Here is a 57,671-nt window from a genome sequence, read left to right on the forward strand (position 1 = left end):
TCCTCCACTACGCATTGCAACTATGAAAACAACGTCAGCCGAAGAGTTAGAAAAAATGATGAATCAGTGTACTCCCCTTCACTTATCCAAAATGGTAAAAGGTCCAGATCCCTGGTGCATCAAGACTATTCTCAACGTAGACTCCTTCGTAAACCAGATCTGCCTACTCAGACTCCAGACAGTAGCGTCCTAGAATCACAATTGAAGGTGATAATTGAGCAGGCAATGAAAGACAAGCTTAATGAAATAGCTGAGCAACTGACAAAGTCACTTCTGGAAAATCTGTCCCAGACTCTTCAATCCTCTATCAGGCAGGTCAGCCAAGATATGGAAGCAAAACTATTAGAGACCCCAGTGCAGACTTTTTACTCTTCCACCGAACAAATTAGTCAAAAGGAAGAAATCCAATCACCAGGAATTTTAGAGCAGCAGACACAAGACGATTCTTCTTCAGCTTCCGGTAGAAGCACTCTCAGGAATTCCAGCGCCGATCAGCCAAACAGCAGACAAGATTCCGATCATAGGGCGGTGATCTCGGATATGCCACAGTCTCAATCAAGTTTACCGGTCAATTCGCCCGTCTTGCCACAGACAATAACTGGAAAACAGGAATCACTTTCTTCATTCCCTGAAGTCTCTCAGACGATATCAACATCCAAAGATTCTTTCAAAAAAGAAGTGCCTATAAAAGAAGTTATTCGAGAAGTCAGGCTTGGTCACGGTCTGCGCTTGCAAAACGGTGACCGTGTTCGCCATGAATCTTTGGGGAAAGGAACAATCACTAAAGTCAAATTCAATAAAATTCTGGTCCAGTTTGATTTGCCTCCATATTCGACATTACCTTTTTCAAAAAACGATCAGCAGATCTATCTGCTAGTAAAGACACAAAAGTAAAAACAGGGTGAAAAGCGTATTGGATCTTACGCAAATGTAGTTTTTAACACTAGTGATCAGTAGAAGCCTCTCATTCTGACTGTTTCTCATTCATGATCATTGTTTAAATGACCGTTTTGTCTTCCCAACGTGATTTTTCAATCCAGTCTGCTAACAAAGTTCTGGCATTTAATCCACCACACGTTATACTAGATTGGGCATAAAACTTATGGAACAGGTGTTCAATGTTGGCTCTGCCAAACATGGTGCGTTTGACAAGCTTATAGCGGCAGTTGCCGCCTTCAACGAACCCGCTGCTATGCTCATAGGATATTGCGTTCTTGACCGGCGCAATATCTTTTTTTATGCCGTTTATAAAGCCTTGGATTCTACTCTCCTCATATTTGGTACAGAACCAGTCAAGTTTATCTGGATTGTCTCCCATCAATGTCTCATGGAAATCCTTCCAGAGCTGATCGCAGAATCTCACTGCAGGATACTTATCCAGAATCTTTTCGTACACTTTCGCAACTTCAGTCTCCTTCATCTTGTCCCGATCGCTGGTTACCATGTATTTCACGATGTCGTAGCGTTTGATCTGAACCGCTTCAGTGCCCCTGTCATAGTCAAAAGGCTTTATGAGTTCGTCTTTGAGATGAGTATTCTTCATCTGATGAATATAATGCAAGACCGTACCATAACAGGCCTTGCATCTTTTAGATTGCAGGTATGAATAGATGACAGCGGGTTTATGGCCATCAATAACCATTTTATAAATTATATTGATATAGTTATCCATGTCTGTCTTATACTTTGGTCGCTTTCTAACCTCTTTTATTCCTTCAACTTCCTCTTCCGTCATCTTCAGGTATTTTTTTAAAGTAGGATAGGAGATGTCATATTTCTCCTGAAAATCCTTGAACTTAGGCTTCACGGTCTCAGCCCATTCTTTTCGCAAAGAACAGATCATTGCGTACTTATCAGAACAGACTTTTGCCTGTCTTTCATACTGTTCTGCGTAAAAATCGTCACTTTTGGCTTTGTCTTTGATGATCTGGCAGTTTGTTTCGGCAACGGGTGTATTGTCATATTCCACTTTTTCTGGAACAGCAGGCGCGGCTTTCTCTGTCTCAGGTTTTACTGAAGTAATCTCTCCATCCTTTACATAGAGTGTAGATGGAATTTCACACTTCAAAATATCCTTAATACGGCCTACAAGATTCTGGAATAAGTGGAAACGGTCTGCTATCTGAGTACAGTCTGGCAAGATCTCAGAAATCGCTGAAGCAAAAGCGGAAGCACGATCACGGGTTACAATCTTAACCTTCTGGTGTTTTTTCAGCCACTCCTTAAGTGCCTGGCCATCTCTTCCATCAAGCAGCGCAATAACCCGGTGCGTTTTCAGATCGTAAATAGCTGTGTGGTAGGTTCGCCCTTTTCTGGAACTGACGTCATCGACACCAATGGCCTTGATATCAGGGTTATCTACGATTGTAATGTTTTTGTAGATTCTGGTGATGGTATCATGGCAGACATCAATGCCCATGGACTGGCACACGTGTGCTGCCACATTTGCCGAGCAGAAGAGTGAAATAGACAGCAGAAAAACAGTAAGTTCGTCACTTTTCCGCTGATTAAAGCGGTATCCCTTGACAGGAAGCACAAAAGTAACTTTCTTACCATGCTTATTGAAGTAGACAAGGCGTTCCTGGCGAATATGAACATAAGCAGTCTGGCCTCCAACAGGCATGATCTGACAGATGCGTTCCTGATATCCATTTGTGGAAATACATTTTTCACCGTTTGGTCCACTGATTTTCCCGGTTTCTGGAGCATGAATACGAAAAAAGTGGAGGCAGCCATACTTGTCCCGATAATCCTGTCGGTCAGCGTCTTTAATCAAATCTTCACCAAAGAGAGAGGACTCAATATCGTGAACAGGCTTATTCTCTTCGTGAATACGGATAAAACTCAGTTTGTTCATTGTCATCACAGTCCTTTCAGAAACCCCTTAAACGATAACGCCCTGAAATGCAGTACTAATAAAAATGGGATAGTGAGTTTCGGGACTATAGATAAAACATAAAATATGCTTTAACTAAAGAATATATTTTTAACTAATCTACAAATAAGTTATTTAATTGTTAGCTATTTTACCTTAGTCATATTATGACTAAGGTAAAATCCCGCATATTAATTAATTTAGCTTACTCACAACGACTTCAATATACTGCACTTAAAGTTATCTATATTCTGCTAGTATGTATCTTCTCGGGGTATATATTCGCTTTTTTAGTTCTGAAAATGTGGGAGTTATCGCTTAAAGAGCATGAAGTTCTATGATAATGAAATAAACAATAATGAGCAATAAAGTTATTGATTATAGATGCTTAGCAAAACTAATAAAGATAATTAATTTATTTAAATGATCAAAAAAGGGACTGTCATTGCGGACAATCCCTACTGATCACCAGTGTTAAAAACTACATTTGCGTAAGAACCAGCGTATTTGGATGCTTTTCACCCTGTTTAATGTTTAAAGCTCATCATTCTAAACATTAACTTCTGCAAAGAGAGGACTAATGGTGCTCAAAATTCGTGATTCTAGACTATCTAAACCAATAGAAAAACGCTTAATCTCTAGCTGAAATATCATTTTCGTTTCTAGTGTAAGTTATTTAATTGCCAAAAAGTTAGCTTAGTCCCGTTATGACTGATCTAACCACGGTAGATTAGATATCTATTGATGCGTTACTTATTGTTACGAGGCATCTTGTATTACATAGATTTCGGGATTTCAAGCACAATCCATTTCATACCTGCCTAGGCAGGTATGAAATGGATTGTGCTTTTTTGCATCATATTAAATTTACATTTTAGAACGTTAACAGTTGGATTAAAATTATTCTAAGGTGATTATCATGTGTATTGTCGGAAAACTCCCAAGCATTGATCCAAGTTCATACTCATCCAACTTTCAAAACCGTTATGACCGGGATCTAAAAAATGCTCTAAGGATACGTTCTAAGTGTCCCTGTTGCGGAACTGTTGGCAAAATGAAGGTTCATTCCCATTACCAACGCTATCTATATACCAGTAAAAATTCAAAACCATTTCATCTGACTGTGACCGTCTTTCGTTGCGAATGTAAAACATGTGAACATCCATATCATGCATTTTTACCGCTCTGGATATGTCCTTTCTGTGTCTTTACATATAGTTTTCTGGTATGTGTTCTTGGCTATTTTTATGGCCCGGGGAAAGAGCAGTTTCAGACGACTGCCACGCACTTCCATTTACCCCGATCCACCATTCGCAGCCTGATTAATCGTTACTCGGCCGAGGACTGGAGAATTATGCAGACCAGACTTGCCCATCAAAATCAGTTGTCCAGAGGCCGGACAGCCTGCAAGCTTGCCCAGTCTTCTAAGAGGCTCATAGACTTTCTTGTTGATTTTCTTCACATCCACAGTGAATCTTTTTTTACGCGTCACTTTCCAATATCAAGCCACTGGTCGTTCATCTGTTATGGGGTATGGAATTTATGCATATGACCACACTCAAATCATTTGGACATAGTAGAAGCGGCCGATTTGATGGTATGTTGGGATTGATCTTATTGGAGGTGAAATCTTGAATCAGGAAAACAAAGAAAAGATCGCAATCTGGAAAGTTGGCGTCATTTCCCCTATCCTTCATCGGAAAAAAGAGGATGAATCCAGACATGCCTTAGCCAAAAAAATCGCTTCATCGCCATTGATGAACCCTGTCACTGGGGTATCAAAGTTTTACAGTCCACGCACCCTTCTCTGGTGGTGCCACTGCTTTGAATCTTCGGGACTGGATGGTCTTATTTCGCGCAGCAGAAAAGACCAGGGGGTGTTTCGCGCCCTTACTCCCCAGGTTCAAAGCCGAATCTGTCAGATCCTTGATCAGTTTCCAAGAATTTCCAACGTGAAGCTGAGAGAAAGGCTGAAAGACGAGGGTATTATTGATGATTCGCTTTCTCAGTCAACAATTGATCGCTTTGTCAGAACGGCCAGACCAGAAAAAAAGCTCCCTGCCATTCATCAGAATAAGGACAGGAAGGCTTTTGAGTTCCGGCATGCCAACGAGTGCTGGCAGGCAGACACCACTTTCTTGCAGAATTTAAATGGTGAAAAAGTCTGTCTGATGCTCATTGTGGACGATGCCAGCCGGATGGTTGTTGGGTACGGTATCTATACCCACGATAATGCCGCGAATTTTCTTGAAGTGCTTAAGGACGCAATCGCTCGGAATGGAAGACCGGAAAAGCTGCTTCTTGATCACGGCGGAACCTATGAAAACCACCATCTGGCCTTAGCCTGCGCACAAGCAGGAATCGTTTTGCGTTATTGTGCTGTGCGGGATGGGGCCCAGAAGGGGAAGGTAGAAAGATTGAACCGAACCCTGAAGGAAGGATGGCTCAATCAGATTGACTGGACAAGTTTCAACGACCTGGCAGAAGTAAAAAGCTCGTTCAGTCACTATCTCTACCCTGAGTATATCAATAAACCTCACTCTTCTCTAGCCAAAGAGGATGGTACCTGTCTGACACCAAGAGAAAGATTCCTTATGGATCAGGAATACATCCATAAAATTCCTCTGGAAAAACTGGATTCTATCTTTGTCTGCAGGTATGAGCGAAAAGTCAAAACAAACTCGACTGTTTCGGTTCAGAATGTCCTTTACGAAGTTCCTTCAGAATTCATGAAGCAGAAAATCGAAATTTTTATCGACCCTCTTAATGATGATCGGGCATGGATCCTGGATCCGATCTCAAACAAGCAGATTTCTGTAAAAAAGGTAGATAAGCATGAAAATGCTTATACCCATCGCAAACGCCATATTGTTTACCCGCATAAGGAGACACAGTAATGGAACCGACATTATTCTTTGGCCTGCGGCAGCTGCCCTTTCAGAAATCTTCACGCTACCGGCATCTTTACAAAACAGAAGATATTCAGCAGCTTGAAGGTCGACTGGAACATTTAAAAAAGGTTCGCGGAATTGGTCTGATTACTGGCAAACCCGGAACTGGCAAGACTGCTGCGATCCGTGAATTTACCAACAACCTTAATCCAGCTTCGTTTAAAGTGATTTACCTGCAGATGACAACTGTCACTGTTGCGGAGTTCTTTCGGATGCTTTCAAGTGAGCTTGGTCTTGAGCCGCAATATAAAAAGGTTGACCTGTTTCGGCAAATCCAAGATGAAATCCGCTATCAGTGCGAGGAAAAGAAATGTACGCCGGTGATTATCATTGATGAAGCACAATATTTATCCAATGCCATTCTGCGGGATCTGGTTATGCTTCTGAACTTTGAAATGGATTCTCGTGACTGCTGCATTCTGATTCTCTCGGGTCTTCCCGGACTGAATCGAATTTTAAAACAGAGCATCAACGAATCTCTCAGACAGCGAATCATCGTGAATTATCACGCAAATGGCCTGAGTCGAAAAGAAGCAGGACAGTATGTTGAGTGGTGTCTGAAGGAATCGGGCTGCGAAGAACCGGTATTTTCTGAAGATGCCATTGAAGCAGCCTGGCGCTTTTCGCAGGGTTCAGTAAGGGTTATGGATTCGCTTCTTTCCAAAAGCATGATTGAAGCAGCTGCACAGAAAAAGCGGCAGATCACAGCTGATATTGTAACCATTGCCCGTGAAGACTGTGAACTTGACATTTAAAATGAACTGGAGATGAAGATGATGTATTCAACATTTAATCCTTATGATCTCTTTCACTACCTGAAGAAAGAAGGATCAAGCTATGAAGAAGCTGCGCAGGCAGTACAGACACGCAACGAAGAAATTCCGGCCTATGAATATCTCATCCGAAAGTACCTTTCATCGGAGCATTGCCACGCAGTCGTTGTAAGGTCAGATGGCATTGAAGAGCCGCGCTATACAATTACAGGCTATGATCCTGATCACCGTACAGTTTTTGTACAGGCCCGAACTGGTGCGTACGGAAGCAGTAAAAATCAGGAGATGAAAAGTCTTGAAATTGAAGAGTTTATCTTTGGGCCTTATCGGATCTGGGACACGGTAGACCCTGTAGCCCAGTACGAATACTATAGTTTCGAAAAAGCGAAAGAATGGGCAAATACAGAATTGCCTTTCTGAATAGTTAAACGAGATCTGATGCAAGAAATGCATCGGATCTCATTTTTAATTATCAATAACTAATTTTATCAAAAAGCCAAGGGTCATATTTTTGAAAAAGAAAGTGACGCGATAATTCATATCGATTTATTGAAATCAAGATGTTTAGAAAGATTTCTGGAGCAAATAACTGCAATAAAAATTAACGTATTATGTCAAATCAATTCGACGCGTAACACTTATGGGTGATTCCGTTTTTACTTACAACCTTATTAGTCCTGGAAATCTGAAAACCAGCCTCTAAAATGATATGAAATTATGATCTCAAGACAAAATAATGATCACTATTTTCGCTTTGCTTTTCTTTTTTCCTTACGCCGCTGGATATTCTTTTTGACGACTTCAAAGAATGTCCAGGAACGGTACATGCGGTCCGCTGGAATGTATTGGTTGATATGATGGAGCAGTTTCTTCGGTTCGCGGGCAGCGAACATGAATGTTCCATCTTTTTTCGTGCGGATTCCGATCCTTGGAATCCATTTTCCTTTAAACAGAACAGAAGCCAGAACGACATCGACTTCACTCCAGGGAATGCGGACATACTTATTCACATTACGATCGGAGTAAAATTCCAATCCCTGATCTCCAACCATGATCTGGCCATATTCATCAAATCCCTGAAAGGATGTGGCTTTCGTAACAAAGTCCGCTTTGTGGTTTATAGACTGGACCATAAATTTTCCTCCTTCTTGTATCCTTGCTTATATATCTTGCTTATATACGATAACGCCCTGAAATGCAGTACTAATAAAAATGGGATAGTGAGTTTCGGGACTATAGATAAAACATAAAATATGCTTTAACTAAAGAATATATTTTCAACTAATCTACAAATAAGTTATTTAATTGTTAGCTATTTTACCTTAGTCATATTATGACTAAGGTAAAATCCCGCATATTAATTAATTTAGCTTACTCACAACGACTTCAATATACTGCACTTAAAGTTATCTATATTCTGCTAGTATGTATCTTCTCGGGGTATATATTCGCTTTTTTAGTTCTGAAAATGTGGGAGTTATCCTATATATATGGAAAGGTTTTGTACAGCATTGATCCAGGAACACGCTTGGCACTGTTTTGGATTTTTTGCATTTCAACCTTTATTATCGATTACTTCCATCCAGATTCAAAATCAGGATAGATTCATTCCGATAAAAAAACGCGATTCGCTTCGATTTTGAAGTGAATCGCGCTTGTTTCGAATACTCAATTGATTAGAGCAAATGAATCAGGTGTCCAATGATACCAACAGCGAACAGAGCGATGATGATAACGATTGGCGAAACTTTCTTCTTTAACAGCCAGCAGCAGAACAGTGTCAGCAACAGTGGAACCAGTCCTGGAATCAGGGAGTTCAGGTTTTCCTGAAGAGTCGTGACTTTCGTTGGAGTTAAAGACATGCCCGCAGCCTGATCTAACAGAGCCTGCTTGATTCCTTCGGCTCCGGCTGGAAGTTTATCCCAGTCAATGTAAGCACCTTCCGACAGACTAACCGTCGAAACAACTGGAGTGAACGTAACGTTAACCCAGCGTTCGATCAGGGCGCCAAGGACGAACATACCTAAGATGGATGCGCCTTTTGTAACCTTCTGGATCATACCGCCCGACAGGTCGGAGGCAATACGAGTACCGGCTTCATAACCGAATTCCTGTGTGTACCACAAGAAGGCAATACGGATTACGTTCCAGAGAACGAAGAACAGGATTGGGCCAAGGATGTTTCCAGACATTGCCAGCGAAGCACCCATGGCAGCCAGAATTGGACGAACAGTAAACCAGAAGACAGGGTCACCAACACCGGCCAGAGGACCCATCATTCCGACTTTGACACCCTGAATGGCGGTGTCATCAACCGGAGCACCATTTGCTCTTTCTTCTTCAAGAGCCAGGGTAACACCAATGATTGGAGAAGCAATATATGGATGGGTATTGAAGAATTCGAGGTGACGTTTTAAAGCCGCTGCACGATCTTCATTTGTTGAATACAGTTTCTTGATTGCTGGAATCATTGCATAGCACCAGCCACCATTCTGCATTCGTTCATAGTTCCAGGAGCCCTGCAGGAATGCAGATCTCCACATTACGCTTTGACGCGTTTTCTTATCCAGAGAGACTTTGTTGGCAGTTCCATTCTGGACATTTGTTTTTTCATCAGCCATGATAACAGCCTCCTACTCTCTAGTAATCGTTAAGGATATCCCCTAAAGGATCCCCAGAAACAGCTGCGCCATTCGCACCAGCTGCAACACTCTTTTCAGAAAGAGTCAGATAAATCAGTGCCATTGCAACGCCGATAACACCTAAAGCGATCAGTGTTAACTGGCTGATTGCAGCCAGCGCAAAACCAAGAGCGAAGAATGGCCATACTTCTTTATTAGCCATCATATTGATAACCATTGCATAACCAACGGCTACAACCATGCCACCGCCGATTGTCATACCATCCGTTAACCAGGCTGGCATCATCTTTAATGCGTCAATAACAGCCTGAGAAGGAATGAACATCAAGAAAAGAGCCGGAAGGGCAATACGCAGCCCCTGTAAGCAGATTGCAATCCATTGCCATCTTTCAATCGCTTTATAGTCACCTTTTTCTGCTGCTGCATCTTCACGGTGAACGATAGGAACGCACATTGTACGAACCAGCATGGTCAAGAATAAACCAGCAACAGCCAGAGGAACTGCCAGACCGATTGCAGTACCAATTTCATGCTCCGTACCACCACCAAGAATCAGGATAATGGCAGAAGCAACGGCGGCTAATGCAGCATCCGGAGCAACGGCTGCGCCAACGTTGGCCCAGCCAAGAGCGATCATCTGAAGCTGACCACCCAACATAATACATGTAGCAACGTTGTGACCTCCTGCGGCCAGACCAATCAGAGTACAGGCAATAAGTGGCTGATGAAACTGCCACTCATCCAGAATTCCTTCACATCCAGCCAGGAAGGCAATGATAAAGATTAAAATAATCTGAATAAAATTGAATGACATAAATCCTCCTGGTTACTTCAGCTCTGCTTTAGCCTTGGCTAACAGAGCATCCATGTCACCCTTCGAGTCAGCAGGAACTTTGCGGACATCGAACTTGATACCCATGGATTTCAGCTTTTCAATTGCAGCAACATCTTCTTTTCCAAGAGAAATCGCATTGTTCACAACAACTTTTCCCTTGGAGTGAGCTAACGAGCCCATGTTGATTTCTTTAATGTCAGCACCGCCCTCAATCGTACGGAGCGCATCTTCTGGGTTTTCAAAGAGCAAGAGAGCTTTCGTTGCTCCAAAACGCGGGTCTTTAGCAACCTCAATCATTTTGTTAATCGGAACAACATTGGCTTTAATTCCGGGGGGAGCCGCCTGCTCAATCAGTGATTTTCTCAGATTGTCCTTAGCGACCGCATCCGATACAACAATGATTCGATCCGGGTTTGTCGTCTTTGACCAGGCTGTTGCGACCTGACCATGCAGCAGACGGGAATCGACCCTGGCAAGTGCATATTTAATGTGTCCATCTCCAAGCACCGTTCCTGGTGGAATGGCACCCTGTGGAGCAGCTGGCTCAGCAGCTTTCGCCGGAGCAGCTCCCTCCATAACAGGCTGAAGACTTTCTGGAACAGTTTTGCAGCCTTCTTCAGCCGTCTTGCAGACGTGAGTAGCTATTTCATGGGCATTCTCAGTGCCGAAGCGCTGTCCATACGCTTCAATGATCATAGGTAAGTTCATACCTGTCACAATTGCCCAGGTATCTTCATGTCCCTTCATCAATGCACTGGACTGGTTAAACGGTGTTCCACCCCACAAATCACACAGGATCATCACCTGCTCCTGATCTGACAGTGTAGCAATCGCATCCTCCAGCTTCTTACGGAAATCATCCGGTCCTTCATTTGGATATAGGCAGACAGCCTGAACATCCTGCTGCGGCCCAAAAATCATTTCAGAAGACTGTTTGATTCCATTCGCGAACTCTCCATGACTAGCAAGAATAATTCCTACCATGTATTCGCTCATCCTCCTTATGAGACTTGGCTTTTGCCAAGTAAAGACAAATCAACTGATACGCAACATATATACAATTGATTTTACCGTTTCAGTATACCCTGTTCTTCCAATTTTTTACATAATTTTCATCTACAATTTCGAAAAAATTTTGTCGAATCTTTCGGATCGTGTGATCAATATCGTATAATTGTCTAGCAATATGCTCTTTTCTTATCACTTTATCTTCGCTATCTCGAATTGAATCAAAATCATTTTGACAACTATCATCTTCAAAGCGAATCAAATCATCAGAATCAGAATAGAAACGTATTAGACAATTCTCTCTTTTTCCCATCACCCAAATTCAGGAAATTTTTCCGGAATTTCAAAGGAAATCATTTCAAACATTATTGAATCAGATCAACAAAACGGTTTTTATACCCATAATTTAACCATATTTTATTCGTTTATGCCATACGTTTTTTCTAATTTTCTCTGTTCATTCAATCGCTTTTTCTTTTTAAAATTCGATTTGGTTTTGTATCAAAAAGGCATTAGAAGAGAGAAAACTGATCTTCCAGTGAATATAGTCTGTCGCAAAGACGAATCAATTTCTTTGAATTCCAGAAAGGCAATCTATCGCCTTTCCACCACCCAATCTGCCTTTCCACTTCCCCACTCTGAACTTCTGCATGGAACGACAAGTCTTATTCAGACCGGATACTGATCGATATCTTTTTTCGCTCTTTGTTATCCGTTAAAGACGGACGAATAAAGTGCAGCAAAGATCATTTTCGAAAGGCCGATCTGCATCCCTTCTTCTTTATCTGCTGTCCGTCCATACATCTGGACCTATTCGTTTCCATTGCCCACTGGCCTTGCCTGCCTGTTTCCGTCCAGATCCACTTCTTCCATATCGTCTATCGCTTATATCTTTGGATTTTCTTTGCATGAGAACTCTGGATCTAACTTCAGAGAGCCTGGCGTATCCAGAGATCTTGGTCATGACGATGTGTTGACCAGTCAAAAAAGCAATGGAATCTCTACCACACAAAAAAGTTTTAAAAATTTCTGTGAAATGGAAACAGTCTTGCGAGTCCCGCGTATATGCAATTAGAAAGGATGGTGAGAGGGTCTCACTGACCCCATGGCAAGCCATGGGGGTTGAAATACACCCCCATTGTTTGACAGGACAGCTTCGGCTGTTGTCTGTGAGTAGCCTTGGTGAATATTGTCTTCGGACGATACGAACTCCGTTGTTTATGTCATCACACCTTTAAGATATCGTTCTAGTCTTAAGCTCTGTGGCTCTGCTTTAAAAGCCTGTTCGGGGTAACAGGCGGTGAGTTTGAGCGTAAAAAGCATTTACAACATTGGCGAAGGACACCTTACAGCCTTCGGGCTGGTTTATTTACCGAAAGGAGGCATCTGTAATGCCGGAAGCTTTGACCTACGTACTGGACATCGATGGCAATCCATTGATGCCGACCAAAAGATGCGGAAAAGTCCGCAGGCTCTTAAAAACAAAGAAAGCTAAAGTCGTAAAGAGAACTCCTTTTACCATCCAGCTTTTATATGAACCTGGTACTCATGTGGTTCAGCAGATCACGTTAGGCGTCGATGCAGGATCTAAACATATTGGATTGTCTGCGTGTACTGACGCAAAAGAACTCTATGCAGAAGATGCACAGTTGAGAACCGATGTATCTAACAAACTGACCGCAAGAAGAGAGGCGAGAAGAACAAGAAGAAACCGCAAGACAAGATATCGAAAGCCAAGATATAACAACCGGGTGCATTCAAAACACAAAGGATGGCTGGCGCCTTCTGTGGAACAAAAGATTACATGCCATTTAAATGTCATCCGGAAAGTTACAAAGATCCTGCCGGTTTCAAAGATCGTAATCGAGACAGCCTCTTTTGATACACAGAAACTGAAAGCACAGCTTGCAGGGCAAAAACTTCCTGAAGGCAAAGATTACCAGAACGGTGAAATGAAAGACTGGCTCAACGTCAGAGACTATGTACTGTTCAGGGATGGATATACTTGCCAGTGCTGCAAAGGAGAATCCAAAGATAAGGAACTGCAGGTCCATCACATTCACCAAAGAAAAGATGGCGGCAGCAACCGTCCGGAAAATCTGGTTACACTCTGCAAACACTGCCACCAGGGATACCATAAAGGGAATATCAAACTTCCAGATAAGATTCTTAAGCCGGCTTCATTTGCAGATGCGGCTTTTATGGGGGTCATGCGAAAGACTCTGCTGGAAAGAGCGCAGACAGAATTTGCTCCCATTCCTGTAGAAGAAACATTCGGATATCTGACCAAAGCAGAACGTCTTCGGCATGGTCTTCCCAAAGAGCACTACGTTGATGCGAGATGCATTGCAGGCTATCCAGAAGCAAGACCTGCTCAAACCGTCTTTTTTAGCAGGAAAGTGAGATGTCATAACCGGCAGATTCATAAATTCAATCCTTCTAAAGGCGGCATCAGAAAACTGAACCAGTCGGCAAAGGTCATTATGGGCTTTCAGCTGTTCGATAAGATCAGATACCAGAAAACGGAATGCTTTATCCAATGTCATTTAGCTAGAAAAATATGACCTCAAACTTTGTATAAAAATCAAAGACAAAGTGGATGATAGGAATAGAATTTGCTGCTGATTATATCCATATGCACCAACCAAGCACAAAATATACTGATTGATTTGGCTGTATTCATCAAAATAGGTGCACTAAAAACAACCCTTCGATAAGAGCCGTTTTTAAGAATTGTATGGGTGGTTTGTATCAATAAGATGCGCATATAATGCACTTATCGATAGGTGAACCATATCAAACGATTGGGATGGAGATTTCGCTTGAAGCTTCTTTCCGGCCGAACGGGCAGTTTTTCTCTTAGCAGCTCCTCGGTCAGAGCCTGAAACTCCGCTTTTGTAATTTGACGAATCGTTCGATTCTTCGTCCACTTCGGGGTGAACGTGTTCCTGATAGCCCGTATCGCCTTAGTTGTATTGATTTGGTATTCATAAGTTGTCTGATTCTCTTCTTTATTATCTGATTGAGATGATTCAAGAACACACTTTTTGATCTCGGAAACCAGATTGTAGAAGATAAGGGATGAATAAATCTCCTGAATGATGTATTCTGCTTTTATCGAGTGGATACGTTTCATTCCTATTCCATATTTAAGCCAGGAGAAACTCTGCTCGATTCGCCACCTTAGGTGGTAAATAAATCCAAGAGCCTCCGGAGGAAATTCTGCTTCATCCAGATTGGTAATCAGTCCTTCCCAGACGTTGTCGCCAATCTCGATAGCTACCACCCTGCAGTCAAAATCAATAAATTCAGATTCTGGATCAATCTGTCTCATTGATTTTTTGACCAGGTATTTCATCTGGGGGTTTTCTTTTTCCCCTTTTCTTTGGTGGTGGGTAAGAATGCGGCTGATCTGCTGGTCTTCTGTATGGTCAAGCTCTGTATAAGTCAGGCAGCTATACTCTCGTTCTTTCATACGTATGAGGTATTTGTGCCCTAAGGATTCAATAAGCTTACATAATGGGTAAGAGAAATACCCTCTGTCCATGACAAAGAGAAATGTCTCGCCAGGATAAGCTTCGTGAATCTCCTTGACCATTTTCATAGCAGCGGCCCGTTCGTCTTTGGACCTCTGGTCTTGAGTGACGATGGCTAAAAATTTGTCATTAAGTACGTCATAGGCTGCGTTAACGTGAATACCGGCCCGGATAATGTTTTCCTTGTTCTTGGTATAAATGATGTAGTCAGGTTCATCTTCATTTGGCGCAACAGGTTTATTGGTTCCGTCAAAAGCGATTACCCTGTGTTCTTTATATTTTTTATCCATGGAATAAAGTGCCAAGGTGGCTTTGTGCAGTGCTGAAAATACGCTGACTGGAATCTTGGCTTTTGTCTGAACAAGTGCCGAAGCAGATGGTCTTACACTGCCCATGCCGAAATAGTTCATGGATAAATCGGAGAGTGTTGATCCATTCCCGATAATGGATGTATTCAGGAAATGGAACAAGTTTATTTTTGATGATCGATAATGACTTCGTGAGAAAGCTCCTGTTTGAGAAGCAAGAATCTTCTCCTGTTTGTGGGCAAATTCCTCAAGGAATTTCATGAATCTTTGATAAATCTTATGTGGTGAAGTAACTCTAATTGCCATTTTATTCCTCCTTAAACGGTTGCATTTTTGATTGAGTAAGGATTAAATTAGACAATTATAGAGTTGTTGTCAAAGCTAATTTTCGTTAAACCAGAAAATATAAAATCCACCATCTGTGCACGGATGGTGGACAATACTAACTATCAAAAACTAAGCTAAATGACATTGATGCTTTATCTTTGGAAAAAGAATGTCAGGAAGATTCGATATCAGGATGCTTGACGGAACTACGGTATCTGCTTCTGTTTCCTGGAAGAAATTAAAAAGACTTGAGTCATCGAATGGATGGCTTATTGATAAGCGACAAAACAATATTGTAAACATTGAATAGGAGGTGTAGGCGGCAATTCCTCCCCACAGTAAGCTATGGGGTTTCCTTGCCGCATTAGATGACGTAATCACTAAAGAACAACAGTTTGAGCGAAAATAAGCATTCGTTCAAGCATCTGGAATCAGTTAAGCCGTTGCAGATCATATCTGTGGATCGCAGTTTATCCATACGGCTTTAGCTGAATCTCCATTCAATCTAAAAGAGATTGAACAGGTAATCCTTTGGCAGACAGACAACCAATACCTTCAGAGGCAAACCAGACTGTCGCCTTATAGGATTCAAAACTTAATTTTAGGATTCGTCTTTACTATTGGAGAATCCAAAGGAGATTGTATGTACAATAATCATAATGCTCCGCCAAAAATCAATAACACAAGCAGTAAACAAACAGAAAGCCCTGCTCCACAGGCAGAAAAAACGAATTCTCGAAATCACAATAAAGACATTTCATCCAAGCATTTACTCTCGCATCCTGATGTGTTTGCGGATGTCATCAACCTGGTCGATGATTTTGCCCCTCTCAATATTTCTGAGAATAAACTCCAGCATCTTGTTACCCGCCTGCCGGTATTAAATGTGGATAATGATTTGCATGAGATTGAACGCGACGTCTCGATGGAACAGATCGTCCACGAACTGGAAAATGGCGAAAAGTATTATCTGCGCCTTGGTATTGAAAACAGATCCTCTATTGATCCATACATTTCTCTTCATACCAAGAGTTCGAACGAAATGGAATTGAGCCAGATGCTGCTGGAAAAGAAAAAAGGCGCTGTATTAACGATTGTTTTATACTTTGGAATCGACAAACCCTGGCCGCAGGCTAAAAGCGTAGGTGAGTCACTGCAGAACCTGAGTCCAGTTGAGGTCCAAAACATTCCGGAAATCAAAACTGATTCGGATTTTCGCGTAAGAGTAATCGATCTCGGAGGTCTGAGTAACGAACAGATCGACTGCCTTCAGTCGGATCTCCACGACATTGCCGTTGTGATCAAAGCTCTTCGAAATAAAGAAGAAGTGCCTCAACTCAACCATCCATTAAAACACGTCGAAGAGACTATTCGAACGATGACCGCATTGTTAAACTCCAGAAGCCTGGCAGAAGAAATGTTGATCAGCATCAAAAAGAAAGGTAAAAATAACATGACTACTCTCGAAACATTTAGACCAATTATCTCAAAAAGAGATCAGGACTACTTTTTCTCCCTTGGAGAAGGCAAAGGTAAAACCAACACTTTAAACATGGTTAACGCAGTGACCACCTATCTGAAAAAGCACGGAAGAGAGCACGAATTGTCAGAGCACTCTGATCTGGCTGGCTTTATTGAAAAAGTCTACGATCAGGAAATTAAAGAATCATAAGCAGACAACAAGCAAAGTATAAATTCCTCGAGTCTGATTACAACTATTTATAGGTTGCCAAGCGCCCTCTAGGGTTGCAGGTTAGAGAGCCCGATCTCTCATCAAGTTGGATACTTAACTGGATAACCTTTGCAGAAAACGCGAAAACGAAAATACGTGGTCTACCATCAGAGTGGCAAAGTATTTTGTTCCGCGTTTCATCTGACATGATGCCCGAAACTAAACAAGGACGGAAATAGCTTTATTGACCATATTTCTGCCCTTCTTTACCTCCTAAACACCATTATTATTGCGACCTGAACCTTTATTCAGTAAACTAGAAATAGGAAAAGAGCAATCGATTCTCAACTTCGCTAAAAGATGACGAGTGACGGTTCTGACTCGTCGGTAAAATAAAAATTGACCGAGCGAAGATGACGAGTGACGGTTCTGACTCGTCGGTAAAATAAAAATTGACCGAGCGAAGATGACGAGTGACGGTTCTGACTCGTCGGTAAAATAAAAATTGACCGAGCGAAGAATCCAACGGGGACACTGAAAGGTGTTCCCCGTTTTTTTTATGCGAGAGGAAGTCGAAAATGGATTTTACTGCAGACATTTACCAATTGACTCAAGATTTTATAAACGATTATCCCAAAGCAGATTACCCAGAACTCATGTACAAATTAGGTCGTCCATACAGCTGTCTCTTAGTTGCAACTCATTACAACTATTACATCTGTATTCCTTTCCGCTCACACATCAACCACAAAAACGCTTTTTTATTCCATGGAACTCTGGTCCTATGTCAAGATTTAGTACAACTAAAATAGAGGTTTCTTATCAGTAGAAGCCCTTACTACTTTTTTCTGCGGCTTTCCTTTAGCCTTATTTGTTCGTTTTCCGTTTCGCCTATCGGCGACCAGCCTCTGCGGCTGGACCGCACCAGCGTGGCACGCTGGACCGCAGCTCGCTCCGGTGAGGTGTGTGGGACTTTCACTCGTCGCTTGCTCGATGACCATCGTCGCACATTCGGTCTACGGCTGAAAAGGGCCGCTGTCGCTTAAACCCTTGTCAGCCTACGACCGCCTGTGCACTCAGGTCTTCCATCGAGCGAAGCGACGGTGAAAGTCTTTCAAGCTACCTATGATGCCGTATGACAGCTCACGTTCTCGAGCGGCTGCGCCTTTCGAGAACTGGATCCTGGCAACGCGGCTATCATCCTCCACTATCCGTTTTTTCTGCGGATGCAGTTTTCTGTTTTTCATTTGTAAATGGTTGTGCATTAGAACTTGCCTTCATCTGCTCAAAGGTGTTTGGAGACAGGTAATTGCAGTGGCTATGAATTCGTACCGGGTTATAGAAACTCTCGATATACTGATCGCATAAGCGATAGACCTGCCAGTAATTTTCCAGCTCAAATCGGTTAAGCCACTCTCTTTTGATTAGAGAATGGAAGGATTCAATGCAGGCATTATCGTAAGGGTACCCTTTTTTGGAGTAGCTGCGAATCATATCGGAAGTCAGATTCTGATAGTGGCTGCAGGTAAAATGGATACCCTGGTCTGTATGCAATACAATTGGCCGATCGGATTTTCGCCTGATTTTAGCCGTTTCCAGCGCTTCCAGAACATCTTCAGCCTCCATGGTTCTGGATAATTTCCAGGCAATAATCTTTCTTGAAAAGAGGTCCATGATACAGGTTAAATAGACAAACCCTTCCTGTCGGGTGTGAATATAGGTAATATCAGTACACCAGACCGCATTTGGTTGATCAGGATTGAACTTTTGCTTCAGAATGTTTCTGAGCTTTTGATCCGTTCCTGGGATAATTGAAGGCCGCTGTGGCTTTTTTATCCATTGTGCCCGGATACCCATCTCTTTCATATAGGTACCGACGGTTCGATCTGTAATCGTGTAGCCTTGCCTGCGTAGAAGAACTCCAATCTTCGGGGCACCGTAATTTTGGTGACTCTGATCATATATTTTTTGTATTTGTTTTTTCACATCTTCTTTACGTATCGCCTGATTACTGGGTTTTCGATTGAGGCAGGCATAATAACCAGATCTGGAGAGGCCGAGTAGTTTAAGCACTCTGGCCACGGAGAAGTCTTCTCCTTTTTCGCTTTCTTCGTGTACCAGGCTATAGAGCGTGGAGTTTAATTTCCCAGAATGCTTATAGCTTTTTTTAAGATCTTTAGCGCCTCAAGAGCATCTTTGAGTTCCCTTTGGAGACGGGCATTTTCCTTTTCAACTGGATTGGTATAATGACCAGATCCAATAAATTCCGGTTCACCATCCTCTGAGCGTTTGGCCTGTGTCTTGAATCGACTCAAAGTGCTCAGCCCAATTCCAAGGTTGTCTGCGCATTCTTTCATCGTCAGATCGGGATGGTCTTTAACATATTGAAGAGCGTCTCTTCGCTGCTCTTCAGTAATTTGTTTCCGTTTGTTTGCCATAGAAATACTCTCCTGTTCGTTTCGAATTGTAACTCTATGACATAGAACCGGTTAGGAATAAACTCTATTCGGTTTGTCCACTAATTATTCTAACTTCACTCAACGATCCATTCATTCAAAATCTGGCCTTGACTACTCAAAAATAGTTCTGATCAACAAGGATAATTACCTGGACAATAAGAAAGTTGCCATTGATCAGGATGAATTCAATGCAGTCCAAAAGAATCTTGAGCGAATTGCTGCTGAAGCCGTAGCTTATGTTGAAGGATACATTGGGCATCTTGTTGGAAGCGCCCCGCTTCACCCCAAAGAGTTTGTCCGTAAATACCAATATTCAACACTTTCTTACTTCCATGATCTCATGGAAATCTAGCTCGTAACCTAATTTCACATAAATCAAAAAGCCTGCCGCTCAAGTCGAGAGACAGGCAATAAGTGCGAGTAATCGCAAATGTGATCGGAACAGAACAGCAACAGTTAGATTAAGGAATATTCTCAAGCCGTTAGGTGAATAAGGCTATTACATATTTAACAAATCAGCATAGGTTCCTGTATCTACCAAGGTCAGTGTTAAAACATCATCTTCCTTCAAGTAAATTAACAGCCAATCAGGTTGAATATGGCATTCTCTGAATCCTCGATATTTACCTTTTAAGCTGTGGTCTTCGTACTTTTTTTCTAAGGGAATATTGTTCTGAAGCATATTCACTACATTCTCCAGAAGAGCAATATCAAGACCTCTTTTTCTGGCTAATTTCAAGCTTTTCTTGAAGTTGCGAGTAAGAATTAACTCATACGCCATTAATCAAGATCCGCCATAGCTTCAGAAAAGCTCTTATATCTCTTAGTGTCAGGATCCTTGCTAATTCTTTTAGCTTCTTCCATGGCTTCAATAACCTCTGGTTTATACTGCGGAACGACTACATCAAACGGTAGACCGCCCCGCATAACACACTGCCTGAGAAACATATTCACTGCACTGGACATATCGATTCCCAATAACTTAAAAATCTGCATCGACTGTTTTTTTAAATCTTCATCTATTCTAATCTGAGTAGGTACTGTGCTCATATATGAATCCCCCTATTAAGCATTGTTTTAAAGCATGCGCTCATTTCATAATTCTATTATAGGAGTTTACTTTATTTTCGTCGATTATTTGGTTTACATCGTAAAGTATATGTATCTATTTCTTCCTGATTTTCATTTTCGTTCCCTGATATTTGCAATATTGAAAGGATAAGCTGGTGTCAAAAAAGAGATTCTGATTACGATCTACAACACGTTCGGTGTTGTATCTAACGCCATTTGGACGATGATCAAGAATCTTGAGCGATCTCAAAGGAGCGAATTACCATTAGGACTGTATATAAAGTGCAAACATCTAATGATGAAAGGCTTCATTAATATAAAAGTCAATGAAACGCAATACTCGCATGAAATCCCTTATTGAATAGTGATTGTAAGACGTTTTCCTAATGCTGTTGCAATTTTGCTAATGGTATCAATTCTTGTATTATCTCCACGTTCTATTCGGGCAATTGTAGACTGGGGAACTTTAGATAATTGGGCAAGTTCCCTTTGAGATAACCCGGCATTTTGTCTTGCAAGATATACGGCAAGCGAACTTTCTAAAATCGCTTTCTCTTTTAAAAACCCTTCTTTAAAATCGTCATCCTGCATTTTACTATTCAAATATTCATTAAATTTAACTGTTGCCATTTTGATCACTCTCCTCAAATTCCTTTTTTAACATTTTTGCATGCTCGATCTCTCTCACAGGGGTCTTTTGTGTCTTTTTTGTAAAACCATGAGTAATTACATCTCTATTTCCAAATACATGAAAATATAAAGCCCGCTGGATATTTGACGCCACCTGCGACCGAATTTCATAGATATCACTGTCAATCTTCTTGACCCATTTCATTCGCTGAGAGATAGCTAATCCATTTTCTTGAACTAAGTAAATTACGGTCATTAGTTTTTCTTGATCTTTCAGGGGCAATGTTTCCAAAAATTCTGCAAATTCATTGTGACCGTTCAATTAAGCCTGACTGTTTATGCACATCCACTTTCCATATGGACGATTTATTTGACGCTTATGGTAATCATCAAACGCAAAGTATTCTACTGCTTGACTACCCAGTAATAAACCGATTGCATATAAGGAACAATATGAACAAAAAGATTTTTGCCGCTCTTGCTTCCGCAACAATGGCTCTGAGCGCAACAGGATCTCTGGCTGTGTTCGCTGAAGACTTCGATGTTGTTACTGAAGCAGATGGCACACAGAATACTCCAACAGGTACTGTAGTTCCAGCTAGCGGATTAGTTATCGACTCGACAAATTTTCCTGATGACGGTTTCAGAACAAGCTTGATTGATTATCTTAATGCATTAAGTATTAAAGATATTGAAGAAACAACTCCTATTAAATACGGATCTAGATTATCAAAGGCTGCTCTTGATGCTGTAACCACAATTGCAATTGGCGACGTTGCTGGTTATACATCTCCAACTGCGACCGATCCTACAGATTTTTATGCCCTTCCTACTAATACGTTTACCGTAACTGGAAAGGGTAAAGATCAAACCGTAAAGCCTACTGACCCTACTGCTGCTCCTAGTTTTTCTACTATCACTAAGTCTGATGCTGTTGATTTAACTGGAATTGAATATTTTTCAAATCTCGAAACCTTGATTGTAAATGGTGCTGCTTCTCTTCAGAATATTGATTTAAGCGCTAATACTAAAGTAGAAAATGTATGCATCATCGATGCAGCTAAGTTAAATACTGTTAATTTAGCTGATAATGCTGAATTAGCTGAATTATACGTAGAAGATGCACCAGTGCTTAACACAATTGATCTTCCAGGTGGAGTTAACCTCAATAATGTTACAGTTATTACTGCACCAAGTCTTGATGCATTAGATCTTTCTCAGAATAAAAGATTACAGACTGTAACTGTTCAGGACACTAATGTTGCCAATCTTGATCTTTCAGGAAATTTAATCTTGACTGATGTTCTTGTTGACAATAACTCTCTGAATACTCTGAACTTAAATGCTAGTAACAATATTGCTAAGTTAGATTGCTCAGATAACGTACTGTATAGTCTTGATTTACCAGCTGTAACTGCCGCGCTTACATATATTGATGTTAGCAATAACGTCCTTCAGAAACTGGATTTCCCAAAATTAACTGATGTGACTGACCTGAATGTTTCTCATAATGAGCTGAATAAGTTAGATCTTTCTAAAGTGTCTTTTAAGAATGCTAAACTTAATGTATCCTACAACCACATGGCTGCTCTTAATTTGACCACTAAGCAGACTGCTGGCTTAGATGTCGCTAACTCGGACTTCTCTAGTCAGAGAATTTACATTGCGCCAGAATATAATGCAGTTAATTTAAAAGAAAACTATGAAGATTTCGATATTGACTCTGTAATGTATAACGTATTTGAGCCTTCGACAGTTGAAATGGATTATGATGAAGGAATTTTATCAAACATTCAGTCTAATGGGGCTCAGTACAATTACTACGTTGATGGTTCAAATACCGGACCTATTTTATACGTACAGGTTCTTAAAGCGGACGTTTTAAATCGTCTGTATAATCCAAATTCTGGTGAGCATTTCTACACCAAAGATATTGAGGAAAAAGACGTTTTAGTTGGTCTTGGATGGCAGGATGAAGGAATTGGCTGGACATCTCCAGTAGAAAGTTCTAAACCTGTTTATCGACTTTACAATCCAAATGCAGGTGATCATCACTACACTATGAATAGTGCTGAACGCGATACATTAGTCACATATGGCTGGAAATATGAAGGAATTGGATGGTATTCATATACTGGTTCGTCTAATGAAATTGCTTTCCCAGCTGCTGCCAACGTAGTTGATAACACAATGCCACAGTCTGTAGTAGTCTACCGCGAATACAATCCAAATGCGAAAGCTGCAGGTGCTCATAACTATACTGTGAATGCTGCAGAAAACGACTTCTTAGTGTCTGTTGGTTGGCTTGAAGAAGGAACTGCTTGGAACGCTATTAAGTAATTTGATGATTTTATAAAGATACTCTAAAATTTCATGAGGTTTTGATACCTGTGAGCTTTAAAATAGCTTGAGGTTTCAAAACCTCATTTTTTTGTGTCCTCTACATTTGCTCGTGCTTTACGATTGTGTGGTGAATGTGGTCGGACCACATTTTAATCGTAGAGCGACGATATAATGTGAGAAAACATCATTGATTTGAAATAAGGCGAATGATGTATATTGATATTCATTGTTTTTGAAAATCAAGATGTATTTTCAGCCAGATCCGCTCATAAATTTTTCCTCCGCTTAAACCCTTGACAGTGGGACCCCTGCCCCCTGGACCCCTAAAAAGCGTCCCGGTCGGTTGAAAAATATCTCCCGATAGGGACGCTGGCAGTCTACCAGGGGGCAGCCCACTGTAAAGGGCCGCTTCGAAAAAAATTAATCGCTCCGTAAGTCAATGGGATACCGATTCTCCATAATGGTTGAAACCTCAATGGAAATTGGTCCCCTTTAGGCGACCACAAATAGTTTGTGGAGGGTACCTCCAAGAAAGTGTGGGAAACCACAATTTAGTTTGGAGGAGTAGACCAACCACTCACAATCTTGGGCATTCGTTATTTAGACTTAATCCCCTTAATTGTGTAATTCTAATGTGCTTTACTCCCGAAATATGTGATATAGATTTTGGACATTTCATCATTCAATACCTTTTTGCCGATTGAATACTTGTGATCATCTACAACGCATTTAACCTTCAGTCCTGTTTTTGTCGTTGTAGGGCCAATCAGCTCAACTACTGTCTCGATATCATAAAGTGGCTTGCTCTGCCAGTTTCGACTGATATAACAAAACAGACAATGTTCGACCTTGTTTCATTTGCTTGTTCCTGGTGGAAAATGGCAGACCCAGATCTCCAGTCCAGTCTCCTGAGCAAGCTTGGCAAGATCTTTTTTCCATAAACGGCAGCGGCTTCCGTTACTGCCTCCACCATCACAGGTGATATATAGGCGCGTGGCATTCGGAAAAGTGGCATGACCAACTGTCCACCACCAGCGGCGAATGCTTTCTACCGCAAAGTCGCTGGTGTCATGGTCGATTCCTAAATTGACAAAGGCTGTATTGTTATTTTCAACATAAACACCATAAGGAGCGACCTGACCCAGTTTTTTGTCCAGAAAATCGTGGTCATTCACCAGTCTTGGATCGCCTTTGGGGCGATACTCTCTTCCGTTGTTTTTGAAGTTGCCCAGATTTTCTTTTTTCTTCGCGTCAACAGAAATGACGGGCTGGCCATTCTCGATGAATTCCTTTGCTTTATTGTTGATAAACTGAAACTGCTGGTCCCGTTCGGGAGATTCTTTACCCACTTGAAGCATTTTTCGATTCTCATGCAGGCTGTATCCCATCTTTTTCAGATAGACAGCGACTTCAACATAGCTGATATTGATTCCGTAGTCTTCTTTCAGGCGCTCGGCGATTTTCCTTTCAGATAGATTTGTCCAGGTCAAAATCTTCATTGGATTGCCATTTGCTACTGTCACCATTATAGGTGGTAGGACTTGCGCCTAAGGGCAATAACCCAAAATACGATAGACAAACTCATCTCGTGTTAGACATTGTTATTTAATCAACAGTACGAATGTTGCAAGCTTATTCATTCGTCAGGACTATTAGTGTTAAAAGCTACGTCTGTATAAGATCCCTGATCCTTAGTTAAGTTGTTTCCGGATATTTGAATTTGAATTCTACCGTTGGGTACCATATGCGGTCATTTCGGTACCTAACGGCCATTGAATATTAATATGTGATTATAATGGTGCTGTAAATGGTATTCATTTTGAATGGTGGATCTCTTTCGGTGCTGACTGGTGGAACAGGTCTTTTTAGTTACTGTTCACCAATGTCATTTAGCTAGAAAAATATGACTTTAAACTTTGTCTCAAAATTGAAGACAAAGTGAATGATCGAGACTGAATCCGGTCCTCATCCATTCATATGCACCAAATAAGCACAAAATATATTGATTAATCTGGATGTATTCGTCCAAATAGGTGCACTAAAAACAACTCTTTGATAAGAGCTGCTTTTAAGAAATTAACAAGCACATAACATTCGTTAAATGCGCGTATAACGCACTTATCGGTAAGTGAACCATATCAAACGATTGGGATGGAGATTTCGTTTGAAGCTCCTCTCTGGTCGAACAGGTAGTTTTTCTCTGAGCAGCTCCTCAGTCAGAGCCTGAAACTCCGCTTTTGTAATTTGACGAATCGTTCGATTCTTCGTCCACTTCGGGGTGAACGTGTTCCTGATAGCCCGTATCGCCTTAGTTGTATTGATTTGGTATTCATAAGTTGTCTGATTCTCTTCTTTGTTATCTGATTGAGATGATTCAAGAACACACTTTTTGATCTCGGAAACCAGATTGTAGAAGATAAGGGATGAATAAATCTCCTGAATGATGTATTCTGCTTTTATCGAGTGGATACGTTTCATTCCTATTCCATATTTAAGCCAGGAGAAACTCTGCTCGATTCGCCACCTTAGGTGGTAAATAAATCCAAGAGCCTCCGGAGGAAATTCTGCTTCATCCAGATTGGTAATCAGTCCTTCCCAGACGTTGTCGCCAATCTCGATAGCTACCACCCTGCAGTCAAAATCAATAAATTCAGATTCTTGGTCAATCTGTCTCATTGATTTTTTGACCAGGTATTTCATCTGGGGGTTTTCTTTTTCCCCTTTTCTTTGGTGGTGGGTAAGAATGCGGCTGATCTGCTGGTCTTCTGTATGGTCAAGCTCTGTATAAGTCAGGCAGCTATACTCTCGTTCTTTCATACGTATGAGGTATTTGTGCCCTAAGGATTCAATAAGCTTACATAATGGGTAAGAGAAATACCCTCTGTCCATGACAAAGAGAAATGTCTCGCCAGGATAAGCTTCATGAATCTCCTTGACCATTTTCATAGCAGCGCCCCGTTCGTCTTTGGACCTCTGGTCTTGAGTGACGATGGCTAAAAATTTGTCATTAAGTACGTCATAGGCTGCGTTAACGTGAATACCGGCCCGGATAATGTTTTCCTTGTTCTTGGTATAAATGATGTAGTCAGGTTCATCTTCATTTGGCGCAACAGGTTCATTGGTTCCGTCAAAAGCGATTACCCTGTGTTCTTTATATTTTTTATCCATGGAATAAAGTGCCAATGTGGTTTTGTGCAGTGCTGAAAATACGCTGACTGGAGTTTTGGTTTTTGTCTGAACAAGTGCTGAAGCAGATGGTCTTACACTGCCCATGCCGAAATAGTTCATGGACAAATCGGAGAGTGTTGCCCCATTCCCGATAATGGATGTATTCAGGAAATGGAACAAGTTTATTTTTGATGATCGATAATGACTGCGTGAGAAAGCTCCTGTTTCAGAAGCAAGAATCTTCTCCTGTTTGTAGGCAAATTCCTCAAGGGATTTCATGAATTTTTGATAAATCCTGTACGGCGAAGTAACTTTAGTTGCCATATTTTCCTCCTTATAAAGTTATGTTTTCAACGTGATAAGGATTAAATTAGATAATTATGGAGCTATTGTCAAAGTTAATTTTCGTTAAACCAGAAAACATAAAATCCACCATCTGTACACGGATGGTGGACAAAAACTAAGCTAAATGACATTGTACTGTTCACACTTCTTTACTGGAGTGAATAGGTTTCCTGAACTTTGCAACGATTTGTAATCGTGAATCATCAAATTATAGATCGGTTTATTGAGATAACTCTTATACATTTGTTAAAAAACTGATATATCATTTGTATCTATAAACTATGAAGATGGAAGAACTTTGTTAGTTAAATACTTTGGTTACAATTATAGCCGATATAGCCGAACTTTGAATGCGATTCTTCCAGATAAAAGCGGATGATTAGCTTTAATATCACTTTATATAAAGGGGTCATAGTGACCTTCCGCTTTACTACAAATGAAATATCGGTGTTTGGTTGCAATTTTCTGAAAAGTTCAGGAGTTTTTGTCCGTTATAAGCTGGCATTCGCTAACTGCTACTTTAAGTCCACCCTATAATCCGATTGCTCTCCTACCAATACGAGAAAGGAAATACACAATGCGACATTCAAAAACACTAGCTTTACTTACCGCTATTCTAGCTTTCCATGGCACGCCAATGCTTATCAACGCCACGGAATTCGATGCAGTTTCTGAAAGTGCTACTGATTATAATGAGCCTGTTGTTCCGCAGGATGTCAAAGATAACTTCTACGGAACAGGCGGTCCATGGGAAGAGAAGATTTGTAAAAATAAAGATCTGTTCTACACGATGTATGTAACAGACGATGATGAAAAAGTCATAGACTATCGAAAAATCTCTTTTGCTGACTCAACATCAACGTTGTATGATGTTTGGACTTCGAAAACAAACAAAGATACAAAAATTTATGTAGTCAGGGTCAAGGCCAAGTTGCCGAAAGATTTAGAAGATGCCGGTTACCATCTGTATAGACGCGAGCAAGGTCAGGAATTTGAATGGACATATTATATTTTGTATGACTCTGTTAAGGATGAATATCGTTTTGCAGAGTCAGCAGATACGTGGGATCAAAGCAATCCGAATATTCCGGTGCCAAATTTTACCAGTTTGAATGGTAGTAATGCAGGTATCCCTGCGATGAAATATTTCGATTTCTATGCTGGCAAGCTGCCGTATGCTATGTCGAGATTGAGAGTCCACTGCCAAGTAGACGGCAAAGAATTTGACATCAATCTCGATAATGTTGAGTTCAGCACCATTGAATATGCAGAAACGCAAATTGTCCCCTTCCGTCAGGTTCCCTACCTCCAGTTCTTGAATAAGGATACAGTTTTCAACAGAAATGCGGTTGTTGGGACAATTTCATTTGATAAAATCACGCAGGCAATTCGAAGTATCCACAAAATTGATCGAGATATCGCCTATATTGGCTATGAAGTTCAGACAGTCAACGGGAAACCAAATGACTGTTACGCGCCTGTTGTTTCTGACGGTCAGCTGCAAGCCTATTTTTCAGCCGATGCATATGATGACAGCTATAAGCCGCTTGGATACCTCGAGTACAGTCTCAAAGACAATTGGCGCAAAGATATCACACTGAAATTCAAAACTAAAAGCTCAGGAACCGATACTCCATCTAATCCTAGCTCAAATACACCTTCCAACCCGGCAAAACCCGCTGATACTTCTCCAAAGTTTGACTCGAAACAGCATTCAGAAAATTACCGCTTATACAATCCAAATACTGGAGAACATTTCTATACGACCAGTGCGGCTGAAAGAGATCACCTGACGACAGCAGGATGGAACAACGAAAAAGTCGAATGGATTTCCATGAAACAGTCAAGTGAACCCGTTTATCGTGTTTACAATCCGAACTCCGGGGATCATCACTATACAAAAGATGCCCACGAAAAGGATGTTCTGGTTGGACTTGGCTGGAAAGATGAGGGGATCAGCATGTATGCCAATGATACTGGCAAAAACATTGTTGAAGTCTATCGCCTTTACAACCCGAATGCAAAAACTGGAAACCATCATTACACTACAAATAAAGCTGAATATGACCATCTGATTTCTCTTGGATGGAATGGTGAAGGTCTTGCCTGGAATGGACTGAAAGTGAAGTAGAAGCTTCCAAGTACGGATAAGAAAGATATAAAGATTAGCATTAAAATAATGATCAGTTAGTTGCCTGAACAATTCATCAAAACCGCCAAATGGCCGGAAACACCTTTAAAGAACGTGTTTCCGGCCATTTGGCTTTTCACGAATATCCAAGATTGTGGGTGGTTGGTCTACTCCTCCAAACTAAATTGTGGTTTCCCACACTTTCTTGGAGGTACCCTCCACAAATTATTGGTGGTCGCCTAAAGGGGACCAATTTCCATTGAGGTTTCAACCATTATGGAGAATCGGTATCCCATTGACTTACGGAGCGATTAAAATGCGATCCGACCACATCCATCCACATTTCCCACACAATCGCAAAGTACCAACAAATATGAAGGACTACTCCTAACAATGGGTATTCATAATCTTAAAAGCGACAATCAGATCTGTGAAGAACTGATTGCCGCTAAATTCGATTAAAGCTTAGCCGGTCTGATATAACCAGATTGAAATAAACGGAAATATAAATCAAAGATTGCTATGGCGTTGGGACTGAAAACAGATGAATATTGGGTGATACTGACAGTCAGTTCAATCCTATTTGAGGCGAATTAAGAAATGGGCGGGTTTATCTTCGCTCAGATCCAGGCAGGCCATACCAGGCAATTCCCTCAGGACGCCATCCGACTTTGACCAGGAAGTCGTTTTCATACTGGTCAGGAGTATAGTTATGCGAGCCTGCTTTGGCATTGGGGTTGTATTGTCGAAACAGGGGAACGGACTTTCCTTCGTCGGAATACCAGCCGATACCCTCGTCTTTCCAGCCAAGGCGTTTCAGTTCATCGCGTTCATCGATCGATACGGTGTAGTGGTGATCGCCACCATTCCTGTTATAGAGGCGATAGACCGGAACTGTGGAAAGTCTTGGGGCAATCCAGCCAACGCCTTCATCTTTCCAGCCAATGTTGATCAGAAAGTCACGTTCAACCAGGTCTTCGGTATAGAAGTGTTCACCTGAGTTTGGATTGTACAGTCGATACGCATTGACACTGCCAGCGTTTTGCTGGAGATCTGTAACCGTACCAGGAACGGATGGGTCTAAAGGATCAACAATTTCAATTGGCAGCAAAGGCTGGTTGGGGTTTTGGCCAGTAAGGGGTTTGGAAAGATCTGGATTGTTGTTAGAGGTGTTTGTCGAATGATTTCCACTTTTGGTTACGCTCAGTGTGCCACTGATTGGCACCGTGTCCTGACTACCATAGATCAGATGTTCGCTATAGATAAAGCCCTTTTGCCCGGCGTAAAAGTCACAGTTGATCAGTTTGGATTTGTCAACACCGCTTAACGAGAGGTTGCGCACCTCCATTTCAGGAACTGCGTCGCGAAAGTCAAAAGTATCCTGATCGGTATCTACAGAAAGTGTTACTGACTGATCGCTGAAATCGTTCGATACGGTAGGAAGGCTTGCAGCCCATTGGCAGCCCTGGTATTCGATTAACACGTCTTTTGTAACCGCCCAGTCATCGGGATTGGCGAGAATCCCTGCAGAAAGCCAGAGAATCTTATTCCCAGAACAATCCAGTCCATAAGGATGTGGAGGATTTTGCGTTTGCGAAGATAAAAAAACAATGTTGGATAACTGGTTGTCTGAACAATCAAGAAACCAGAGATTAGGAAAAACAGAAATATCCAAGGTTCCGGTTAACTGATTTCCTGAGATGTTGAGGCTGCGAAGCGAGTAGGTCAGGTCCATGTTGTTCAGTTTATTGAGAAGCTGTTGATTGGTCAGATTTTGCTTGCTTAGATCCAGACTGATAATCTCATGATCATCGTTATAAAGAATCGTTTGTGTCTCGTTTGATCGATCAAGGGGATCAGAGTTGTCGATCTCTTCAATAAAATTGGCGAAGAGCAGTTGTTCCTCAGCCCAAAAGAGATTCTGAAGACTATATCCACCATCGGTATTAGACTTGACTATAGAGTCAACATTAAGACTTTCTTTCACATTCAATTCATAAAGATCAGCATTCTTTTGAATTGACTTTGATCTCACATCACTATTGTCTGTATGAATCGCCACTTCATTTCCACATACAGGCAAAGGACTTAAAAACAGAACAGCTGATAAAACCGCAAAAACCAGAGCTTGTTTTGACATACTTGTATCCTTCCCGAAAACTTGAACAGTTTTCTAACTAATTCTTGTCAAACATCTTTGGTACAGTTACATCTGAATCTTTTAGAAATGAGTATCCTACCCGCTTTGCATATCCTTCCAATTCTTTCCAGTAGCGATGATCATCGTTTTTTCAGCTTTGGATGATTGCTTCGGTAGAATGTAAATTGCAAGTGTGCAAGATAAAGGGATCGTCTTATTTGAAAAGAGAACCGTTGTTTTTCAATTCCACTTCTTGGTCATCAAGTCCATGAGTTGTAATACTGAAACTCAATGCGACTTGAAACAGATCAAGAAGTTTTTTGCAGATCCAAGTTCTTCCTATTCCTGACTTTGTCTTTTATCTAAACATCATTTGAATCGTATGTTCAGAAACGACGATCCCTTCATCAAGTACAATCTATTTGATAGATTGGTCTACTGAGATACCATTGCCATTGACCACATCGATATTGGGTAAGTTTCCCTGGTCAGTCAATGCTCTCCCTGCTTGCTTGTAGCAGCAGAAAGTCTATTTGGGCGGTATTCACCGACAACCTGTAAAGGATAAGCATAGAGGGAGAATCCCACCACACTGCAGCCTTGTTATCAAGGGATGCAAATACTCACATCCATCCTTCAAGCACCCAAGTTCTCAAAAAGCAGACCGAAAGCAATAGGATTGGTGCTTCAACTTCTCACTTTTGAATTGTCCGATAAGGCAAGAAAAGGAGTGTGATGTGCCAAGATCTATCCAATCTGCACTCCCAAAATACGTTCAAAGGAACATCCGCATGCGTCTGGATAGAAAATCCGAAACGTAGTTTGGTACTCCCTACCAAAAACAACTGAACAATCACGCTCTTTACAAGGGATAATAAATGCATGTCTACTTATCCAGGACAGACACAATGGAAATCGTCAAAAATGAAATCTTCTGTCTGCAAATCATCGGTATTCTAGTGATCTGTCCCAATGACTTTTATATTTATTCTCGAAAGACAGAATTGCCATTAGATCTTTATATAAAGTGCAAGGCTCTAATGGTGCAAAGTCTCATTAATATAAAAGTCAATAAAACGCAACACTAGTACTTATTTGATGGTGGAATTACACCCAATAAATGGATCGTTAGAATTGACCATATCTATTGCGCCTATTGCCAGTATTCTTCTAAAAGGATTCAGACTATAATATTGATTACAATGAAATTTGTCGTGTTCATTCCATTGAATCCAATTCTTTTTCTGTTTTTTATAATTATCTTTTTGTACTCCTCTCATCGGTATGATGGAGATCTCTATCTGAACACAGTATAATCTATATTTGCGTAATTTAAAACATATTTTTGACAATATTTTATAAACTTAAAGTGACTATCTTATCTTAACAAATTATTACGTTAAGCTATTGGCAACTATAACTAATTCAAATAACTCTATTATCGATATTTTAAAGCTTATGTTTTTGATTCATTCAATCTGTATTATTTCTCTCTTCTTTTTTTATCCTGTTGATCGTATATACGTCCGGTTTCTGCTTATTGCATTCCATCCTGAAAATACGGTTATCCACCCCTGGTGATCAGTCCTGGCATCAGAATAGCTGGGTAAAAGTGTCAACAACCAAACGCCACCTTCAAAAAAAACAGCCTAAACAAACCTCTAAACTAAACCGGCAGGTCAAGTATGATGTGATAACTTTCTTCTTTCTGTCCTGTTGAGACTTCTCTACCTTTGCCATTTGTATTTTCTGATCCGAGAATTGAGCCTTCATCTTCTGGCTGCCAACAATCGAATATTCCGGATTGATGTGGCAGCAATTGAACAACTGAAGATCGTCTTATGAACAAGCACCCACCAAGATGACTTTTACCTGGACTCTTTTTCTAAAGGCATTTTTCTCCTGCATCAACAACAGAATTGACTTCTGAAGGTTCTTAAAGGAATGAGTGCATAAACAAGCACAGTACCAAGAGTGATAATGGATGACAATGGATTGCTTGTTGTAAGAAATTCGTCTTACTCATGGCAAAGTACGCGCAAGGCCAATATTGTTTGCCATCTATACAGTCAAACAGTCATTCAATAGAGATCCGTATTTGGCAATCCACTTTTTTGCGATTCCGTTAAAGACCCCTGAAACAACCTGCTGGAATCGGGGGGGGGGGGGGGGGGTGAAATCATAGAGCTGGAAACGCCCGTTAACAAAAACGTCTCATTGCTTTTCCTCGAATGGGACATCCTTATTCTTCCGGATAAATTCTATGAATTCCTTGGGCTTTTCTGTAAAATATTTCTTGAAGAATTCTTCAAGTACTGGCTCCTGTTTTAAGACGGTTGAATTTCTCAGGGCGCCAGGCTTTTTATTGAGCGTGCCGAGATAATGTCGAATATCGAGGCACGTTTTATTTTTACCGTTCAGGCGGGGATGATCCGCAACAATCTCCTTGTCGTAAAGTGCCAGGATATGCTCGGGATCCTTTTTGACTTTAACAGTTTTACCAACCAGTTCTTTTGGAACAGAATAAGAGTTATTGTCGACTCGGATAAAGCTGTATTTATTGACTTTTGCGGTTGTGATCACAGCTGCTTCATAAGGTACTTCCGGAATTGGCTTGAGAACTTCCTTCTCCTCTTCAATCTTTGAATTGGCGTTCATCTCGTCAAGAACCTCCTGCAATTATTCCTGGGCCTGCTCAAACGTATCGAACTTGTAACGCAGGGCGAACGATCTGTTGCGCACCACGTTGACTGATCTTTCCACGCTTCCTTTCTCGTTTCCTTTTCTGGCATTGGTGAGGTTGACATGAAATCCATAGTATCTTGAAAGCTTCATAAGCTCCTCGTTCACTGTCTTTTCATTCCAGGAAAAATGGCTGATAGCGTTTCTCATATTGTCATATACCCCTTCTGAAAACCCTCCCTTCATTTCTTCAAAGAAACGGACCCGAGAGTCCAGAAAGATTTCCATTTTTTGATTGTGATACAGCCTTGCCTAGCGATAACCAGATGCCGGACAGGCAATCACTGCCATCTGGGCTTTCATCTTAATGCTCTGAGTTTTGCATGGTTTTAGAATATAAAAGAACTAACTGTTTTACCTGAACAATTCATCAAAACCGACAAATGGCCGGAAACACCTTTAAAGAACGTGTTTCCGGCCATTTTGCTTTTCACCAAACAGGTGAGTGTAAATCGTTCATCATTCCTATACAATATTAGTCACACACCAATGTCATTTAGCTAGAAAAATATGACCTCAAACTTTGTATAAAAATCAAAGACAAAGTGGATGATAGGAATAGAATTTGCTGCTGATTATATCCATATGCACCAACCAAGCACAAAATATACTGATTGATTTGGCTGTATTCATCAAAATAGGTGCACTAAAAACAACCCTTCGATAAGAGCCGTTTTTAAGAATTGTATGGGTGGTTTGTATCAATAAGATGCGCATATAATGCACTTATCGATAGGTGAACCATATCAAACGATTGGGATGGAGATTTCGCTTGAAGCTCCTTTCCGGCCGAACGGGCAGTTTTTCTCTTAGCAGCTCCTCGGTCAGAGCTTGAAACTCCGCTTTTGTAATTTGACAGATTGTTCGTTTTTTCGTCCATTTCGGAGTAAACGTGTTCCTGATAGCCCGTATCGCCTTAGTTGTATTGATTTGGTATTCATAAGTTGTCTGCTTCTCTTCTTTATTATCTGATTGAGATGATTCAAGAACACACTTTTTGATCTCGGAAACCAGATTGTAGAAGATAAGGGATGAATAAATCTCCTGAATGATGTATTCTGCTTTTATCGAGTGGATACGTTTCATTCCTATTCCATATTTAAGCCAGGAGAAACTCTGCTCGATTCGCCACCTTAGGTGGTAAATAAATCCAAGAGCCTCCGGAGGAAATTCTGCTTCATCCAGATTGGTAATCAGTCCTTCCCAGACGTTGTCGCCAATCTCGATAGCTACCACCCTGCAGTCAAAATCAATAAATTCAGATTCTGGATCAATCTGTCTCATTGATTTTTTGACCAGGTATTTCATCTGGGGGTTTTCTTTTTCCTCTTTTCTTTGGTGGTGGGTAAGAATGCGGCTGATCTGCTGGTCTTCTGTATGGTCAAGCTGTGTATAAGTCAGGCAGCTATACTCTCGTTCTTTCATACGTATGAGGTATTTGTGCCCTAAGGATTCAATAAGCTTACACAATGGATAAGAAAAATACCCTCTGTCCATGACAAAGAGAAATGTCTCGCCAGGATAAGCTTCGTGAATCTCCTTGACCATTTTCATAGCAGCGGCCCGTTCGTCTTTGGACCTCTGGTCTTGAGTGACGATGGCTAGATATTTGTCATTAAGTACGTCATAGGCAGCGTTAATGTGAATACCGGCCCGGATGATGGTTTCCTTGTTCTTGGCATAAATGATGTAGATGTCAACTGAAAAGTTGCAATAATTTCGTTTAAAAAGTTGGCAGCTGTTGATGAGAACAACTGCACTGAAACAATTGAATTGGTGTAGGCTGTTCACCTTAGATTGGCAGGAAGAGGACATCCTCTTTCCGAACCAGACTGTCCCCCTGGCGTCCACGTAAGGGCTCTGCCCGCTCGTGGACAGAACCTACTACAGGACATATGGCGGTGCGGAATAACTTTTCACCGTCGCTTCGCTCGATGATTGACCTGAGTGCACGGGCGGGCCGGAGATGCAAGGGTTTAAGCGGAGCTTGCGGAGCGCCCCTTGCATCTCCGGAACGGCTGTGCGACGATGGTCGTCGAGCGTGCGATGGGGAAAAGTTCACACCCCCACTTTTCCCCGGAGCGAGCTGCGGTCCAGCGTGCCACGCTGGTGCGATCCAACTGCACAAGTTGGTCCCGCTGAAGGCGCCTCCGGAGGAATAAGGATATCGCCCAATCGCTTATCGTAATTCCGGGAAGGTTGTCTGACCTGTTAAGCAGCTTTTCTGGATCTGCTGGTTATTGGGCAAATCCATATTCTCTGCTGATAAACCGTTCAATCTCTATCGCATCACACACATGATATGAGCAGTGGTGTCTGTCATTCTGTCTTTCAATGAAAGCCAGCTGGTTATACGTATCGTAGCCCAATAACGTATAGGGTTGTCTGTCCTTATCATCTGATGAAACAACAGCCTGACGCTCAGAGACCGGCTTCTGAAGCTCAGCCGCCATTTTCTTCTCGATTTCCGGCACTTCTTCGTAGCATGTCTTCATAAGTCTCTGAGCATCTTTAATCGTCAGATCTGCCTGGGTGAGTGCTCTGATCAGTTTCTTTAAATTCTCTGTATTCATGTTCTGTTTTCCTTTGACTTCTTTATATCTGGGACGCTGTGCCCAGTTCCGCTTTTCGACTTTGCATCCAGTCTTTTGTCTGCTGGATTCGATAGCTGCTTCCCGTCATATTGACCAGATACGAGAGATTGGTCAGACGATCTATAATGGCGCCTGTAAGCAGCTGGTCACGAAAAATCTCATTCCACTGGTCAAGTGCAAGATTTGATGTGATGATCATTGATTTGTGTTCATTACGACAGGAAAGAAGGTTGAAAAGAACTTCTCCGGCCTGAACATCGAATGTGCAATATCCAAGCTCATCCAGGATTACCAGATCATAGCTTTCAAATTTCTTTTTGTAGGATGTAATCTGATTGGCGCTCATTGCTTCCTTCAGTTCAATCAGAAGATTGGGAACACTGACAAAGAGCACGCTGGAGCCTGTTTCGACGGCCTTTGATCCAAGAGCAATAGACAAAGCTGTCTTTCCGGTTCCTGGGTTGCCGATCAGGATGATGTTCTTCTTTTCGGCAATGAATTCCAGTGTTTCGAGTTCTCTGATAATCTGCTTCACTTCCTGTTTCAGGTGGTCCCGTTTAAAATCATCCAGAATCATCTGGTAAGGAAAACGGGCCTGCTTCATCCGTTTCAGTATTCCATTCTGTTTTCTCTGAGCGCACTCTCCTTCGAGCAGCCCGTCCAGAAATTCTTCATAGCTCTGTTCCTTCATGGCTGCCTCCCGAATATGCTCCTGATAGTTCTCCCTTATGTAAGATAAGTGAAGATATCTGGCTTTTTCGACAATCCCCATAGTTTAATCTCCTCCTATGAACAGACTGCTCACTGCACAGATTTCAGAGCCTGTCTGTTTTGAAATCTCTGAAGATTTACCGATCAGCAGCACTTCCTGCCGATACAGCTCTTCAAGCTCCCCGAATGGAACATTCTTGTGCTGACGGATAAATTCTATGAATTCCTTCGGCTTTTCTGTAAAATACTTCTTGAAGAATTCTTCAAGTACTGGCTGTTGTTTTAAGACTGTGGAATTTCTTAAAGCGCCAGGCTTTTTATTGAGCGTGCCGAGATAGTGACGAATATCGAGGCACGTTTTATTTTTACCGCTTAGACGAGGATGGTCTGCGACAATCTGCGTCTTATAAAGCACAAGGATATGTTCAGGATACTTTTTGACCTTCACTGTTTTTTCGACCAGTGCTTCCGGAACCGAGTAAGAGTTATTGTCAACACGGATAAAACTGTACTTGTTTACTTTTGCGGATGTGATAATGGCGGTTTCATAGGGGGCCTGTGGAATAGATTTCAGAGCTTTCTTTTCTTCTTCGATCTTTGATCTGGCATTCATATCGTCAAGAACTTCCTGCAGGTATTCCTGGGCCTGGTCAAATGAATCGAATTTATAACGTATGGCAAATGCTCGGTTGCGGACTACGTTAACGGAGCGTTCCACGGTTCCTTTCTCGTTTCCTTTTCTTGCGTTTGTGAGATTGACATGAAATCCGTAATATCTTGAAAGCTTCATCAGCTCTTCGTTAACTACCTTTTCCTTCCAGGAAAACTGACTGACAACGTTTCGCATATTGTCATATACGCCTTCTGAAAAGCAGCCGCCCATTTCTGTGAAGAAGCGGGCCTGTGAATCCAGAAAGACTTCCATTTTCTGATTGGTATAAAGTCTTGCCCAGCGATACCCCGAGGCGGGGCAGGCAATGACTGCCATCTGCACTTTCTGCTTAACACCGCCAATGAACAGTTCAGCTTCCCCGAAGTCATATTCAAACCGCTGTCCGTATTCATAGCTCTGAGCAATGAAGCATTCCTTATTCTTATCCCGTTTTTTCTTCACGTGAGCCGTAATGGTTGTCAGACCAATATCGTAGCCTTCTTTACAAACCAGATCATGGATCTGTCTGCAGGTCAGCTGTTGCTTTCTGGTTGTCAGTTCCATCGACTTTGTTTCTTCATCGGCAAGAATTTTATCAAGCAGCACGTCAATTTCAGGGGTGTACTTTCTTGGCTGCCGGTGAGAAGAACCATAAGATGGCGGAGCGATAACTTTTTCTTTCGTATTCTCGAGTTCCTCAGCTGATAACCCGCCTTCAACGAGTTTCTCGTGCTCTTCACAATATTTTTTCCATCGCTTTCTGACTGTTTCTCTTGAAACTCCAATTGCATCTGCGACTTTTTGATTCGATAAACCTTTGAGCTTCAGGTTGATGAGTGTTTGATAATCCATGTAATTAATCACCTTCTGGGGCCTCCAATTCTGAGATAAATTATCAGAATTGGAGTAATAAAAATAGTGGCAACTTTTCAACCGATATTCGGAAGAAATTGGCCACTTTTAAGTTAACAAATACAAATGATGTAGTCAGGTTCATCTTCATTTGGCGCAACAGGTTCATTGGTTCCATCAAAGGCTATTACCCTTAGCCCTTTATATTTTTTATCCATGTAACAAAGTGCCAATGTGGCTTTGTGCAGTGCTGAAAATACGCTGACTGGAGTCTTGGCTTTTGTCTGAACAAGTGCCGAAGCAGATGGTCTTACACTGCCCATGCCGAAATAGTGCATGGATAAATCGGAGAGTGTTGATCCATTCCCGATAATGGATGTATTCAGGAAATGGAACAAGTTTATTTTTGATGATCGATAATGACTTCGTGAGAAAGCTCCTGTTTGAGAAGCAAGAATCTTCTCCTGTTTGTGGGCAAATTCCTCAAGGAATTTCATGAATCTTTGATAAATCACGGACGGCGAAGTAACTTTAGTTGCCATATTTTCCTCCTTATAAAGTTATGTTTTCAACATGATAAGGATTAAATTAGACAATTATAGAGTTGTTGTCAAAGCTAATTTTCGTTAAACCAGAAAATATAAAATCCACCATCTGTGCACGGATGGTGGACAATACTAACTATCAAAAACTAAGCTAAATGACATTGAGTCACACACCAAAAAGAAAGGATTTTGAACAATGACACACACCCTGAACAACAGTATGGCCGGTTTTATTCCTGAATGCAACATTTCATTTAATGGAGGGGATCTTTCTTCCGATACCGGTGCAATTCTCCCTCTCGATTTCATCAATTCTAATTCACTTCTTCAGCCTTATGCAGACCTTCCTTTTTCGGACGAAAGGCAATCCTGCCATCAGAAAAATTCCAACTTCTCTTTGATGAGCCAGCAGGTTTTCAAGTATCTCCTTGGTTATTCGTCTCAGGCTGATCAGGAGGTTCTTGCCAAAGATCCAATTCTTTGTCAGTACTTTCAGGGGATTTCTTCCCAAAGCTCTGTCAGCCGTTTTTTCAGCCGTGTCTGTGAAGATACGAATAATGCTTTCTGGCAGATTTTTATGAATCAGGCCTGTCAGTTTATCAGTTCTAACCAGGACGATATTCTTCTCGATGCCGATTCGACAAAAACCGATACCTATGGAAAGCAGGAAGGGGCTGCATGGATCCATCACTACAGTCAGACTGGATATCATCCATTTGTCATTAACGAATACAACTCGAAAACCCTTGTTGGGGCATGGCTGCGTCCTGGATCCACTTATTCTGCCGACGAAGCTGAATCGATCATGGCCGAAGTCCTCAAACGACTGCCTGACTGTACTGGAGCTGGCAGAATACGGATTATCATGTTCCGTGGAGACGCTGCTTTTTACTCGGGCGGCCTGATGGATCTGTTTGAAGGCCGTTTCAATCCAGTTCGTTATGCCATCAGAGCCAAAGGAACAGACAGACTTGAAAGCTTATGTCAGGATGCCTACTACGACAGTTCCGATCACGAAGAAGACAGCACTTATACTTCAGCTAAGCCTTTTTATGGAGAAATCCGCTATCAGATGTCCAACTCTTCAAAAAGCAGAAGGGTCTGTTTTAAGCTCTATTTCACCGAAGAAGAGGATGAGAAAGGGCAGGCTCAGCTTCTGCTGGTCCCTCATGTTTTTGCGGTAATCACCAATATCGAAGACATGACCGTAAAACAGGTCATCGACTTCTATTGTCAGAGAGGCAACAGCGAAAACTACACCAAGGAGTTGAAAAGTGACTTCATGGCAAATACGCTTTCGCATCGCTCATTTGAAGCCAATGCCTTTGAATTTCTTCTGAAATGCCTTGCCTATAACCTTTTTCACTTTTTCCAGTTTCGGGTGATGGAAGGTGCTGATCAGAATATGACATGTGGATCATTCCGGAAAAAGTATCAGAAAGTTGCTTCAAGGCTGAGCTTTCATGCGCGAAGTTTTCACTTGAAGATTGCCAGTTCATTTCGTCATGCCGACAGATTCACCCGATATCTGCAAAAGTCCAGGACAATCGGATGGATAGCCGCTCATTTGTGTTGAATCTATTTTAAATAAAGTAAAATTTTAAATTTGACAGCCTTCGGACTGTCTTTTTGTCGTGGACAAAAGGTTGTTATATGCGATTTCGACCAGTTTTTGCCCGTCATTTTTGAAAAAATCAAGTACCCCCCTCCACCGGAAACAATGTGGATAACCGAATCGAGAAAGATTTGTTTGCGTTTTGAAGACAAATCACGAAAAATGGTTTTGTGAAAAAAGCCATGAATTATTCGGGTTTTACGAGCTTTATATAAAATTCCGACATAAAAATATACATTAGTAAAGCTTAGTTATCTATTATATTTATAATAGATAACTTCAGGCGTATTGTTTAAGAAAAATGTTGTTTTCCTTATAGATAAGGAAATATTAGCGATATTGCAACTAATGCATTATATATTCCTGCAAAACTCAGATTAATGCCGCCAATGAACAGTTCGGCTTCACCAAAGTCATATTCAAATCGCTGCCCATATTCATAGCTTTGAGCAATAAAGCATTCCTTGTGCTTATTTCGTTTTTCTTTCACTTTAGCCGTAATGGTTGTCAGACCGATTTCATAACCTTCTTTGCGAATCAGATCATGAATTTGTCGGCAGCTGAGCTGCTGCTTTTTGGAAGTCAACTCCTTTGATTTTGTTTCTTCATCGTCAAGAATCTTGTCGAGTAGGGCGTCGATCTCTGGCGATTACTTTCTGGGCTTTCGTCCAGAAGAATCATAGGGAGGAGAGGCGACCACGCTTTCTTTCAAAGTTCGGACTGTATTTCGGATTCACTGATCTGGATTCTCAAATCCGGCAGCTCCGCGGCTTCTACTCTCGCACGATCAGCAGAAGCCGGATTCATTTTTAAGGTTATTTCCGAATGTTTAAATTTAAAATCAGCCATTGGGTACATCATATGGTCATTTTGGTACCCAATGGTAATTGAATATTAGTATGTGATTATAATGTAACTGTAAATAGTATTCGGTTTGAAATTTGAAGAGTATCTTTCGGTACCTTGCAGGGCATAGAAATATAGTTTAGAAAGTATTCCATATCAAACTGATCAAACTGGTTGTATTTGTCTGCAAACAGGAGGTAAAAGCTAGATAAAGATAAATTTATAATGAAACCATTTATCCATGATATTCGATGAATCAACTCACTGCTTTCAGGATCGAATCTTAATTCTGTTTTGAGCCAGGGATTTACCTTGCTTAAATCTGGAATCGAAACTAATTCATCCTCATTAAGATCATGGAAAAAGTTAGATAAGAAACTGCAAAGAAATTAAATCCCAAAAAGTAATCGTCACTTCTGCGCTACGTGAAGAGGATCAATAGCCATTATTGGGGATTAATACCCAGCCGGTCATAAGAGCAAGTTGACAGTGATGAAAAGAAAGGAGAAAGCTATAGTAACTTCAGACTGTAGCAAATACAAAAATGAAAAAAAGACAAGTATTGGGTGCTGCTCTGGCAGCAATGCTGACTCTCACGAATGGAGCCAGCCTGATTCTGGCAGAAGAATTTGAAGATGTTACTTCCAATCAAACAAATTCAGAGAATGGAGAGGTGAAATCATCCACCGGAAATGATGATTCGGATCCGTCTGGAACGCCGAATAAGCTTCCAGAATCACTGCTTAGTTTCGATCCTACAAATGCAAGCCATGATAAAGTAAAGGAAATTTTGAGTGATTTGGGTATCAAATATTCTATAACCTATTTTAATTATGGAGAAGAACCTAGAACGACGGATTCTCAGCTTGTGGGAGACAGCTTCACCTTTGAGGTAATTGATGGAAAATCAACAGATGTTCGAGTAGCCTCATTGAATATTCAAATCCAGGCTCAAATCGATGATAACTATATTCCCTATAACTATATTTCCGCATCTATAGACTATGGAAATATAGTATCTTTTCCATTTCAATTTGATGAGGAAAAAGAAACGTGGGAATTTACCTCGCAAGCGCAATATATCCCTCGAGAGAAGGAAATCTTTGCAGGGCCAAAGATTTCCAGTCTTCCAAAACTGAAGGTTTATTCGAAATCAGAAACAACAAATAAGCCATATAATTTGGATTTCCAAAATGTAAAAATTGATTGTGATAGATGTTCATTTACAGAGATGCCTGAATCAGGAGTGCCTGAAGTTGTCAGTCTTACTGGAAACATCCAGACAAAACTGATTACAGATGCACTTGAAGGAATAATAAACAAAAAAGTGACTTTAAACAAATTTAAATGGCAGTATTACAACCCTGGTAAAACTGCTGATGAAGCAGCTGCTGGTGGTCCGTTATATAGCCTGAATGGCAATAATTTGCATGGCGGCTTCACCTATGACAGTGAAAAGAAACTTTTCAGTCTGGGAAGACAACTTGTTAATAATAGTTACGAATATGTTATACAGTTCTCGGAGGGCGGAGGAATTACACCATCTAAGCCTTCAAACCCAAATACACCATCCACCCCAGCAAAACCTACTGATACTGCTCCAAAATTTGATACAACAAAGCATTCCGAAAACTATCGTTTGTACAATCCAAATACTGGAGAACACTTCTATACGACCAGTGCGGCTGAAAGAGATCACCTGACGGCAGCAGGATGGAACAACGAAAAAGTCGAATGGATTTCTATGAAACAGTCAAGTGAACCCGTTTATCGTGTTTACAATCCGAACTCCGGGGATCATCACTATACAAAAGATGTCCATGAAAAAGATGTTCTGGTTGGACTTGGCTGGAAAGATGAGGGAATCAGTATGTACGCCAACGATACCGGCAAAAATATTGTTGAAGTCTATCGCCTTTACAACCCGAATGCTAAAACTGGAAACCATCATTACACCACAAATAAAGCTGAATATGACCATCTGATTTCTCTCGGGTGGAATGGTGAAGGACTTGCCTGGAACGGTCTAAAAGTGAAACAGTAAACTGCCAGCAGAAGAAGTATCGAATAACCTGAACTTTTCAGGGATTTGTAGCCAAAGAAAAAATGGCGCGATTCAACTATGAATTTAGGCTTGAATCGCGCCTGTTTTTTATATCTCCTTAATAAAGAATATCCAAGATTGTGGGTGGTTGGTCTACTCCTCCAAACTAAATTGTGGTTTCCCACACTTTCTTGGAGGTACCCCTCCACAAACTATTTGCAGTCGCCTAAAGGGGACCAATTTCCATTGAGGTTTCAACCATTATGGAGAATCGGTATCCCATTGACTTACGGAGCGATTAAATTTTTTCGAAGCGGCCCTTTACAGTGGACTGCCCCCTGGTAGACTGCCAGCGTCCCGATCGGGAGATATTTTTCAACCGACCGGGACGCTTTTTAGGGGGCCAGGGGGCAGGGGTCCCACTGTCAAGGGTTTAAGCGGAGGAAAAATTTATGAGAGGATCTGGCTGAAAATGCATCTTAGTTTTCAAAAACGATGAAGGACAATATCCATCATTCTCCTTATTTCAAATCAATGATGTTTTCTTACATTAGATCGTCGCTCTACGATTAAAATGTGGTCCGACCACATCCACCCACATTCCCCACACAACCGTAAACCACCAGCAAATGTGGAAGACCAAAAAATGAGGCTTTGAAACCTCAAGCTATTTTAAAGCATTTTGGTATCAAAACCTCATAAAATTTTAGAGTATCTAAATTTTTACTTCATTGCATCCCAAGCACGGCCTTCGAACAACCATCCTACTGATACAAGGAAGTCATTTTCAGCACGATTTACAGTATAGTTATGAGCCCCAGCAGCTCTTGCGTTTGGGTTATACTGACGAAGAACTGCAACACTATCAATAGTTGCTGTATTACCGTCTCCAGTAGCATAAGTGTATGTGGTGCCGCCAGTATAAGAGTACCATCCGATACCTTCATATTTCCAACCAACATTTACTAAAGAATCTCTTTCTACAGAGCTCGTAGTATAATGATGATCACCAGCGTTAGGGTTGTAAAGTCTAAATACAGGTACATTGGTAACATTAGCAGGAGCTACCCATCCAATGCCTTCATCATGCCAACCAAGATCCACTAAGACGTCTTTTTCGTTAAGATCTTTTGTATAGAAGTGCTCACCAGAATTAGGATTATACAAACGATTCATTGGGTTTGCTCTAACAATGGCTACTTCCATTGGATCGCCTTTTCCCGTAGCGTATGTGTAATAGAAATTACCCGTAATCTCATTAACCACACCATCTACATCTGCATCCGGTGTAGCATCACCACCACCAAATGTATATTTTTTTGCTTTGAAATTATCAAAGTTATCTGCTAAGTTAACGGAGTCGTAATCTTCAGCAATATAGTCCATCTGTGGGCTAACTTTAATATCTTCAAGTTTCGTGTTAGCAGAAAGGTCAAGAGCACCAATATGGTTATTTGCAATTTCCAAATATACTAACGCTTTGTTCTTAGACAGATCGATGGAACGAATTTCGTTATTGGTAGCAACCAATGACGTAAGTCCTGGAAGATTGGTAACGTCTAAAGACTGTACCATATTATTAGCCAGACCCAAAGCGTACAAAGTAGAAGAATTTGGTAATTCCAAACCATACAGATAGTTATTATCTAAGCTAACCTGCTGCAGATCATAGTCACCATCCAAATCAACTGAGTTGATGAAGTTATCTTTTAAATTTACAAATTCTAAGTGTTTGTTATCAGAGAGATCCAGCATACCAATCTGAGTATAGTTAATTCTAACGTCAGTCAGCCCCTTGTTTTTAGAAAGGTCTAACAAACTTAATGGAGCGCGGTTAGTTGCTGTACCAGCGATTTTCACTTTATTCAAAAGAGAGGTAGCGGGGAGTTCCACAGTCAGTAAGTTTTCAGCATTCGTAATCTCAAGAGTTTCAAGATTTGTATTTTCTGACAAGTTTACTACAGTGAGTTTTGAACTTGTGGAACTGAAAGTTTTAAGGTTCGTAAATAAGTTTAAGCCTTTGATGTTCGCTTCATTCGTTAAAGTGATAGTAGTAACTTTTTCAAAATCGGCTTTCTTTACGGAATCACCAATATTAGTAACACCTAAAGTAGTTTTGAGATCAGCATTATCCACTAAATCGCCAAAATTCTCTTTTGTAAAAGCAACTGTTTCGGCAGATGGAGTAATAGTACCAGTCACTGTGTTATTTGTTTCTTCAACAAAGTCTTCAGCGAACACAGCCAGAGATCCTGTTGCGCTCAGAGCCATTGTTGCGGAAGCAAGAGCGGCAAAAATCTTTTTGTTCATATTGTTCCTTCTTTCCTTGTCTCTTCATGATTGAAGAGCGAGGTCTTCACGAGTAGAAGCTCATTAGAATTTCTGCTCGGTGAAGACCTTATGCGCTAATTCTATCTAAGATAGAATGCGAATTTCAAGCAGAAATTAAACATTTCCAGAAAAAATATTAAAGTTTCCTTATCGATCTGTCAACGGTTTCACGATTGCTTTTCCCTTACAATTTCAGCCGGGCTTTGGAGTGAACCCGTTCGATGAGTATTGGTAAGTATGCGTTTGACTACGTTGTAATAAATATCGAATCGCACAACTGGTAAATATCATGTCCAGGAAATCAGGTTCTGAAAACTGTTTGCTTGTTCGAAAAACAATTTTCATGATCTGAAACCTACATTATTTGAGAGAAGCAGAAGCCTTTGCAGATAGGACTTGGAGTGGGTTAACAACAGTTATGGGCAGCTGTTAACGAAGCCTGTCTTTAATATCCTGATACCGCCGCTGGTTCAAAGGATTTAGATCATCAGATCCAGTCACTCAAATCAGCTTTGCCGCCTGATGTGGGCCCCAGAATGATCAGTCGGTGTCTGGTTTCTCGGTATCAGCATGGTCAGTTTACGATACCCATTGCTAAAAAGCAATAAAAACACCGTCGTTCTTTCGTTCTTTTTAAGAATTTATTGGGAGATTGGCATGTCTTTCAAGAAGATTGACCGAAATCCTATTGATTGACTCTTTTGGATTTTCTCTTTATCTTTCGCTGATTTTGGATTCATCTCGATTTGGATAAATTGAATTTTCAACATTGTTTCTGAAACTGCCGATTGTGTAAGAATCTTCTTCCAATATGGTGTTCATCCCTCAAAATAGATAAAAGCCTTTTCATTTTCGGTGATTTTCCATATAAAATCATTAACATTTTCTTAAGGTCCGATCTTTTTCTTTCCAATCCTCGTATATCGGTCCGTTTTTCTCTTCTGTGGGGCAAGATATAGGGATCTTTACAGATTTTTGGCAAAATATGCGAACTTTTCTGGTTCTGTATAAAATAACGTATGCCCAGATGTTTTGAAATCGGTCGCTTTCATCGCAAAATCCATGCATTTTTCTCCATTTCGGATCTGAAATCCTCCTGAAGGCTGTTTGCACTCTTCCCTTTTTCTGGTTCCATGCTACATGTTCACTTTCAGGAATGGGCCTTCAATGGTTTGAGTATTCCTATTCATCAGGCCAGGTATACAGGCCAAGTGATACAAGTGATATCGGTAAGTACTGGGGTCAATCCGCCTTGATTTCTTGGTGCTGAGAGGACTCGCAGCCGTTTTTTGCATCGACTCTCCATGAGGTGGCAGATGATTGGGTGGATGATTGGTCGAATGATTGTTGGCGGCAGTTCTTGATCGGATCAATTCGTTTTCTCTTGGTAAGAACACGTGTCGGACAGACAGCGGATTGAAGCTGGATCCAGAGATAGTGGAGTCCGTTTCTGGTCTTTGGGGCGGATTTTTCTTTTCTGGTTTTTGTTTCTGGGTTTTCCCTGCCCTTTTTCTTTGATCCGATATGTTTTGTGTTCTGTTCTTTTTGTTTGTTTCTTCTTCTCTGCTTCTGTTGCTTCTATTCTTCTTTTCTATTTCCTCCCTTCCGTTTTTATCTTCTATTGCTTCTATTCTTTTGTTGCTTTTGATTCTTCTAATTGCTTCTGTTTCTTCTCTTCAGCTTCTTCTGTTTCTTTTCTTCCATTGCTTCCCTTCCGATGCTTCTGGTCTTTCTTCTTGCTTCTGGCTACCTATTTCCGTTTTTCGATATGGTCTTTGTCTTTGAAGATCATGCCTTCGCCAATGACATGACGGACGCAGGAGAGTGGATAGATGGTTGTTCCTTTGCCGATGATCGTTCCGGGGTTGAGCACGGAGTTGCAGCCAACTTCGACGTGGTCGCCCAGCATAGCACCCATTTTCTTGAGTCCGGTTTCGATTTCTTCGTCTTTGTCTTTGACAACGACTAAGGTTTTGTCGCTTTTGACGTTGGAGGTGATGGATCCGGCGCCCATGTGGGAGTAGTAGCCAAGAATGCTGTCGCCGACATAGTTGTAGTGAGGAACCTGAACGTGATCAAAGAGAATAACGTTCTTTAATTCAGTGGAGTTGCCGACAACGCAATCGGCACCGACCAGGGCGTTGCCGCGGATGAAGGCACACTGTCTGACTTCGGTGTTTGGTCCGATGATGCATGGCGCATTCAGATAGGCGCTTGGAAAGATTTTGGCTGTTTCATGGACAAAGACGCCGGGTGTGAGTTCTTTGTAGTCGTCTCCAAGATCTCTTGAGAGCTGTTTGATCAGGTCTCCGATTCCTTTTAAAGCCTGCCAGGGGTATTCATATTGTTTCAGGTATTCTCCGGCCAGGGAGTGTTCAAAGGAATATAAGTCTTTTGTTTTTAACATTGAGGGTTCCTCTTTTCTTGATTCGTTTCCTTATTACGTTTCTTTGTTTCGTTTCGTTGTTTTGTTTCAAAGTCCATTTCGAGCTGTGAAGGTCTGTCTGTTGGTTTGGCAGGATTCGTTTACGGGAGTCAGCTGTTGGTTTCGGGCAGGAAAAGTCAGCTGTTTCTGACCGATTCTGGCCGATTCTCGAAATTTGATTGCAGGCTTTTTGAGGAGGCATCTTTGCTGGGTTTGAATATGGATTATCGATACGGCTGATCCTTGATAGGGCTGCTTATCAATACGACTGATCATCGATATGGTTGTTCAACAATAGAACTGCTTATCGCCATTGCCTGTCGTTGGATTGCCTGTCTTTTTTTGTGGCTTGCAGCACAATCAGAAACCAAGCAGAAAGCGGATGTGATAGGGGTCTCTATTATGATTGTCCAATGTTTTCAGGTTCAACGTATTTTGGCTATGTGGTGGATGAATGGCCAAATGTTGGCTGAATGGATCGAGATGGATTTCAGGCGGTTGGTGCCTGCACACCCGCTTTCCGGTTTCAATCTACAACTTTTCCCCATAAACGCCAACAAGCCAGGACTCACATCCTGGCTTGTTTCATTTTGAATGCTGGTTTCAATACTGGTTTATGGGTTCAGAGGGATTGTCTTGTCTGGCGGTTCCGATTTTCTGAACCTGTGTCTTTGTGTTTTGCCTGGAGCGATTGAAACAGGCGCTGTGGCAAAGCTGGTTTGCTTTGACCTGTCCTCTGCTCTTCTTGATCTTCCGATCTTCTATCTTTCGATCTTGATCTTCTTCCTTCGACCTTTTTGTCTGCGATCTTCTTAGTCTCGATCTTCATCTTCGATCTTGATTTTCGGTCTTGAGTCTCGATCTTTTTTCTTCGACCTTCTTATTCTCGATCTCGGTCTTCTATCTTCGATCTTCTGCCTACTCGTAAAGATCGGAATCATCTGCGCCATATGGGTCGGCTGCTGGATCGTTGAGGGCATCGGGATCTAGATCCGGATCGGGATAGAGATCCAAGTCAGGATCGTCCACCAGCGGGTCTGTAGCGGGATCAACAGTTGGCACGGTGTTATTTTGGGCAGCTGATGTTGTAGCTGCGGTGTCGGTTGGCTGTGGATCTGGATTCGAGGCAGCAGAATCACTCTGGCTTGCGGAGGAATCCGATTGAGAATCCGGCTGTGTGGCAGCGGATGGGGTTTCGGATGGGTTGATGAAGTTAAAGGGGACCGAATCTCCTGCTGGTCTGGCTGGAATGCCGGTCAGCGCTTCTCTTGTTGGCAGGCCGCTTGCAACTGGCGTCTGGCCATTTAAAACATCCTGGATGGCTTTGCGGGCGTTTTGAAGGACATCGGGATCGGGCTGGGTCATGTAGGTCGCTTCGGTCAGGGTTGGTGAATACAGAATGGAGCTTGTTCCCGTGACGAGCTGCCAGGATTCGTTCATCTGTTCAGGAAACAGGAAGAACATTTTGGCCAGTTCGCACAGCTGGTCATAGGTGAAGCTGGTCCAGACGGATTCGTCGAGAACTTTCATCGTTTCTCCAAAGGTTGAAGAGTCAAACAGGCTGGTCGACCGGCAGAGGGTGTAGAGCACATGGAGCTGGTTGAGTTCCTGGTTGAGATCTTCATCGGAAAGATCGTTGAGAACGCCAAGGAACTGTTTGATCTGCGGTCCGGTCATGACGTTGCCGTCATTGAGGTTGAGGTCGGTGTATTCCCCATAGGGGTTGAAGCGGATGGTCTGGCCGACATCAAACAGCTGCAAGATCTTATCGGTATTCAGGCGCACGACAAAATCGACTGGCGATTCAATCAGATGTTCGACCGTTTCGCGCAGGGCTTCGGTTGAGTGGTAGCTGACAAACGACAGGCGGTCCGGCACGTCGGCGGGCTGGCAGGCTAAAGCTTCCTGGCAATCATTATAGATATACAGGCTTCGCGGCAGGACGGTCGTCAAAACCTGGTGCGTCGTCGGATTGACGGTCACCAGAACATTCAGGTTGGAACGATAGGAGGGTTCATCAATCGAATCACTCGATCCGGTCACCAGGATGGTGAATGGATCCTGTTCCAGGTTCTTGGCCGATACCGGCACAGAGACACCTGTATCCACGGGCATGGAATAGACCAGCGAGAGCTGGTTGGAGGTCTGGTCGCCAGCCATAGTCTGAATCAGGCGCAGATCGCCCTGATCCAGAATCACGGCGCGCACGGCCTGGCCGCGGACAGCTTTATAGAGTTGCTGAAGATTGTTATAAAACTTCAGTTTGACATAGATGCCTTTATCGGCCAGAGAGACAAGCAAGGTGTTGACGCCGGTTTCATCACGGCCTTTCATGATGCCAAAGGTTTCCCCGTTCAAAGAATTCAAATCGGAAACCGGAATGATGGATGGCACATAGAGGCCAATATTCTGGACGTATGTATCGGCTGGTTCACTCATTTCACGCAGCGAATCCGAGATGGCCTGCACCCGGTTATCCACGGAGACAGATCCGGCGACCATGGCTGCACAAAGCAAAAAGGCAGGTAAATGCCAGAGTTTGTGGCGGGTCAGAAAGAACCAGAAACCTGCCAGCAACAGTCCCGCAGCGCCAAGGCCGACAAATAGTCCAACCATGGAGAGTTTGAGCAGGCTGAGCTGCGACATTCGAATCAGGGTATAGACGATGGCTCCAAATGCAATGAGCAGGCCATAGGTGCCTGGTCGTCTGAGGGTGTTTTTCAAGAACAGCTTCAGTCGGTCGTTGAAGGGCAGTGCTTTGCGTTCTTCTTTTTTCTTCTGGATTTCTTCAATTGACTCTTCTTCAAAAATCCGGCGGCCCAGGTTTCCAAACTTCGCCGGGAAGTCTTTGGACTGATTCTGGTTTTCGAAAGCATTCTCTTCTTCCCCGGGGGTGTTTGAAGCAGACAAGTCAGAATCAGAGCCAGAGCCAGCATTTATGACTGGGCCTCCATCCATCTTGTCTGCCTTGTGATCTGGATTTGAATCAGGCCAGGATGCGGACTCGGTCTGGTCGATTGAAGACGCATCTTGAAAAGCCGTCGGGTCGTTGTTTGGAGTGGATGTTCCAGAAAGAAGACCCGGCTGGTTCTCGCTGCTCTTACCGTTCCTGTCCTGCCTGCTGTTCTTGTCCTTCTCGCCGTTTTTACCGCTCTTGCCTTTTCGGTTTTTGCGGCGGTTCTTGTTTGGGCGTGGATCGTTTGCGTGGGCAGAGTCTGCGGGCCTCAGGGTTGTGTTATCCAGGCTGCCTGCTGGCTGATCTGGCACATAGGCGATGCTGGCCTGGTCGCCATGGTTGGCAGCTGTATTTTCTGATTGCACCAGGTTTCCAAAATCAGCCAGATTAATTTCCCTTTCTTCCAGTGGGTCTGTTTCGTTTGATGCCCGGCTGTCGCCCTCGCGCTGTTTGCGAAAGCGTCGGGGCGCACTGGTGCCATCGGTTTGCACAGGAGAAGGGTTTTCTGGCTGGTCTGCTCTCTTGGGCAGGTCCGGTTCCTTCAGCACGTCTGGTTCCTGCGTTTTGCTGGACAGAGCCGCCAAGGCCAAACCGGCGGCGTCCTGGTTTGGCGCAGGTTCCCCTTCCCTACTGTTTTCATGGAGAGGACTGGTCTCATGGACTCCACTGGCTCCATTGCCTTGGTTGGCTGGATTGCTTCCATTGCCTTCGTCGGCTCCACTGACTCCGTTGACTACACTGCCTCCATTGTTTCCATCAGAAAGCAGATCCAGTACGGTTTTCATTTCATGGTCTTCGGCTTTCGTTGCGTAATCGTCGACTTTGACTTTGACAAAATGCCGGCGCGGCGGCGTGGTTGAGGCCATCAATGAATTGGATCTGTTTTCAGCCTGTGGAGCCTGATTTTCAGCTGCCAATGGGTTGAAGTTCGTTGAGGGTGAATTTGGCATTGGATCGGCTGAAACGGCCGGATTTGCGAAATTCTGGCTTGTGGATTGTTTCTTTTTCCGGTTGCGGCTTTTCTTGCGGCGGTCTTTGCGGCCCAGCTTATGGGCGGAAAAAGATCCACCCAGCCGGCTGGCTTTTTCTTTGGCGAGTCGTTGCTTTTTTTCTTCTTCGGTTTCGAGCAGGATTTCATTGAGGATGGCATCCGGTGAAAAGCCTGCCGGTGGTTCAGGCAGATCGGCCTGTGTTTTTTCTTTGAGTCTTGCACCAGGCGGAGCCTGGTCGACCATGATGGATTCATAAAACTGCTGGTCTTCTTTGGAAAGATACGAAATGTCGCCGCCAATGGCTTTGGATTTCGTTTCCAAATCAGAAGCACTGGCTTGTGACAGGTTTGCCGAGTTTGACGGATCTGCCTGGTTGGAGTCCGTTTTCTGGTTTTGAAAAACGGATGGTGTGGTTTCGGGCGGATGATGAGGATCCGTCTGGGTAGTCTTTGAATCCAATAATGAATGATGTGGTTTTTGTTCAATCGGTTCAGTCGATGGTTGTGAGACGGTGGATGAATTTGCGCCGGTGGAATTATGGTGGCGGCCTGCGGGTGTATTCATCGACCCTGGCTCAGGCTGGTCCGTCTGTGGCATGACTGGTGTGGTGGCTGGTTTTCGGCCAGGGTGCGGGGCGGCTTTGCGGATGTTTCCTTTTTTCGAGCCGGCGTTGCTTGTGAATTGTGTTCCTGGCTGATTTTGCGTTCCTGCACTTTTTCGGGGTGGTTCGGAATCCATTTTTTCAAACAGGGAGATCAGATCGCTTGCTGAAGCTTCGATCTCGACGCCTGTTTCACTGATGTCATCCATACTGCGAAGCAGTTCGATGTCCGTAATGATGTTTTCCCCTTGATTGTCCGCTTCCAACTCGGGCGTTCCCCTTTGACTTGCCAAGTCGGATGGTTTTTGATCAGAGTCCGCTGGATCGGGGCGGATCTCTGAAAGATTTACGGCTGGTTCCTTTTCTTCGCTCATTGTGATCCCCTCTACATATATAAACAGGATTCCATATCTGATTTTTATCGGAATCTCTCCGTTTTATCGGAGTGTTTTCGTTTTCTCAGAATATTTTCGATATGGCGTCCTTTTTGTATTCTTCCTTAAATGTTCAGATTCGTATTGTAAAGCAATACTTCTTCTGATTTCAAAAATAATTCTTTGCTCAATTCTAAGTGCTTTCATCTCGGGATTGGAAAACGGTTCGGCCTGATTCGAATTTTCTTCTTTCATACGGCGGTTAAAAATCGGTTGGTCAGTTAGTTTGCATGAACGATGAAATTCGCTTTTTGGACTCGATTTTTTTGTTGGTGCATCCTTTTTCAAATCCAGGTGTTTTCGAGCGTATTGAGCTTTTCACATTTTAAAATTTCTTTTCAAACATCTTTTAAAGCTTCGCCTGCAGCTTGGGGCTGTTGTTTCGGGCTGCCATTTCGTCTTGTTTGCGGTCCCGAGACATTCAGATCTTCCTGGCTGTTCAGGCGGATGTTGGTGACTGTCGTTTTTCAAAAATAAATGCATCCTAAAGTGCATCGGGCTGAAATCGAAATCAGATCTGCAAGATTTCCTCCATCTGTCTTCAAAGCCCCTTACCTCTTTTCAAACAGATGTCTGATCGTTGATGGACAAGCGCACTGTATCTTTGATCAGCGGGCCCCTATATCACGTCTTTTCTTTCCCCTTGAAAGAAGAAACGCAATTCCCACTCATCGCTTTTCAGTTTTCAGCTGTCCTTTTTGCATCAGATCGTTTTCTCTTTGGTCTGTCTTTGTTGATTTCTTTTCCCTGCATTCTTTTCGCAAAGTCCCATGGAATTTCCGGTTCCATGTTTCCTGCCAAAAAAACGAGCAGTCGATTCAATCAATCTGTTGTTATGAATTGGTTTGTTCCTGCTTTTTTGCGAAAAGGTCAGATTCCCCAATCTTCCCTTTCCGGTAATGCTTGTACTGCTTTGTAATGCTTGTAAAACGTTCCCCTTTGGATATCGATTGTTCTTTTCTGGATCAATCCTGAAGCATCCAATCGATTCAGTCTTATGGCCTGCCATTTGACAAAGGCAGACACAAAGTCCTGATGATCTGACATGACAAGGTTTCATGCCGTAAATAAAGAATTTCATAAAAGAGAGCAATTGTCTCTTTCAGTGTCCTTTCAGATGCCTGACATTGTGATTTGTTGGGGTATCATCCCCTGAAAGAGCAGTCGATACCACAATGATTTTAGCCTGTTTTTTGCGAATTATTGCCCAAAAAGAACAAAACAGCCGTTTCCGGCTGTTTTTGTTTGATTTCTGTAATATTTTGGGAATTTGTTGGGTAGATAGAGCCGATTGGGGACTCCTGTTGTTCAAAAACAGGAGTCATTTCTGTTGGCCGCAATCTCATCCATTTCCTTCTGACTGGTGAGGATAGACCAACAAAGGACAATAGACTTTTGTAAACCTTCTGACCGGCAAGACCAGTACAGTTCGGACCAGCCAGGGCTTGTTGGCTGCTGGTCGGCCTGGCTCATCGGCTTGGCTGATCAACATATCTTTTGGGAAGATCAACAGATCTTCCTGGCTCATCGACTCATTCTCTTGGCTGAACAGCATCTCTTTTTAGCGGATCAACGCATTGGCTTGGCTGATTGGCCTGGCTTATCCATCGTTCATCATGTGGTTGCGTTCATCCTGAGGCTGCGATCGTCCTGATGCTCCGTCCATCCTGACGTTGGTCAGTCTGTCCTCAGTTGAGCCAGCCGGTTTTTTGGCTGGCGGGTTTGTCGAGTTTTTTCAGGCGGACGCGGGTCGAGAGGGTTCTGCGGGTGTTGAGTTTGTCGAACTGTACGACAATCGCCTGTTTTTCGGCATCGATTTCCAGGATGGTGCCCACCCCAAAGACGGGATGTTCGACTAAATCTCCAGCTTCCAGAGCGTCGGATTGTTGGTTTTGGGGCAGCAGGCTTTTTTTGAGGTTGATCATGCGCCTGGCGGCCTGTTGAAGATCTTTGGGAATGGGTGGATCCCATTTGGCGTTGTCGAGGCCGATGTCAAAAACAAAGCGGCTTGGATAGCGGTTGCTGCCAGAATGCAGCTGGCCCTGTGCTTCGGAAAGATAGAGCTCTTTTTTGGCTCTTGTCAGGGCGACAAAACAAAGGCGGCGTTCTTCTTCCATGCCTTCGAGATTTCTTGTCTGTCTGGAGGGAAACATGCCTTCGTTGAGTCCGATTAAAAAGACGCAGTCAAATTCCAGGCCTTTAGCGGTGTGAATGGTCATCATCCGCACTTTATCGGTTTCGGTTTGCGCATCGCCATTGGAAAAGAGGGCGGCGTGGTTGAGCCAGCCTTCGAGATTGACATCTTCGCCCCAGCTCATTTCATATTCACCGGCGGCCTGTTTGAGTTCGGCCAGGTTATCGAGTCGCTCCTGGCCGCCTTCGAGTCTTAACATTTTTTCATATCCCGAAAGATCAAGGAGATCATCGAGAATGCGGGTAATCGATCGCTCTTTCCAGGGGTAGTCTTCAATGAGCTGAACGTATTGTTCGGCTTCTGTCTTTTGAAACAGATCCGTTTCCAGGTTGGCTTTTAATGCCTGGTAGAGGGACATCTGGTGCTCCCTGGCATATTCCTTTAAAAAGGCGATGCGGCTTTTGCCGATGTTGCGGCGGGGCCGGTTGATCGTGCGCAGAAAGTCGATATCATCCTGATACACGAGCATGCGGCACCAGGAGAGGGCATCTTTGATCTCGGCTCTTGAAAAGAACGGCACCCCGCTGTAAATCGCATAGGGAATCCCCGCTTCCAGAAAGGCATCTTCAACAGGCCGGCTCATATAGTGAGCGCGATACAGGATCGCCATATCTTTATAGGCATAGCCTTTCTTTTGAAGATGGCGGATCTGGGCGGCAATGGTTGCGGCTTCCAGGTGTGGGTCTTCATAGTGGCCGGCGTGAACCTGGGCGCCATCCATCCGGGTGGGAACCAGGTCTTTTTTCATGCGGTTGTGGTTCTGGCTGATCAGGGCATTGGCCGCAGTGAGAATCTGTGGGGTGGAGCGGTAGTTTTCATTGAACAGGATCGTCTGGCAGGGTGGAAAGTGTTCATCAAAATGCAGCAGGAAGTTTACATTGGCGCCGCGCCATGTATAAATCGTCTGGTCGGGGTCGCCGACCACAAACAGGTTTTTATGGCCTTTGGCGAGGGTTTCCATCAGTTCATACTGCAAAGGGTCAATGTCCTGAAACTCATCGACCATGATGTATTCAAAGCGTTGCTGCCACTTCGAGCGGATTTGCGCATTTTCGCGAAAGATCTTCAGGGTCAGCAAGATCAGGTCGTTGTAATCGAGCGCAAAATTTTTGCGCTGCTGGACCATGTAGCCAAAAAAGATGATGTCATCGACTTCTTTGGCCTGTTCGTATTTGCGGTTGAGTTCCTGGGAAGTCATATGGATCAGATCTTCGGTGTATTGCGGATATTCTTTGATCTTTTTGATTTCAATCATGTCCCTGGCTTTGGCAAAGGTCATATCCCGCAAAGTCAGGTTTCGCTCTTCATAGACGACTTTGAGCATGTCGTCGATATCCGTGTTATCCAGCACCATGAATGATTTTGGATAATTGATCGCATGGCTTTCTTCTAAGAGGATGGTGTTGCAAAGGCCATGGAACGTACAGATCGTTCCCGAATCTTCATCGCCGATCAGGTTTGTGATGCGGGTGCGCATTTCGGCAGCGGCTTTGTTGGTAAAGGTCATGCACAGAATATTGGAAGGAAGAATGCCGATGGCTTCAACCAGCCAGGCAAAACGCATCGCCAGCGCTCTGGTTTTTCCCGATCCGGCCCCGGCAATGGCTCTTACATATCCTTCAGTGGCTTCGACAGCCTGTTGTTGGGCGTCATTGAGCAAAAAATCATCCTGGATCATTTCAGTGTTTCCTTTCTGCCAGATGGACTTCCCTATGGTACGGCATGATTTTCGTTTCGCTGTCCGTCCACTTTTCTTCTGTATTTACCGACTTTTCGTTTCCATGCATCCACTTCATCCGATTTTCTTCTTCTTTTGTGTTGGGCCAGGTTTCTTGTTTGCTTTCTGGTCTTTCTTCCCTGGGGATTTCTTGCTCTGGCCTTTTTTGTTCGGGCATTTCTTGCTCTGACCTTTCTTCCTCTTTC

39 protein-coding genes and 1 pseudogene (2 of these 40 cut by a window edge) are annotated in these 57,671 nt (G+C 42.5%); 11 read left to right on the forward strand and 29 right to left on the reverse strand.

Going from position 1 to position 57,671, the window contains the following annotated elements:
• Positions 1–894, forward strand: the end of a protein-coding gene (locus U4956_RS03285; protein ID WP_323089013.1) for a UvrD-helicase domain-containing protein. The gene continues 3,330 nt to the left of window position 1, outside the view; only the last 894 of its 4,224 coding nucleotides appear in the window; its start codon lies off the left edge, out of view; the stop codon is at positions 892–894.
• A 103-nt stretch (positions 895–997) separates the two neighbouring features.
• Here U4956_RS03285 and U4956_RS03290 read toward each other — a convergent pair whose 3' ends face one another.
• A complete protein-coding gene (locus U4956_RS03290; protein WP_323089015.1) occupies positions 998–2,863 on the reverse strand; it encodes an ISL3 family transposase in 1,866 nt (621 codons plus the stop codon).
• A gap of 1,306 nt (positions 2,864–4,169) precedes the next feature.
• Positions 4,170–4,343 (reverse strand): hypothetical protein, encoded by a 174-nt coding sequence (locus U4956_RS03295; protein ID WP_323089017.1) that lies wholly within the window; start codon positions 4,341–4,343, stop codon positions 4,170–4,172.
• A 163-nt stretch (positions 4,344–4,506) separates the two neighbouring features.
• On the opposite strand from U4956_RS03295, the gene U4956_RS03300 reads away from it, so the two are divergent.
• The 3 genes from U4956_RS03300 to U4956_RS03310 are packed head-to-tail and all read left to right on the forward strand — an operon-like array spanning position 4,507 to position 7,019.
• Complete coding sequence (locus U4956_RS03300) at positions 4,507–5,772, forward strand: DDE-type integrase/transposase/recombinase (RefSeq protein WP_323089018.1); 1,266 nt, start codon at positions 4,507–4,509, stop codon at positions 5,770–5,772.
• Entirely contained in the window at positions 5,772–6,581 is an 810-nt protein-coding gene (locus U4956_RS03305; RefSeq protein WP_323089019.1) for an ExeA family protein, read from the forward strand. Before U4956_RS03300 ends, U4956_RS03305 begins: the two co-directional genes overlap by 1 nt.
• An 18-nt stretch (positions 6,582–6,599) precedes the next feature.
• Positions 6,600–7,019 (forward strand): hypothetical protein, encoded by a 420-nt coding sequence (locus tag U4956_RS03310; protein WP_323089020.1) that lies wholly within the window; start codon positions 6,600–6,602, stop codon positions 7,017–7,019.
• Positions 7,020–7,342: 323 nt separating this feature from the next.
• On the opposite strand, the gene U4956_RS03315 is transcribed toward U4956_RS03310, so the two are convergent.
• From U4956_RS03315 to U4956_RS03330, 4 genes are all read right to left on the reverse strand, one after another.
• Positions 7,343–7,732, reverse strand: coding sequence for a DUF956 family protein (locus tag U4956_RS03315; RefSeq protein ID WP_323089021.1), 390 nt, complete (start codon positions 7,730–7,732; stop codon positions 7,343–7,345).
• Positions 7,733–8,275: 543 nt separating this feature from the next.
• Positions 8,276–9,220: a PTS system mannose/fructose/sorbose family transporter subunit IID gene (locus U4956_RS03320; RefSeq protein ID WP_323089023.1), complete on the reverse strand. Its 945-nt coding sequence runs from the start codon at positions 9,218–9,220 to the stop codon at positions 8,276–8,278.
• A gap of 19 nt (positions 9,221–9,239) precedes the next feature.
• A complete protein-coding gene (locus U4956_RS03325) occupies positions 9,240–10,055 on the reverse strand; it encodes a PTS mannose/fructose/sorbose transporter subunit IIC (RefSeq protein WP_323089024.1) in 816 nt (271 codons plus the stop codon).
• A 12-nt stretch (positions 10,056–10,067) separates the two neighbouring features.
• Entirely contained in the window at positions 10,068–11,060 is a 993-nt protein-coding gene (locus U4956_RS03330) for a PTS sugar transporter subunit IIB (protein WP_323089025.1), read from the reverse strand.
• Positions 11,061–12,475: 1,415 nt separating this feature from the next.
• Between U4956_RS03330 and iscB the strand changes: the two genes are divergently transcribed.
• The gene (gene iscB, locus U4956_RS03335) at positions 12,476–13,648 is read left to right on the forward strand and encodes an RNA-guided endonuclease IscB (protein ID WP_323089026.1); all 1,173 of its coding nucleotides are present in this window, start codon (positions 12,476–12,478) and stop codon (positions 13,646–13,648) included.
• A 212-nt stretch (positions 13,649–13,860) separates the two neighbouring features.
• Here iscB and U4956_RS03340 read toward each other — a convergent pair whose 3' ends face one another.
• A complete protein-coding gene (locus U4956_RS03340) occupies positions 13,861–15,234 on the reverse strand; it encodes an IS4 family transposase (protein ID WP_323089027.1) in 1,374 nt (457 codons plus the stop codon).
• A gap of 664 nt (positions 15,235–15,898) precedes the next feature.
• On the opposite strand from U4956_RS03340, the gene U4956_RS03345 reads away from it, so the two are divergent.
• Positions 15,899–16,927 carry a hypothetical protein gene (locus tag U4956_RS03345; protein ID WP_323089028.1) on the forward strand — a complete coding sequence of 343 codons (1,029 nt, stop codon included), beginning with the start codon at positions 15,899–15,901 and terminating at the stop codon, positions 16,925–16,927.
• 1,197 nt (positions 16,928–18,124) lie between these two features.
• Here U4956_RS03345 and U4956_RS03350 read toward each other — a convergent pair.
• Together U4956_RS03350 and U4956_RS03355 are read right to left on the reverse strand one after the other, a co-directional pair.
• A complete protein-coding gene (locus U4956_RS03350) occupies positions 18,125–19,048 on the reverse strand; it encodes an IS3 family transposase (protein WP_323091419.1) in 924 nt (307 codons plus the stop codon).
• 17 nt (positions 19,049–19,065) lie between these two features.
• On the reverse strand, positions 19,066–19,365 hold the full coding sequence (locus U4956_RS03355; protein WP_323088329.1) for a transposase: 300 nt from the start codon (positions 19,363–19,365) through the stop codon (positions 19,066–19,068).
• Positions 19,366–19,438: 73 nt separating this feature from the next.
• On the opposite strand from U4956_RS03355, the gene U4956_RS03360 reads away from it, so the two are divergent.
• Complete coding sequence (locus U4956_RS03360; protein WP_323089029.1) at positions 19,439–19,738, forward strand: hypothetical protein; 300 nt, start codon at positions 19,439–19,441, stop codon at positions 19,736–19,738.
• A gap of 147 nt (positions 19,739–19,885) precedes the next feature.
• On the opposite strand, the gene U4956_RS03365 is transcribed toward U4956_RS03360, so the two are convergent.
• The 4 genes from U4956_RS03365 to U4956_RS03380 all read right to left on the reverse strand — a co-directional run bounded on the left by U4956_RS03365 (position 19,886) and on the right by U4956_RS03380 (position 21,409).
• Positions 19,886–20,167: a type II toxin-antitoxin system YafQ family toxin gene (locus tag U4956_RS03365; protein WP_323089031.1), complete on the reverse strand. Its 282-nt coding sequence runs from the start codon at positions 20,165–20,167 to the stop codon at positions 19,886–19,888.
• Complete coding sequence (locus U4956_RS03370; protein WP_323089032.1) at positions 20,167–20,436, reverse strand: type II toxin-antitoxin system RelB/DinJ family antitoxin; 270 nt, start codon at positions 20,434–20,436, stop codon at positions 20,167–20,169. The genes U4956_RS03365 and U4956_RS03370 overlap by 1 nt, the downstream gene beginning before the upstream one ends.
• A 375-nt stretch (positions 20,437–20,811) precedes the next feature.
• Positions 20,812–21,087, reverse strand: a complete 276-nt coding sequence (locus U4956_RS03375) for a helix-turn-helix transcriptional regulator (protein WP_323089033.1) — start codon at positions 21,085–21,087, stop codon at positions 20,812–20,814.
• Positions 21,074–21,409: a type II toxin-antitoxin system RelE/ParE family toxin gene (locus tag U4956_RS03380; protein ID WP_323089034.1), complete on the reverse strand. Its 336-nt coding sequence runs from the start codon at positions 21,407–21,409 to the stop codon at positions 21,074–21,076. The genes U4956_RS03375 and U4956_RS03380 overlap by 14 nt, the downstream gene beginning before the upstream one ends.
• Before the next feature lie 131 nt (positions 21,410–21,540).
• Here U4956_RS03380 and U4956_RS03385 point away from each other — a divergent pair, with 131 nt between their 5' ends.
• Positions 21,541–23,427: a hypothetical protein gene (locus U4956_RS03385; RefSeq protein WP_323089036.1), complete on the forward strand. Its 1,887-nt coding sequence runs from the start codon at positions 21,541–21,543 to the stop codon at positions 23,425–23,427.
• Positions 23,428–24,059: 632 nt separating this feature from the next.
• Here U4956_RS03385 and U4956_RS03390 read toward each other — a convergent pair.
• Positions 24,060–24,956: pseudogene (locus U4956_RS03390) on the reverse strand (ISAzo13 family transposase).
• A gap of 592 nt (positions 24,957–25,548) precedes the next feature.
• Positions 25,549–26,922: an IS4 family transposase gene (locus U4956_RS03395; protein ID WP_323089038.1), complete on the reverse strand. Its 1,374-nt coding sequence runs from the start codon at positions 26,920–26,922 to the stop codon at positions 25,549–25,551.
• A 505-nt stretch (positions 26,923–27,427) separates the two neighbouring features.
• On the opposite strand from U4956_RS03395, the gene U4956_RS03400 reads away from it, so the two are divergent.
• Complete coding sequence (locus tag U4956_RS03400; RefSeq protein WP_323089040.1) at positions 27,428–29,074, forward strand: hypothetical protein; 1,647 nt, start codon at positions 27,428–27,430, stop codon at positions 29,072–29,074.
• A gap of 610 nt (positions 29,075–29,684) precedes the next feature.
• Here U4956_RS03400 and U4956_RS03405 read toward each other — a convergent pair.
• The 8 genes from U4956_RS03405 to U4956_RS03440 all read right to left on the reverse strand — a co-directional run bounded on the left by U4956_RS03405 (position 29,685) and on the right by U4956_RS03440 (position 39,307).
• Positions 29,685–31,214 (reverse strand): hypothetical protein, encoded by a 1,530-nt coding sequence (locus U4956_RS03405; protein WP_323089042.1) that lies wholly within the window; start codon positions 31,212–31,214, stop codon positions 29,685–29,687.
• 2,214 nt (positions 31,215–33,428) lie between these two features.
• Positions 33,429–33,872 carry a Mu transposase domain-containing protein gene (locus tag U4956_RS03410; RefSeq protein WP_323089043.1) on the reverse strand — a complete coding sequence of 148 codons (444 nt, stop codon included), beginning with the start codon at positions 33,870–33,872 and terminating at the stop codon, positions 33,429–33,431.
• Positions 33,873–33,893: 21 nt separating this feature from the next.
• A complete protein-coding gene (locus U4956_RS03415; RefSeq protein WP_323089044.1) occupies positions 33,894–34,049 on the reverse strand; it encodes a hypothetical protein in 156 nt (51 codons plus the stop codon).
• Between the two features lie 633 nt (positions 34,050–34,682).
• Entirely contained in the window at positions 34,683–35,771 is a 1,089-nt protein-coding gene (locus U4956_RS03420) for an IS4 family transposase (RefSeq protein ID WP_323089046.1), read from the reverse strand.
• A 422-nt stretch (positions 35,772–36,193) separates the two neighbouring features.
• Positions 36,194–36,529 carry a hypothetical protein gene (locus tag U4956_RS03425; RefSeq protein WP_323089047.1) on the reverse strand — a complete coding sequence of 112 codons (336 nt, stop codon included), beginning with the start codon at positions 36,527–36,529 and terminating at the stop codon, positions 36,194–36,196.
• 22 nt (positions 36,530–36,551) lie between these two features.
• Positions 36,552–37,322 (reverse strand): IS21-like element helper ATPase IstB, encoded by a 771-nt coding sequence (istB, locus tag U4956_RS03430; RefSeq protein WP_323089048.1) that lies wholly within the window; start codon positions 37,320–37,322, stop codon positions 36,552–36,554.
• Between the two features lie 3 nt (positions 37,323–37,325).
• The gene (gene istA / locus U4956_RS03435; protein WP_323089049.1) at positions 37,326–38,765 is read right to left on the reverse strand and encodes an IS21 family transposase; all 1,440 of its coding nucleotides are present in this window, start codon (positions 38,763–38,765) and stop codon (positions 37,326–37,328) included.
• 113 nt (positions 38,766–38,878) lie between these two features.
• Complete coding sequence (locus U4956_RS03440; protein ID WP_323089050.1) at positions 38,879–39,307, reverse strand: hypothetical protein; 429 nt, start codon at positions 39,305–39,307, stop codon at positions 38,879–38,881.
• 199 nt (positions 39,308–39,506) lie between these two features.
• Here U4956_RS03440 and U4956_RS03445 point away from each other — a divergent pair, with 199 nt between their 5' ends.
• Complete coding sequence (locus tag U4956_RS03445; protein ID WP_323089051.1) at positions 39,507–40,886, forward strand: IS1380 family transposase; 1,380 nt, start codon at positions 39,507–39,509, stop codon at positions 40,884–40,886.
• A 352-nt stretch (positions 40,887–41,238) separates the two neighbouring features.
• On the opposite strand, the gene U4956_RS03450 is transcribed toward U4956_RS03445, so the two are convergent.
• Positions 41,239–41,511: a hypothetical protein gene (locus tag U4956_RS03450; protein ID WP_323089052.1), complete on the reverse strand. Its 273-nt coding sequence runs from the start codon at positions 41,509–41,511 to the stop codon at positions 41,239–41,241.
• Positions 41,512–42,315: 804 nt separating this feature from the next.
• Between U4956_RS03450 and U4956_RS03455 the strand changes: the two genes are divergently transcribed.
• A complete protein-coding gene (locus U4956_RS03455; protein ID WP_323089053.1) occupies positions 42,316–43,815 on the forward strand; it encodes a hypothetical protein in 1,500 nt (499 codons plus the stop codon).
• 723 nt (positions 43,816–44,538) lie between these two features.
• On the opposite strand, the gene U4956_RS03460 is transcribed toward U4956_RS03455, so the two are convergent.
• The 5 genes from U4956_RS03460 to U4956_RS03480 form a co-directional block, all read right to left on the reverse strand.
• Entirely contained in the window at positions 44,539–46,125 is a 1,587-nt protein-coding gene (locus U4956_RS03460) for a hypothetical protein (RefSeq protein WP_323089054.1), read from the reverse strand.
• 1,771 nt (positions 46,126–47,896) lie between these two features.
• Positions 47,897–48,553, reverse strand: coding sequence for a UDP-N-acetylglucosamine pyrophosphorylase (locus U4956_RS03465; RefSeq protein ID WP_323089055.1), 657 nt, complete (start codon positions 48,551–48,553; stop codon positions 47,897–47,899).
• 936 nt (positions 48,554–49,489) lie between these two features.
• Positions 49,490–53,494, reverse strand: a complete 4,005-nt coding sequence (locus tag U4956_RS03470) for a hypothetical protein (RefSeq protein ID WP_323089056.1) — start codon at positions 53,492–53,494, stop codon at positions 49,490–49,492.
• 1,748 nt (positions 53,495–55,242) lie between these two features.
• On the reverse strand, positions 55,243–57,426 hold the full coding sequence (locus tag U4956_RS03475) for an ATP-dependent helicase (RefSeq protein ID WP_323089057.1): 2,184 nt from the start codon (positions 57,424–57,426) through the stop codon (positions 55,243–55,245).
• 1 nt (position 57,427) lies between these two features.
• Positions 57,428–57,671: the 3' portion of a diacylglycerol/lipid kinase family protein gene (locus tag U4956_RS03480; protein ID WP_323089058.1), read on the reverse strand. The gene runs 1,346 nt beyond the window's last position; 244 of the gene's 1,590 nt are visible here — the last part of the coding sequence; the start codon falls outside the window, past its right edge; its stop codon occupies positions 57,428–57,430.

This window comes from Allobaculum sp. JKK-2023, assembly GCF_034745455.1.
GTDB lineage: Bacteria > Bacillota_I > Bacilli_A > Erysipelotrichales > Erysipelotrichaceae > Allobaculum.

Excerpts from the sequence above, each read along its gene's own strand:
- U4956_RS03290 (WP_323089015.1), bottom strand. The coding sequence starts at position 2,863 with ATGACAATGAACAAACTGAGTTTTATCCGTATTCACGAAGAGAATAAG.
- U4956_RS03305 (WP_323089019.1), top strand. The coding sequence starts at position 5,772 with ATGGAACCGACATTATTCTTTGGCCTGCGGCAGCTGCCCTTTCAGAAA.
- U4956_RS03310 (WP_323089020.1), top strand. The coding sequence starts at position 6,600 with ATGATGTATTCAACATTTAATCCTTATGATCTCTTTCACTACCTGAAG.
- U4956_RS03315 (WP_323089021.1), bottom strand. The coding sequence starts at position 7,732 with ATGGTCCAGTCTATAAACCACAAAGCGGACTTTGTTACGAAAGCCACA.
- U4956_RS03320 (WP_323089023.1), bottom strand. The coding sequence starts at position 9,220 with ATGGCTGATGAAAAAACAAATGTCCAGAATGGAACTGCCAACAAAGTC.
- U4956_RS03325 (WP_323089024.1), bottom strand. The coding sequence starts at position 10,055 with ATGTCATTCAATTTTATTCAGATTATTTTAATCTTTATCATTGCCTTC.
- U4956_RS03330 (WP_323089025.1), bottom strand. The coding sequence starts at position 11,060 with ATGGTAGGAATTATTCTTGCTAGTCATGGAGAGTTCGCGAATGGAATC.
- iscB (WP_323089026.1), top strand. The coding sequence starts at position 12,476 with ATGCCGGAAGCTTTGACCTACGTACTGGACATCGATGGCAATCCATTG.
- U4956_RS03340 (WP_323089027.1), bottom strand. The coding sequence starts at position 15,234 with ATGGCAATTAGAGTTACTTCACCACATAAGATTTATCAAAGATTCATG.
- U4956_RS03345 (WP_323089028.1), top strand. The coding sequence starts at position 15,899 with ATGTACAATAATCATAATGCTCCGCCAAAAATCAATAACACAAGCAGT.
- U4956_RS03355 (WP_323088329.1), bottom strand. The coding sequence starts at position 19,365 with ATGGCAAACAAACGGAAACAAATTACTGAAGAGCAGCGAAGAGACGCT.
- U4956_RS03365 (WP_323089031.1), bottom strand. The coding sequence starts at position 20,167 with ATGGCGTATGAGTTAATTCTTACTCGCAACTTCAAGAAAAGCTTGAAA.
- U4956_RS03370 (WP_323089032.1), bottom strand. The coding sequence starts at position 20,436 with ATGAGCACAGTACCTACTCAGATTAGAATAGATGAAGATTTAAAAAAA.
- U4956_RS03375 (WP_323089033.1), bottom strand. The coding sequence starts at position 21,087 with ATGGCAACAGTTAAATTTAATGAATATTTGAATAGTAAAATGCAGGAT.
- U4956_RS03385 (WP_323089036.1), top strand. The coding sequence starts at position 21,541 with ATGAACAAAAAGATTTTTGCCGCTCTTGCTTCCGCAACAATGGCTCTG.
- U4956_RS03395 (WP_323089038.1), bottom strand. The coding sequence starts at position 26,922 with ATGGCAACTAAAGTTACTTCGCCGTACAGGATTTATCAAAAATTCATG.
- U4956_RS03405 (WP_323089042.1), bottom strand. The coding sequence starts at position 31,214 with ATGTCAAAACAAGCTCTGGTTTTTGCGGTTTTATCAGCTGTTCTGTTT.
- U4956_RS03410 (WP_323089043.1), bottom strand. The coding sequence starts at position 33,872 with ATGAACGCCAATTCAAAGATTGAAGAGGAGAAGGAAGTTCTCAAGCCA.
- U4956_RS03415 (WP_323089044.1), bottom strand. The coding sequence starts at position 34,049 with ATGAAGCTTTCAAGATACTATGGATTTCATGTCAACCTCACCAATGCC.
- U4956_RS03420 (WP_323089046.1), bottom strand. The coding sequence starts at position 35,771 with ATGTCCTCTTCCTGCCAATCTAAGGTGAACAGCCTACACCAATTCAAT.
- U4956_RS03425 (WP_323089047.1), bottom strand. The coding sequence starts at position 36,529 with ATGAATACAGAGAATTTAAAGAAACTGATCAGAGCACTCACCCAGGCA.
- istB (WP_323089048.1), bottom strand. The coding sequence starts at position 37,322 with ATGGGGATTGTCGAAAAAGCCAGATATCTTCACTTATCTTACATAAGG.
- istA (WP_323089049.1), bottom strand. The coding sequence starts at position 38,765 with ATGGATTATCAAACACTCATCAACCTGAAGCTCAAAGGTTTATCGAAT.
- U4956_RS03440 (WP_323089050.1), bottom strand. The coding sequence starts at position 39,307 with ATGGCAACTAAAGTTACTTCGCCGTCCGTGATTTATCAAAGATTCATG.
- U4956_RS03445 (WP_323089051.1), top strand. The coding sequence starts at position 39,507 with ATGACACACACCCTGAACAACAGTATGGCCGGTTTTATTCCTGAATGC.
- U4956_RS03455 (WP_323089053.1), top strand. The coding sequence starts at position 42,316 with ATGAAAAAAAGACAAGTATTGGGTGCTGCTCTGGCAGCAATGCTGACT.
- U4956_RS03460 (WP_323089054.1), bottom strand. The coding sequence starts at position 46,125 with ATGAACAAAAAGATTTTTGCCGCTCTTGCTTCCGCAACAATGGCTCTG.
- U4956_RS03465 (WP_323089055.1), bottom strand. The coding sequence starts at position 48,553 with ATGTTAAAAACAAAAGACTTATATTCCTTTGAACACTCCCTGGCCGGA.
- U4956_RS03470 (WP_323089056.1), bottom strand. The coding sequence starts at position 53,494 with ATGAGCGAAGAAAAGGAACCAGCCGTAAATCTTTCAGAGATCCGCCCC.
- U4956_RS03475 (WP_323089057.1), bottom strand. The coding sequence starts at position 57,426 with ATGATCCAGGATGATTTTTTGCTCAATGACGCCCAACAACAGGCTGTC.